Consider the following 57,671-nt stretch of genomic DNA (forward strand, 5'->3'; position numbering starts at 1 on the left):
GCAGGGAAAATACTTCTTGAGGGAAATAACGGAAATCTAAAAGCCAACTACCTGATGGCCACAGGCGTTCCTTTGGTATTGCTGGGTTTACTCTGGGCGCAGGTTTTTCCTATCAATAAACATCTCTGGACCAGCTCCTTTACCCTGATTACCGGTGGGACAGCATTTATTGCATTGGGGGCCTGCTATTTTCTGGTAGACATTCTGGGCAAACAAAAGGGCACCAGCGTGGGTATCATCTTTGGAGCTAATGCCATTACTGTCTACGTACTGGCCGATGTGCTGTCATTGGTATTTTATTATATAGAATTTGGGGGACAGTCTCTGAACACCCACTTTATGAACGGAATAACTGCCATAGGCATCTCCTCCAAACTGGCCAGCCTCCTTTATGCCCTTTTATTTGTAGGCATTAATTTTATACCTGCCTATTGGCTGTACAAACGAAAAATATTCATCAAACTTTGAATTCATGTTTACTCTCCGCCTTCCAGCAACCTTTCTAATAGCTATCATTTACTGCTCTTCCCTGAGTGTATTGGCGCAAACAGGCAGTCAGCACGAGCCGGTAAGGTATATCGGGGGAAACAGCATTGATCCTGACCGGCACGAAGGCCGGTTGCGGTATGCCATTGGGGTGGAAAGCAGGCAAACCTTACGCGTAAACAGGTCCCATCCGGAACTCGCCGATGGTCATGGCTGGACCTATAACCATGCCTCCAACCTGGCCTACTGGGAGGGGAAATTTTACCAGCAGTACCTGAGCAACCCTGTAGATGAACACATTGCACCGGGTCAGACTTTGATGATCACATCAGAAGACGGCAGGCGCTGGTCAGCTCCAAAGCTACTATTTCCTCCCTATCCGGCACCGGAAGGAACAAAAATACCGGAAGGTTACGATGGATATATGATGCACCAGCGGATGGGCTTTTATACCAGTAAAAACGGAAAGTTACTTACCCTGGCTTTTTACGGACATACAGAGGATCCTTTTGAGGAGGGGGGTATCGGCCGGGTAGTCAGAGAAGTTAGAAAAGATGGCAGTTTAGGCCCCATTTATTTTATCCGGTACAGCAGCCATACCGATTGGGATGAAAGCAACACTGCTTTCCCTTTTTACCAATCCTCTCCCGACAGTGGGTTCATTGAGGCTTGCGAGGAATTGCTGGCCAACACCCTCATCACACTTCAGTGGAGGGATGAAGACAATGGCTTGGATGGCTTCTATAACGGAGAAAGGAAGGGGTCGGCTTTCTCATTCTTTACCAGAAAAGATGGTAAAACCGTCGGATTGTGGAAACGCTCCATGACCGCGCTATCAGATGAGGGAGGCGAGAACTTTACCACCGCCGTAAAAGTGCCTACCCTTACCATGGCTGGCGGCAAAGTCTGGGGTCAGCAAACCCGGGATGGCCGCTTTGCCATGGTATATAATCCCATAGATATTGACGAATACCGCTATCCACTGATTGTCATCAGTTCAGACGATGGTATCATTTTTGACGATATGGTGCTGGTACAGGGAGAAGTCCCGCCCAGAAGATTCTATGGCAGGTGGAAGGATTTCGGACCTTGCTATGTGCGGGGAATTGTTCCGGGAAACGGCGTGCCAGCCGGAGAAGACATGTGGCTTACCTACAGCATGAATAAGGAAGACATGTGGGTCAGCCGTGTCCCCAGCCCTATCCGCCATACCTTCCATGGTCCGGTGGATGACGATTTTGACCAATTGAAAGAATTCGGCGCAGTACCCGATTGGAACATTTATGCTCCATTATGGGCTCCGGTAAACCTTGTAAATGATCCTGTAGGTTCTGGCCTGTCGCTTGAGCTGAAAGATGAGGACCCCTACGATTATGCCCGGGCCATAAGGGTTTTTAAAGAGTCTAAAGAAGTCAATGTAGAATGGACAGTAATGGTCGCTCCGGAAAATGCAGGATTGCTGGAAATGGATGTAGTGGACCAATATGGCAACCGGCCCATCCGAATTAAAATCAGCCCTGAAAATCAATTAACCTATATGGCAGGCCACATTGAAAAAAATATGCGAGAAATAAAAGCCGGTGCCTGGCAAACCTTCAGGCTTGAAATCGATGCTCAGCCCTTTGGTTCTTATAATTTGTACCGGAACGGGCAGTTGGTAGCTGAAAAAATCCCGCTGACCGAGGCAGTCAAATCGGTGGAAAGGATTTCCTTTCGGACTGGTCCTTACCGAAACCTTCCGAACCGAAAAACTCCCAATGAAAATCCTGTTCCTCCATTGCCAGGGGCAGATGAAAAGGAGGCGTTGGGATTGTTTTATATTGACAATGTGAAAGTTTCAAATTAACCTTCCCAAGAAGGGAATCAGTGCTTCAGTGGAAAGGATTGCAAGGTTTTGACCATTTCATTCCGCTGATACCAGTCGTTAAAAACAAATTCTACCTGATCAAACACCTGTTCTCCAAAAAAACAATCCTTAAATTGCTCCAGAATGTCTAAAATCTTTTCCGGTTGATTTACTTTTTGCCGAAACCGGATCACCGTACTGTGCGCCGTGATCAATTTATATCTTTTATCCAAAGATTGCTCTAAATGAGTAGTTGCAAAAGCTGCCCGCAGGTTTTCCCTGCAATGTTCCAGTTCACTGTTGACCGGAAAACCTCGAATCAGTAGACAGGAAGGGGAAGCCATCACTCCTTCAAACCTGATTTGCATTTTCCTGACAGGTTTCAGGGCCTTGCGGATAAGTGAAATGTAACCAGACAGGTCCAGGGATTCCTTGTTAAATCCAGGGTAACAGGAAATTATCGGCATGATGGTCACATGGATATCAGCGGGGGGATAGAAATATTGATCCGGATCCGTGGTTTTCACTGCCGTTATAAACCTGCCAAAGCTTGCTTTTAGTTCTTCATCAGGCCGTAGCAACAGGGTCAAGCCCCTCCTGTTATCCTTTGGATCCTCCAAGGCGGTGTCATAAGAAAACCCCTCCCGTGCTATATGTTTTAGGGCTTCTTCATGAAGTTGACTGTAATGGGACTGAAGTGCCGTCAATCCTCTTCCCCGTCAAACTTTCTGAAAACCAGCTGTAGCAATTCCTGCACTTCCTCAGATTGCACATCCCAGTTAAGCGTATGCACGAAACTCTGGTTCAGCAAATTCACTGCATCAAAAAAACTATCTGCTGCATTGAGTTCATCCATGGTCTGATCCAGCAAATCCTGATTGCCCTGAAAAAGTCTTTTCGTAAACATGATGCGTTGATTGATGCCCATTCCTTCTCTCAGGTGACCTATACTTCCTTTCATATAGGTGTACTCTTCTGCTTCAAATTTTGCCCATGCCAGGGCCGGGTCAATCTCGGTAAGGCCATCATTCATGGGCTCATCCGACCCTTCCTTGGAAATCGATTCATCTTCAGGTTGTTCATCTTCCGCGGAATTATCTTCCACATCGGATATTGATTCCTGTGTATCTTCTTCCCAGGGAGCTACAGTTTTTTGCGTCCAAAATTGTTCCCAATCAATCGGCATCTGCTCATCCAGGGGTTTAAGCAGGTTTTCGGCCGATGCTAGCGTTGACCGATTGTTTTCAAAGGCATCTTCCAATTCCTGAACCCATCCCGAGCCTTCCCGGTGATCTTCCAAAGAAGCCGCTACTGGTCGCCAGACGTTTACATGCCATTTGATGTATTTTTCCAGGTCCTTGAAATAACCGGGCGGCTTGGCTGCTTCGCCTGCCCACTCCTGCTTAAAATAACTTACCGGATCTGCTCCCAATTGCAAGGTCAGTTTTACTGCTTTACTCAGCAGAGGTTCAAAATCTGCCTTTTGGATTTTGATGGCCCTGGACAATGCATTCATGAATTGAGTCAAGGCCTCCCCTACGTTGTGGTCCCTGAAATCAAAATAAGGATTTTGGGCCATGGCCTCTAACTGCTGCTGCCAGTTATCAAAAAGTATTTTGATCAGCATCAGATTCAATTGCCTGGATTGTGTGAGCTGAATGATTTCCTGACCACTCATGTATTGCTTGTGGGTAAAATATTCCTCACATAATTTTTTGGAAAAGTCTTCCGAATACCCCTCTGCGTATGCTTGATTTAAAATCCTATGAATTGCCATCTGACTTGTTTTTTCCGTTAAAAGTAAAAGTAAAGTTAGGCATTTTATCCTTAATGTAAACGGGGTTTCCTGTTCGGATACCCTTAATCCCAACCCTTAATTTTCATAAATAAGAAGAAAACCCTTAATTTCGTGAAATGAAGGCCGGAAAATGAATGATGGTCTCAATCCTTTTTTTTAGAAGGTGAAATGAATGGCCTCACTATGATCGTTTAACAAAAAAATGTTTTTAGAACCTCCAATAGGAAACCAAAATTATTCCGGCAAAAAAGGCCAGATAGAAGTTATTTGTGGTTCTATGTTTTCCGGAAAAACAGAGGAGCTGATCAGGAGATTAAACCGCGCTATCATTGCACGCCAAAAGGTGGAAATTTTTAAACCCTCGGTAGACAAAAGATATGATGAAAAAAATGTGGTATCTCACAATGAAAGTATCATCCGTTCCACTCCGGTTCAGTTTGCGAATGACATTCTTTTATTGGCAGACAATTGCGATGTGGTGGGCATTGATGAGGTCCAGTTTTTTGACGAACAGATTATTCAGGTGGCAGAAAAGCTGGCCCGTTCTGGTGTCAGGGTAATTTTGGCAGGACTGGACATGGACTTCGAAGGCAAGCCTTTTGAACCCATGCCACAACTTCTGGCCATTGCGGAATATGTAACCAAGGTACATGCCATCTGCATGAAATGTGGAGACCTCGCCTCCTTCAGTTACCGACTGACAGCTGAAAAGTCGAAGGTGGTACTGGGAGAAAAAGAAAGCTATGAAGCCAGATGCAGGCGGTGTTTCTATGATGACCAGGCATAAAAAAGGGAATACATGCTTAAAAAAACCGCAGGCATAGTTATCAATTATACCAAATTCAGGGAAACCTCTATTATCACCAAGATTTTTACCCGTGACCTGGGGCTTAAGACTTACCTGATAAATGGTGTAAGAAGCAATAAATCCAAAACCAAAATGGCCCATTTCCAACCATTGACCTTGTTGGATCTGGTGGTATATGAAAAAGAAAACGCCAATATCAACAGGCTTTCAGAAGTAAAACTCGCCAGGGCTTTTCACCGGATTCCATTTGATTTTTACCGATCTGGAATAAGTATGTTTATGGGAGAGGTTCTGGGAAAGATCATTTTTGACAATTACCAGAACGAGCAGTTTTTTGATTTCCTGTTTGAGGAAATTTCGGCCTTGGACAGTGAAAATTTTCAGCCAGGCTTGTTTATCTTACTTTTCTTGATGAAAACTTCCCGGTTCCTGGGCTTTGAACCCAGCGATGCAGCTGACTTCTATCTACAGCTGCCCCTGAACCAGACCGGAAAGGCCTATGAAGACAAAAAAAACTACCTGGACCGGCTCATGCTTTCAACTGCAGATACCTTACCAACTATTCCCGGAAAAATAAAAAGTACGCTGATGGATGACTGGCTCCTTTTTTACAAAATACATATGGAAGGTTTCGGCGAGGTCAAATCCCTGGCTGTATTAAGGACCATGACAGGCTAACTGCCTGTTGCATTTTCTCTGCCTTTTATTTTGGCAAGGTTTCACTGGGCCAGGATTCTTAAAAAAACCAGCCCATTATCCTCAGGGCAATTTTTAGGCAATCGGCTTTTAAAATTTTGATGGTATTTAAATTTATCCTAAAAAAAATTACCTTGCAGCAAATTACCAGTCAATGAGCGAAATATTATTTGATGAAATCCCATCTCTTGATCTGGCTGACTTTGTTTCCGGCGACCGGGATAAAAAAGCGGCATTTGTAAGGAACCTGGGGGATGCCTATGAAAATATTGGCTTTGTAGCCATCAAAAACCATGGCCTTCACCAAGCCATGCAAGATGAGTTGTATGCGGCCATCCAAAAATTCTTTTCTTTACCTGATGAGGTGAAGGCCAAATATGAAAAGCCGGAAATTGGCTTCCAGAGAGGATATACCGGCAAAGGGAAGGAACATGCCAAGGGTAGAAATACAGGCGACCTGAAGGAATTTTACCATGTTGGTCAGGCCATGGATCACATTCCCAATGATGATGCAGTAAATGAAGATTACCCCCAAAACGTATGGCCTGCAGAAGTGCCTGGGTTTCGGGAAGTTTCTTTACAGGTTTTCAGCACCATTGAAGAAGCAGGAAAGCAAATGCTCCGTGCCATAGCTTTGAATCTGGGACTGGAAGAGACCTATTTTGATGATAAGGTTACTTACGGTAACTCTATTTTACGTTCCATTCACTACTTTCCTATAGAAAACCCCGAGCAGGTCCCGGCAGATGCCGTTAGGGCAGCCGAGCACGGAGACATCAACCTCATTACCCTGCTGATGGGGGCCAGTGCCGATGGGCTTCAGGTTTTGAGAAGAGACGGCAAATGGATCCCTATTACTGCCCTCCCGGACCAATTGGTGGTCAATGTCGGCGACATGCTGGAGCGATTGACCAATAAAAAACTTAAATCCACGATTCACAGGGTAGTTAATCCTCCCCGTGAAAAAATGAACAGTAGCAGGTATTCCATTCCTTTCTTTCTGCATCCCAGATCTGAGATGGATCTGAGTTGCCTGGAAAATTGCATCAGTGCCGATTTTCCCAAATCCTTTGAAGATTGCACGGCCGGAGAATTTTTGGAAGAAAGGCTAAAAGAATTGGGTTTGAAAAAATAACATATTTTTATGGCAACCATCAGGAGGGTACGGTATTACATTTATCTGAAAGATGTACTCGTGCTTTCCCTTACTGCTTTTGGCGGGCCCCAGGTATTTCTGGCCATGGTCATTAACATGATGGTAAAAAAGAGGGGCTATATATCCGAACAGGATCTGATAGAACTGAATGCCCTGTGCCTGGTGCTTCCTGGCCCGACCTCCACCCAAACCATATCAGCTATAGGCTTCAAAATAGGCGGACCTACCCTTGCCTATCTTTCGCTTTTGGTCTGGATTTTTCCAGCCACCTGTCTGATGATAGCTACTGCATTTTTAATCGAGTACCTGCAGGCAAACACTGAAGGAGCTCTGGGGTTTGCCAGGTTTATTCAACCCATGGCCATAGGCTACATCATCTATGCTTCGCAAATCACCATAAAAAAAATGATCCATACTGTTGAAGCGGCTTTGCTCATGATGATTGCGGCATTTGTCGCATTTTTTTATAATTCACCATTCATTTTCCCTATCATGTTGGCCATAGGAGGCCTGATTACCACACACAATTATAACAAGCAACCCGTCATAAAAGAGAAATCAAAAATAAAAATATCCTGGAGAAACTTCATCCTATGGGCCGGGGTACTGATCGCCGCCGCAGTCTTGGGGCACTACACCCGATTATTGCCAGTCAGGCTTTTTGAAAACTTTTACCGAAACGGAAGCCTGATTTTTGGCGGAGGTCAGGTATTGGTGCCTTATCTCTACACCGAATTTGTAGAGTTTAAAAATTACCTGACCTCGGAAGAATTTCTTACCGGATATGCCATCTCTCAAAGTATTCCCGGACCCACATTCAGTATCAGCTCCTACATTGGAGCCCTATCCATGCGAGATCTGGGTGCTACCGGCATGATTACTGGTGGATTGATAGCTGCAGCAGGAATTTTTCTTCCCGGAACATTCCTTATATTTTTTATCATCCGTTTTTGGGATGAGCTTAAAAAATACAGGCCGGTAAGGGCAGCTTTGGAAGGAATCAACGCTGTAAGTTGTGGTATGTTGATTGCAGCTGCCTACCTGCTTTTTGAACCTCTGGATAACAACTTTTTTAATATCATGGCCATAATTGGGACCTTTGCTTTATTGCAATTCAGCAAAATCCCCTCTCCTTTGATCATTGTAATTGGGGTATTGGCCGGGATTTCCTATCAATGGATTATCAGCTGAAATCCATTGGACAGCAGGCCTACCCGATAAACCAAATTAATCAATTTTTTATATCCTTATCTTCAATTACCAGGGTAGTTCTGGTGTTTTGGCATTTTGTATTTAAGAGGCACAAGGGTCACTGAGATTTATTTAAAACGAAGCATTAGCTAAAATTCATTATACATGGAAAGAAAAGATCGGATAAAACAGATTTCCAAACAAGGGTTATTACCCCTACTTTACTTTTTGATTACTAAAAAAACACCTCCCAAATCCTTTAAAACCTGTTTTTCTAACTGATACCGGTATCTGTAAGACAATACAGGCTACTGAATCTGTTGAATATTGATTTATTGGCACAAAAAGAAACTTATTTTTAGTATTTTTTAGTATTTTTTTAAAAAACAGGTTCAATTTTTAACCAAAAAAAAGAAGGATCCTGTAGGGATCCTTCATATTGGGTTTATTTTAAACTGACTAACAGCTATAATATTTTGAAAAATGGACAATTTTGTTTTTTAAAATCCCCCAAATTCTCTTAAACCTAATAAAAATGTGTCACATAGCAATAAAAACGGATAAAAAATTTGAATATATTCTCAAAATAAAATCAGTCCCTGCAATACTTATTGGAACAATCAGGATAAATTATCAGTGAAAAGCATTCACACAAAATCATTTATGCAGTTTCAGTCAATTAGTAAAACAATAGAATTACTTTGTTCTATTATTTTTCTAAAATTTAATTTTTTGTAAATTACAATTAATGATGAAAATCCGATAATATACATCTAAAATTTGTAAGCAAACAAAGTTTTTAAATAAGACCTCGATCTAATGTAAACTAAAATTATTTATGGCCTTTGGCAATCAATTTAAAAGATTCCTTTTTAGGTTCAGCCTAGTTCCTCCACATAAATGGAGACCTGCAGCTACAGTCCTGGTAGCGGCGATTTTTGGTTTGGGAATTTACCTGTTGAAACTGAGCAATGCTGCCTCCTATTTGTCGGATGATCCTCAGGCTTGTGTCAACTGTCACATCATGACACCCCAATACATAACTTGGAACCATAGTTCTCATCGGGAGGTAGCCCATTGCAATGACTGCCATGTACCCCATAACAATGTTTTTAACAAATATTTTTTCAAAGCCAAAGATGGTTTGTACCATGCTTCTGTCTTTACCATGCGGGCAGAACCGGAAGTGATCAAAGCATTGGGACCTTCTACCAGGGTCATACAGAACAATTGCATCCGCTGCCATGAGGACCAGGTTACGGATGCCAAAATGATTGGTTTTGTAGAAAGTCATCAAGAAAATAGGACGGACAGAACCTGCTGGGAATGTCATAGGGAGGTGCCTCACGGAAGAGTAAAAAGCCTTTCCGCCACTGGTCACCAAATTGAGCCTATCCGGGCCCATGCACCGGCGGATCTGGAAATTATCCCAAAATGGCTGAAAGAAACCATGGAACAAAAAAATAAACAAAAATAAATGGTTAGGTTATGAAAAATTGGATGCTTTTTGGAATTACTGCAATCATTGTTTTTCTTTTGGCCATGTTGGCTTACACCATCATGGACAGAAAAACCGAAGCCCGCTTTGCCTACCAACCCAAAGTGAAAATTGAAGGTATTGAACCCAGAGATTCTGTTTGGGGATTGAATTATCCCCGGCAATACCAATCCTATCAAAAAACGGCAGACACCACCTTTAGCAGTATGTACAATACCAGTGGCAACAAAGATGTATTGGAGGAAAATCCGGAAATGGTGATTTTGTGGGCCGGTTATGGTTTCAGTAAAGATTATTCCCACCCAAGGGGTCATGCCTATGCTGTAGATGATATTCACCGAACGCTAAGGACTGGTGCTCCCATGGAAGCCGGAGAAGGTCCCATGCCCAGTACCTGCTGGACATGTAAAAGTCCCGATGTGCCCAGGTTGATGAGCGAAGTTGGGGTTACTGAATACTACAGTAAAAAGTGGTCGGATTTTGGCGCTGAGGTAATCAATCCTATAGGTTGTGCAGATTGCCACAATCCGGAAACCATGAACCTGACCATTACCCGGCCTGCGCTTATAGAAGCCTATGAGGCCATGGGAAAAGACATCAACCAGGCCTCCCATCAGGAAATGCGTTCTTTGGTCTGCGCCCAATGCCACGTGGAATATTATTTCGATAAGTCCATCCCCGGAAAAGAAAATGCCCAATACCTGACCTTCCCCTGGAAAGAGGGTATGGATGTGGAATCAGTGGAGGAATATTATGATAACATTGATTTTGCAGACTGGACGCATCCCCTGAGCAAAGCAAAAATGATCAAAGCCCAGCACCCTGATTATGAAATTTATTCTTTGGGAGTACATGCCAAAAGAGGCGTTTCCTGTGCAGATTGCCATATGCCCTACAAATCCGAAGGTGGACAAAAATTTACCGATCACCATATTGGCTCTCCTTTAAGCAATGTTGAAAATTCCTGCTTTGTCTGCCACAGGGAAAAGGAATCAGACCTGGTAACAGATGTTTATGAAAGGCAGAGAAAAATAAAAGCTGGTACCTCAAAGTTGCAAAGACTGATCGCCATGGCCCATATTGAAGCGGCTAAAGCATGGGAACTGGGAGCCACGGAAGGGGATATGCAAAATATACTACAAGGTATTCGACATGCCCAATGGCGCTGGGACTATTCCGTAGCCTCTCATGGGGCAGCCTTTCATGCCCCTCTGGAAACCAGCAGTATCGTCACCTCTGCCACGGGAATCATCCAGGATACCAGAATCGAACTGGCCAGACTACTGGCAAGTATGGGCTTCAATCAACGAGTAGACATGCCGGATTTTACCGACAAAGATGCGCTGCAAGCGTACATCGGTCTGGATATAGCCGAAGAAGAGGCAGCCAAAGAAACATTTTTGGAACAAGTGGTGCCTAAATGGTTGAAAGAAGGCAAAGAAAGGGAAGCAAAAAAAGAGGTGGAGACCATTAGCTCCCGATAAAAAAACACTCCAGAAACTTCTATAACCATAAACTTACGGCACTTTAACAAAAGAAAGAAGCTGCCTGATTTTAAATGATTTAAAACCTACACCATGAAAAAACCTTTGATTTTTTTATTCGGAATTTCCTTTTTGATGGTTTTCCAACCCTTATTTGCACAATTTAACCTGGATGGGCAATTGATACAGCGGAGTGAATACAGAAACGGTTTCAGCAGGCTGATTCCCGAGGGACAATCCCCGGCCGGATTTATTGCCCAAAGAGCCAGGCTACAGGCCAGCTACCAGTCGGATCCGGTGGATTTTTACATGAGCATACAGGACATCAGGGTCTGGGGCAACACCCCACAGGTAAAACTTTCGGACACCTTTCTTTCCGTCCACGAGGCTTATGCAGAATTACCCATCGGTGATTCCTGGAAGATTAAATTAGGCAGACAAGAACTCAATTATGACAATTTCAGGTTTTTGGGAAACCTGGATTGGGCCCTGCAGGGAAGGGCGCATGATTTCGCCATGGTCAAACAGGAACAGGGAAACCGAAAAATTCATTTTGGTGCAGGATACAATCAGGATGGGGCACAGCTCTCAGGTAACCTGTTCAATACAGGCAACCAATACAAATATGCCCAAATGTTCCGGTATGAAAACAAGTGGAAAAATCTGCACCTGTCCTTTTTGTTCTGGAATGATGGCAGACAATACATTGAAAGAGATAATGTGGGTACGGTGATTGCAGATAGGGTATACCACAGACAAACCATAGGCATACCCACCTTCAAATACCAATTCAAGCAAACCATGTTGAGCGGATTCTATTACCACCAATTGGGTAAAGATGGTATGGGCCGTACTACAAACGGTTTTGACGTAAATTTACAGGCCAGCCAGCAAGTCCCGCTTGAAAGTGAAGGCAAAAAACTAAGATTTGCCGCGGGAATAGAAATCCTCAGCGGTACCCCTACCAATGATTTATCGGAGAACAAATCCTTTTCCCCCTTATATGGAACCAACCACCTATATAATGGCTACATGGATCTTTTTTATGTTGGAGGTACCCATGAAAACAATGTAGGCTTAAAGGATATATACCTCAAAGGACGACACGACTTTAACCCCTCCTTTTTCATCCAAACTGATGCGCATTTTTTTTCCAGCTATGCGGACGTGTATACGAATTTCGTGTCAGGAGAATTGATGGATAAACGCTTGGGTACCGAAATAGACCTTTCCTTTGGCTTGGTCTTTAATCAGGCCATTTCATTGCAGGGCGGCTACAGCCAGTTTTTTCATACCGATACCATAGAGCAGCTTGTCCTGCCAAACGGATCGCTCAAAAACAACCAAAACTGGGCTTATCTGATGTTGATCGTCCGTCCTACCATGCCGAATAAATTTATTGGTATATTGTTTTGAGCCAATGAAATATTTTTCCTACCTCTTTTCTACAAAAGTATCCCTTTTATTGCTGATCCTATTTGCCGGGTCCATGGGGGTGGCCACTTTCATTGAAAATGACCATGGCACCAAAGTAGCCAGAGGTTTGGTGTATGAAGCCTGGTGGTTTGAAATACTGATGGTCTGGTTGGGATTTTGCTTTATCAACAATATTCAAAAATACAAGCTTTTTCACCGGAACAGGTGGCCCATCGGCATGTTTCATATGGCCTTCATTCTCATAATAACAGGAGCGGGAGTCACCCGATACTTCAGTGTAGAAGGAACCATGCATATCCGGGAAGGGGAAGCAGAAAACACCCTGTATACCACTTCCCACTACCTTCAGCTCAGGCAACTGGATGAAGGACAGGTATTTGAGAAACCCCTGCAATTCATTGCCCAAAATTTTGATGCGGAAGATTTCCCGGTCAATTTTCCCCAAAGCCCGGAATTGGTCGTCCGCCTTCAAAGGTATATTGGCGGTGCCAGGGAGGTATTTGAAAAGGGTGAGGAAACTTATGTCGATATGGCGGTAGCTGTGGGGAATGGCAGGGAGGATTACAAGTTAAAGCAAGGAGGTGAAATCCTGTTAAACAATATGGTTTTGTCCAGCGCAAATAATTGCCAAAGCCCCATTTGCATTGGAAAAAATGATGAAGGCTGGTTTATCAAAACCAAAGTTCACCTGCAAATCATGGAAATGAGTAACCAGCAGATGGGTGCCTTGCACGAGGGTGAGCAGGGACCATTACAATTGCGAAGTCTATATCAATGGGAGGGGGGAGCATTTATGATCAAAAAGATTGAAGAAAATGTTCGCCTGGATTATCAACCTGAGCCCAACCCCGAATTGGCCAAAAACTTACCGGATTATATTGCATTTAGTGTAATGGATAAGGAAAACAAGCCCATACAATCGGGTTTTATCAAGTTGGTATCCATGGAACCTACCTGGTTTCCATTTGCGTTTGAGGGAGAAAAATACAGCATTACCTTCGGGCCTAAAGCCATTGAATTGCCTTTCCAATTGTACCTCAATGCTTTTGAATTGGAAAGATATCCCGGTAGCCAGAGTCCATCAAGTTATGCCTCAGAAGTGATGGTCATGGATAAGGAGCGGGAATTTCCCTACCGAATATTCATGAATAATGTATTGGATTATAAAGGTTACCGATTCTACCAATCCTCCTACGACAACGATGAACAGGGAACCATATTATCTGTAAATCAGGACCGGCCGGGCACGCTCATTACTTATTTGGGATACGCACTTTTGGCACTGGGGATGTTCCTGACACTTTTTGCAAAGGGAAGCAGGTATCAGTTGCTCAACAAAAAGCTTACTGCTCTGAAAAAAAGGGGACTTTTGGTACTCCTCCTTTTTTCGATCTCCCAACTGATCCATGCGCAGCATAACCCACAAGTGGAATCGCTTCTGGTGCCTGAGGAAAAGGCGGAAGCTTATGGAAAATTAATCGTCCAGGATATTGACGGGAGAATGAAACCACTGAACACCCTGGCTCATGAAATTTCCAGAAAACTGACCGGAAAAAGTTATTATTCTATTGAAGGAGAAACTTCAGAACTACAGCTCACTCCGGAGCAGTTTCTTCTGGCTGTACAATTGAATCCGGAGCTGATGAGTCGTAGTCCGGTTATTAAAATTGACCCTAAAAAGTCCCATCAAGTTTTTGAGGTTTTGGATGTTTCCCCTGATGAAAAAATCAGTTTCCGGGATTTCATCAATGAGGAGGGAGCCTATTTGCTCAATGAAATGGTGGAAAGGGCCAACCGGCTGAAACCTGCCGAAAGAAATGAATCTGACAAAGAGCTGCTCAAAGTCGATGAGCGATTTAATATTTTCTATGGTTTACTAACAGGTGATTTTTTGCGTATCTACCCCAATAAACTGGATGCCGACCAAACCTGGTACACCAGCAATGAGTTCAACCAGGGTTTTACAGCCGAGGATGCCAGGTTTGTTGAAAACATCGGGCAGTTATATTTGTCAGGTTTGCAAACAGGCCTGCAAAATGGCGAATGGCAGGATGCGGAAGAAGCACTGTCTTATATCGCCTTATACCAAAAGGAGGCTGGGAAAGAAGTTTACCCATCGGATAAGCTTATACAGGCTGAACTTTTGTATAATCAGCTCAACCTGGGCACCCGCTTATTTGGACCATTTTGGTTGTTGGGTGCTTTGCTGCTTATTCTCGGGATATTCCAGTTATTCTGGCAACACAAAATCATGCAAACCCTATGGAAAGTCGGGCAGGTCTTTGCCTGGACGGGCTGGATTTTATTTACCTTTCACCTGGCCTTAAGATGGTACATTGCCCAACATCCGCCATGGAGTGATGGATTTGAAATGTTGGTTTTTGTGGCCTGGGGTATTCTTTTTTTCAGTTTGATTTTTTCGGGCAAATCAAAATTCACCATACCCCTGGGTTTGCTGTTTTCGGGAACCCTGTTGTTTGTGGGTTTCCTGGACTGGCTAAATCCAGAAATCACCAACCTGATGCCCGTATTGCACTCCTATTGGCTTAAAATACATGTAGCCATTATTGTTAGCAGTTATGCTCCTCTTGCCTTGGCTGCAATTATGGCACTACTTGCCCTTTTGTTAATGATTTTTAAACCTCAACAACCAAAAGAAAGGTGGTGGAAAAGCCTTTTGGAATTGAATATCGTGAATGAACTAGCACTTACATCAGGTTTATTCTTACTGGCGATCGGCACCTTCCTGGGCGGGGTATGGGCCAATGAAAGCTGGGGCAGGTACTGGGCCTGGGATCCGAAAGAAACCTGGGCATTGATTTCGGTGATTGTCTATGCCTTTGTGCTTCATTTGAGGTTGGTTCCTGCTTTAAAAAATGCCTTGGTATATAACCTGGCCAGCTTGTGGGCTTTCTCCAGCATAATCATGACCTCTTTTGGTGTAAACTACTACCTTTCCGGTTTACATTCCTATGCCGCAGGCGATCCGGTGCCGGTTCCACGGTGGGTTTTTGTAGTAGTAGGGGTTTTAATAGTCATATCCTTACTTTCCATCATAACCTTTAGAAGATGGAGGGTTGAGGACCGGAAAAAAATCGTCATTTGAATTTTAAACATTTTCTATTTCCCATAAACCTCAATCCAATCCAGCCGGGAGCTTGCAGGAGTCCCTCCCCCAACCATCAGGTCAGAAATGCCTATTTTGAGCACTTTTGAAAGGTCAGGATCCCCTGCAGTTTTTCCCTCAATAATGGTCTGCATATTCAGATTCCGCCACTTCATTTTACCAAGTTCAAATTCAGATATCACCCAGTCCGTGGTTTCTCCTACATGATCCTCACTCACGATCCAGCTTCCATCTGCCAATTCCAGGACCAACCGAAGTTGGCGAAAACCAGATTGCCTGCTCTTCCACCTGATTTTACCGCCATGACTCAAATCCACCGATTTGTCCTGCCAGGATAGGGCCATGGCCCAATTGCCCTCACAATTGCCTGACCAAATATAAAAAGGGTCATTCGGGATCTCCGGATGATTACTTTTTTTCAGCTGCTGTTTGGCTGCACCGTATAAATGTAAACTCAATTCCCTATTTGCCAGGTGCTCCTGAGTTACCGGCGTTTCGGCAGGAATCTCTTTAAAGTCCTCCCGGAATAATAGGGAATTTACCGATTGGGCAAAGGTCGGAACCTGATGACTAAAGAAAAGAGATACAATAAATAAAATAACACAATGTGAAAATTTCATGATTTGAAGGCCATTAAATGATATTTAAATAAAGCTTGATTTTTATGGGATTTAAAATACCTTGAAAATTAATGTATAATGTGGAATTTTACCAGGCTAATCCATACAATTAACTGATAAAAGTCATGTTTTATTCTAATAAAAGTTAGCAACTGCTTGTGTTTCCAATCCTATTTTTACAGCAACAAACAATCAAAAAAAGTTCTGTAAGCATTTTTAATCGCTAAAAAAATAAAGAACATGAAGACGAAAGAAAAAATTTACCTAATAAAAGGATTAAAATATCTTTTTATATTATTTTTGATCGGAACCACTTTTTCCTGTGGGACGGAGGAGCAGGGCCAGAAAAAATACTTTTCCCGAAGTGCTGATGAATACGCCAATATCAAGATTTATGGAGAAGAAGTAGCTGAATTGACAAGTCCACCCCTGGTACCTGCCCCGGTAGGAAACCGGCCTGCCAAAAAACTTTACATGGAAATGGAAATCATTGAAAAGGAAGCGGAAATGGCAGATGGGGTGACTTACTTGTATTGGACTTTTGGAGGGACGGTACCGGGTTCTTTTGTAAGAACCAGGGTGGGCGATTTGGTAGAATTCAAAATCAAAAACCATCCCGACAACAAACTTCCCCACAACATTGACCTGCATGCGGTAACCGGTCAGGGCGGAGGAGCAGAGGCCTCTTTTGTTGCACCTGGTCAGGAAAAAACCTTTTCTTTTAAAGTCATCAATCCAGGTTTGTATGTTTACCATTGTGCAACTGCCCCGGTCGGCATGCACGTGGCCAATGGGATGTACGGGCTGATATTGGTAGAGCCTGAGGGTGGATTACCTCCGGTAGACAAAGAATTCTATGTCATGCAGGGAGATTTTTATACAGAGGGGAAATTTGGGCAGGCCGGTCTGCAACCATTTAACATGCAGAAGGCCATTGATGAGAATCCTGATTACGTGGTATTCAACGGCAGTGTCAATGGACTTTCAGGAGAAAATGCCCTGACGGCAAAAACAGGAGAAAGTATTCGAATTTTCTTTGGAAATGGTGGACCCAACCTTGCCTCCTCTTTCCATGTCATCGGTGAAATTTTTGACAAAGTATATGTGGAAGGAGGCAGCCAGATCAATACCAATGTGCAGACCACCCTGGTTCCTGCCGGGGGAGCAGCTATCCTGGAATTCGTGGCTGATGTTCCTTCTAATCTGGTGTTGGTGGATCATTCCATATTCAGGGCTTTCAATAAAGGTGCATTAGGAGTATTGGCGGTAAGCGGAGAAGAAAATCCAAAAGTATTTGCCGGTGAAATCATGGAAGGCATTTACCTGCCTGAAGGTAGTGTTATTCAGAACATGCCCGAAAGTGAACTGAATATCGAAGTTCCAAAAGACCTGAGCAAATCAGATAGAATTGAGGCGGGTAAAAAGATGTACATGCAAGCCTGCTTTGCCTGCCACCAATCCAATGGAGAGGGTATTCCCAATGCCTTTCCTCCACTCGCCCAATCAGATTTCCTGAATGAAGATATCAACCGCAGCATTGATGCGCTACTTTTTGGCCTTTCCGGTGAAATAGAAGTAAACGGCAAAAAATACAATAGCATCATGCCCGCCCAGCAGCTCAGCGATGAAGAGGTCGCCAATGTATTGACTTATGTATATAATAGCTGGAATAACAATGGTACCCTGGTGAGTCCGGAAATGGTAAAAAGCAGAAGAAAATGAAAATTTCAATCCCCATAGCGGCTTTATTTTTATTCTCTTTTGGCCTTCAAGCACAGGAAGAAACGATGGTTCCGATCAGTGGCGGGGTGTATACCCCGCTATACGGAGCTTCCCAAACACAGGTGCGGGTAGCTGACTTTTATCTGGACCCTATACCTGTAACCCATTTGGATTACCTAAACTTTGTAGAAAAAAATCCCAAATGGAGAAAATCAGCAGTAATTGGCCTCTTTGCAGATCAAAGATACCTGGATTTTTGGGATGGAGACCTCTCTTTTCCCCAATCGCTGCAGGACAGTCCTGTAAACCATGTTTCCTGGTTTGCTGCCAAGGCTTACTGTGAATGTCAGGGCAAACGTCTTCCGACGGTGGATGAATGGGAGTATGTAGCCATGGCAAGTGCTTCCCTGAAGGATGCCAGGAAAGACAGCCTGTTTAACCTGGCCATTTTACGCAGCTACGAAAAACCAAAAACTTACCTGCAACAGGTTGGAAATCAGGAAAAAAATATATGGGGAGTTACGGACCTGCACGGCATGGTTTGGGAATGGACCATGGATTTCAATGCGATCATCCTTACCGGAGAGTCCCGCAATTATGGCAACACAGACCTGGGTCTCTTTTGTGCCAGCGGTGCCCTGGGCGCCAATGACCTGATGAACTATGCCGCCTTTATGCGCTATGCCATGCGTTCAAGTCTCAATGCCCGGAATAGCCTGTCAACCTTAGGTTTCAGATGTGCCAAAAACATGCCTCCCTGAAAGGATCAAACTTCAATAAAAAAGTAAAAGAACATCGCTTAACCCTTGAAACAAATGAAAAATTCAATCCTTTTGTGCTGCCTTGCAGGTATTTTATCCTCCTGCAGCAATGACAACAGCCTTCAATATAACTTAAATGTGGAACAGGAGGAGCTGCATGACATGTCCATTTACCACCTGCCTTCAGATTGGAATACCCAGGATGGAGAAAAAATCTCTTTCATAAACCTTAAGGGGCAGCCCTTGGTGGTAGTCATGATTTACACCGCCTGCAAAACCGCTTGTCCCAGATTGGTGGCAGATATGCGACAAATTGAGGAAAAGACAAAGCCAAATGTTTCCCGGCAACCCAGATACATATTGGTAAGTATCGATCCCCTGAACGACAGTCCTGAGAAATTAAAACAGTTTGCAAAAGCCAACCAAATGGATGGAGCGCAATGGCTTTTTTTACAAGGAACGGAATCAGGAGTAAGGGATTTTGCCAATATCCTTTCGATGAAATACAAAAGAATTGACCCCATGGATTTTTCACATTCCAATATCATCAGTGTATTTGATGATCAGGGTGTATTGCGATACCAGAAAGAGGGATTGGGACTACAGAACGATGAAATCGTCCAAAAAATAATCGAAGTAAGCGGGCCATAAAGGCCCCTTATTTTAAAGGATAAATTTCATTTTCGCGGTAATATTTTATTTTGGCCTGAAACATCATGCCCATTTTTTCTGCTCGCCAAATGGCCTCTTTTGCCTTATCTCCTGTAAATTTTTCCTTGACAGTAGCATTAAAAAGCTCCAGCCAGCGCTCAAAATGCTGTTCATTCACCGGCATGCTGGCATGAGGCGTAAAAGGGCTGCCATAGTAGGTGTGTTCTTCCAACAGCACCGTTTGCCAAAACCGATACATTTTATCCAGGTGTTTGCCCCAATCACCTTTGATTCTTTGTTCAAAAATTGGTGCCAAAATGGGGTCGGTTTTTACTTTATCATAAAAACTATCCACCAAACTCCTGATTTGCTCAATTTCCTCTATTTTAACCTTCTGCCCCACTATAAACCAATTTAATTGAACTTACCTTATATAATTGAATGCAGGGTAGCTTTGCCACTGGATACTTCTTCAGCCAGTTCTCTGAGTGTTTTTGTCTTGAGTAACCTGGCCAATCCCTCCCTGATTTCCTTGTATTCATGATGGATGGGACAAGGATTGGCTGCTGAGCACTGTTTCAATCCCAACCCGCATCCATAAAAGAGTTTATCTCCGTCTATGGCTACCACCAAATCCATCAAATGAATGTTTTCCTGCTCCTTATCTATGTAAAACCCTCCATTGGGCCCTTTAGTAGAACTGACGATATCCTGTCTGGCCAGGGCCTGCAAAATTTTGGCAGTAAAATATTCAGGCGCATCTATTTCCTTACAGATATCCTTTACCCCTAATTTATTGCCTTTTTTGCTCTGGGACCATATATATATTACAGCCCTTATGCCATATTCACATGCTTTCGAAAACATTTTTTATTTCTAATTTGCCCAAAATTGATCCTGCCATTTTTCTGTTGTCTTTTCATGGATCCGGTCCACAATTTCTTGCATTTCCAGAAGCTCGTCTTCCTTAAGTTCCACTTGCATGTGTTGAAAAAGTTTCCTCTCTTCAAAACGGATATGTGCTTCCAAATCGCCTGCAAACTTTTCCAGAAGCTCATTCACTTCTTCCTGCTCTTTATACAATTCCTCAATGAGCTCCCTCAGATGGGCATGTTGTTTCTCCACTTCCTTTCGCATCAGGTCATTCCGGCCCAGAAAAGAAAAAATGTGGCGTTCTTCCAATTGGAAATGTGGCTCCAGGTGTTCGCTGTAATAATAATCAATGTATTTAAGTATGCGATCAGTATCCAATTCCTTTTTCAGTCCCTTCCTGATTTTCCATACCAGTAACAAGCCAAAATGATGATCCTGAGAAAGTGGCACCAGTGCCGGATGTCTCTTCAGTGGTTTACCCATAACGTGTTTGATTTAATTCCTTCTCTTCTATAAGCCACACGAACAAATGTAAGCAGATTCCTATTAAAATAAAATACATTTTTATCTTTTATTAGAATGAATACCTTAGCAGAAGCGTGAAATTTCTTCCAGGACCAAATAAAGGCACTCCCATCATTCCGATGGGACGGTTTAAGTGTTCATAATAAGTCTCGTTTAGGATATTCTGAATGCTGCCACTGAACGTCCAGGAGGAATTCAAGGCATAACTTGACTCCAGATCAAGTAAGTGAAATCCAGGAGTTTCTTTTTCCCCAAAGCTTTCTGAAATTCTTGGCTGAGAAGTAACCAAACGCCACTTTAATGAGGTTTTTAATTGATCATCAAAATGGCTAGTGCTCAAAATATACCGTAGATCCAGGGGAGCAATTTCAGGAAGTGCTTCATTGGCACTAAGGTTTTGACCATAGGTGTAAGCCATCATTATTTGCTGAGACCAACCTGACCATAATTTATGACCAAAAGAAAATTCAAAACCAGTTGTGACAGCATCATCAATGTTGATAAACTTCCTAACCCCGGGGCTTGTTGGTAAGCGTGGAGGAAGTGCTACAATTTTTCCTGTAATGTAATCCTGCAAGTATGCTCCGAATAAACTAATACTCATTGTCAATTTTTCATGGGTAAAACCGAAGACCATATCCAGCTGGTTGTTGGTCTCTGAATTTAAATCCGGGTTACCCAGCATTTCATATGGATCTATTCCAACCGGAAAATAGTTGATAAAACGCTCTGTAAGACTACCACTTCGCCTAACCTTTGCAATCCATAGACCAAAATTGAAATCTTTCCCCAATTCCCTTTGCCAACCTAAAGAAATGCCTGGATTAAACTGATCAACACCATCAATGGATGATTGTTCCATAAACTCTGCTGAGGGGTCCAGCATCTTTGCCTGGTTCAAATCTAACCTCCCTGAAAAACTAATGAAGTTTTTATGAAACTGGAATTGATACATACCAAATAATCCGGCTTTTAAAATTTGTGATTCCTGCCAGGCATTATCATAAAAGCTTTTTCCTGTATTTGGGCCCATAAGAAATTTCCTTTCCCTGATCCCCTCTGCTTTTTCTATTCTAAAATCGGCCCCGGCATACAATTTGGACTGCCCAAATAGCCATTCACCCTCTGTCCTCCCTCCCATGTTTTGGGTTTCAGCAGGTGTCTTGACATCCATCATTCTGGGGATTAAATCTCTTAAACCATTGTCCATCAAATGATTTACCTTGCTCATATAAATGGCATTGGTCCACCGCTTCATATGCTTGCCTGTGGAAGTTTTTATATGCTTCAAGTTACCCATCCAGGTATCATCAGAGCGAAGATCCATTCCCAATGTTGGAAAATCAACGTCCCTTGCAAAGTTTCTATTGACCGAAAACTCCAACTGGTCAGAAGCTCCTAATTTAACATCAGCAAATATACCTACCGTACCCCGCATAAAATCTGAAGGCACCAGGGTACCTTCGCCATCTTTGTAGGCTTTTCCTTTAGACCAGGATCCCAGTAACCCAATATCAAACTTTCTTCCAGTCCAACCCAACTTCCCTTCATTCCGCCAGACTGCACCATTGCTTTCAAACATACTGGAAACCCTTCCATACATCTCATTCTTATCAGTGAATCCCGGCGCTTCCCGAATAAAATTAATGGTTCCCCCCAAACCTATACCATATCTTAAAGCGTGGGGACCTTTGAGCAATTCCACCCTGTTCATCCTGTTTAAAGCAATCTGGGAAGTAGGCGGATCCATTCGGTTAGGACAGGCGGCACTGGCGCTTTGCAAGCCATCCACAACTACATTGAGCTGATCGTATTTGAACCCCCTTATCACAGGATCAAATCCGAAGGATCCACTTTTCCTGATTGATGATACCAGCGGGTTCATGTTCAATACGGCTCCAGCATCATGATGGATCTTTTCCTCGTCCGAAACATGAATTTGTTGGTCCTTTGCATCCTGCATTTTTAGTGAAATTACAGACACAGGTTGTAACATGACAAATATTTGCTTTTTATAATACTTACCCTCTTTCAATGCACTGGCAACTTCTGCCGGGCCCAGTGTCCAGTGACCATAATTGACATGACTCAAGTGCAAGGATTCCTCGGGAATAAATTCCAGGAAAATGATTCCAGAAGCATCACTACTGCCATTTTGATCTTTATATTGAAAAGATATCCCAATAATTGGTTCCTCATCCACCTCGTCAAGGAAAATCAGGGGTTTTATCCCTTGTGCCTGAGCGGAAGTAAATATCAATACTAATACGATAAAGACAGGAAGTATAAATTTTGTGTAAGTTCTCATAACAAATGCTTGCTGGCTTTAAACCAACATATTTGATTGGTAGTAAATGAATAATTCAGGATTTCCGTTTGGTACCTGCTTTTCCCAAAAAAGGGGTAATCCATTGATCCTCTTCATTAAATACCTAAACTGGCAATCAATAGGATTTTCTGTTTGTTAACCTCGGTAGAGAATGAAAGAGCATATAAATAATGCCCTGTCTGCTGTCAGAGAAAATAGAATAAAATGGATTTTTTTGGGCGGTACCCTACAGCGAAAAATTGTATTTTGGTGGGTGAAATACACCTGCAGCTGAAAAATGATCGATCATTTCATGGGGAAAACCGATTTTAGAATCAAATAATGGCATTCCCGAAACCTGCTCTACCTTTTCCTGATGTAACGGGGCAATAAATACCAAATGTATCTCCTCCAGGGTCATTCGATTATTTTCAGTTTCGTTCTCTTTTGTTTTTTCAAGCCTTTTGCTCAATTCACAACTTCCCTCACATGCCAATTCTGGTTTGTCCTGATTGATACAAAATAATGCTGCGATCCTATCCCTATTGATTAAAAAATCCATTTGCACCAAAGTAGCCCCCATGCCATTCAGCAGAAGGATACCAATCAAAACACTATAGGTAAACGTTCTAATCATACCTGTAAAAATCAGGAATTCATTTTCTCTTTTTTGTAATATACATCACTGCCACCTTCTATCTCCAATTTTTGATCTTTCGAATAAAAAGGCTGATGCTTTTTCGCCACCCTGGATTTTATTCGGTTTTTCCGGTAGATAAATAAAGTCCCCATCAGCAGGAACATGATCAAAATAACCCAACCATTTGCTACACCAAATAACTTCCTCCATGTCGCATCCCCAAGCCAGGCCGAGACAATCCGCCCAGCCAAAGTGACCTGAAACATGATCCAACCCAACCAAAGCACAGGATGAAAGATATTGATCTGAAGTTTAAACACCATGGGCAAAATGATGGGTGCATGAGCCCAAATCATGGAAAAGGTAAAGCCCAGAAAAAAAGTATGCAAATACAAATCATAATAAAAAGGATGGTCTTCCATCCATCCCATGATCCAGCCATTTAAAGCCAACCAAAAATATCCGGTTAGCAATCCAATTCCTATATACCGAAACTGCCCTGGCTTTCTCGCAGCATACCTGGCCATATCAAATCGGAAAAGCCATAGCGCCAGGCACAACAAAGCAATACCCAAAACGGTGTTGCCCCATTGGTGAAACGGAAGCAAAAGTCCCAAACCAAAAACGCCAATCCCGGCATAAAACAACAACCCTGCCCATTTGGGGGTGGGTAAAAATTTGCTCAATTCCATCCGCTCTCCCAAAATGGTAAACAACAAAAATGCCATCCACCAGCCTGTCGCCATGGGTACAAAATCCGAATACACATAAGCAAAATTGCCCAACATCCAGGCTGCCGCTCCCATAGCGATGATATAGGAATAAATTTCAGCAACCTTAATGGTCTGAAAATACATGATAGCTACCAATCCCAAACTGGCAGCCAGAAGCATATATGCGCCGAGACCAGGCCAGCCAACCAACATAAAAGGCATGGATATGGCACTCAATAAGGGAACAGCCAACCAAAGCTTGCTTTTCATGACCATGGCCCTTTCCAGTGAAATCAAAGAGCCCAGAAAACAACCCACCATCAATAGCCCATGATGCGCTGCTGCTTCCCCGATTGGAAATGCCATATGGCCTAATCGAATCCAGCCACCAATGATCCCGAAAAGCAATCCCACTATTATAAATGGAATAAGCAAGGCTGGTTGAATCGATTTCATGGTCTAATAATCCAAAAATGGTTTCAGTATTGAACGAATACCTCAGCTATCGAGGCTGTACCCTCTCAAATGAGGTGTTTAATTGATCAGGTCAGGTGTCAATTCCTGCAGTTCCATTTTCAAACCATCCAACTGATGTCTGATTTTTTCCATACCTGAAGCTGCATCAATGGCAAAAACAGTTATCAATTCCTGGTAATAATTGATTCCTTCAAAGAGGTTTTTTCTGAATTTTTCCAGGTAGGCTTCTTGTTTTTTATTGTTCTCAGTGATTGTCTTACTGATTTCTATCTTTAGGTGTTGCAGGTACAGTTGCAGCTCCTTGATAAACACATGAGGCCTTTCGGGATCCAGTTTAAGAGCGACTTTCCCATAAATATGATCTACCATTTCCTTTAAACTAAACACACCTTTAAAATAAGCCAGGTTGGGACCGGGACAGATAGTCACTGCTTTGAGGTTTCTTCTGGGCATCTCTCCTCCACTTAATATGGCCGGAGCACTTAAGCCTTCACACAGGCAATCTTTTTCCAATACGGCATCAACCTCTTCTTTGCTGATTTCACCATTGGCATGTTGTTTGACTTTCAGGTTCTGGTATTGTCTGGAGGCCGTGCAAATGGGTTTTTCTGTGAAATCGGTATTGAAAGAAAGAAACTTTTTGTAACAGGGGCTTCCCGGCCGGCCTTTTTCTATCCTGGATTTTCTCTGTTCCTCGGCACTGCTGTTTCTCAGGTTATTGAAAGGAATCCCCAGGGGTGAGGCATGACTCAGGTAAAAATCCGATTTTTTTGCCTTCAAAATCCGCTGCAAGGTATCTTCATCCACACTTGTAGCTTCAGGGACCAATAAAAAAGGGCTTCCCCATCCGGTTCCATCCAATTGATAATAATCCATTAGAAATCGGTTTTCTTCCGCATTCCCAATTCCTCCCTGATAGGTAACCTTGTTTTGGATGCCTTCCGGCAATACATTCCTCCCCTTTTGTATCAATGCTTCCTGGCACATCTGGTGAAGGGTTAGGCCCAATTCTTTTCGGTTTTCTTTGAAGGTATCCAGGATTGGACCTGCCAGTAAGCCATCTGTGGCAAATGCATGTCCTCCACAATTTAATCCAGACTCTATCCTGAACTCCGAAACCCAAATTCCTTTTTTTGCCAAAAATTTACCCTGTATCAATGCGGATCGGTAATCAGAGACCTTTAATATAACGGGTTTTCTGATAACACCCGCTTTGTCTGGAAAGAAGGCGTCAAATTCTTCCAGATAACTATATAAAGAAGGATTCATACCAGCAGAAAACACCAGGCCGCCTTCCAGTTTACTTTTCGCAAAACCCCGTAAAGCTGAAAGGGCATCGGAATATTCTCTACCCAAGGCTTCGCCTGACTTGGCGTAGTTTGTCTTGTCGACCTTTGTCATGATATTGACATCCGTCCTGCCGGGAACCAGGAATTTTCTTAGCTCTTCCTGCAAGTCCAGCTTTTCAAAACCCGCAGCATTCTTCATTTTCAGGTACAATTTGGCTGCAGGATGATCCATGGGTAAGAGATCAAAATACTGGTTGATTTCTTTATCCAGCCCAAAATCCTGACCATTGAGTTCCCTCATTTGCCGCTGTATGATGTAATGCAATAAGTCCAGATAAGCCTCAATTCTTTTCGCCCGGCAATCGGCTTCCTTCTCATTTATGGCAATATAGGGAATGGTCAATTCCCGACTGTAGCGTCTGCGCATGTCTTCCAAAAGCTGGTCGTCCATGATGGAAACCACAGATGAAATGCCATATTTGGCGACTTTAATGGGTGAATCTACCGTAAAACCCAATCCCATTACCGGAATATGAAAATGATGAGCTGAAAACATAAGCAATAATTTAAAAGACATCTGGCCAGAATTCTGGCTCTGATTATCTCACAAAGTTATCCTCCTATCAAGCCCAAAAAGCTAAGGGCTATCAGGGTAAAAAATGACTTTTGTCATAAAACATCAACAGGTTTCAAACAGCAGCATAGAGGTATTATAAAGCTACTCCTGTGAAACAAGGGAGTTTGCTATACCTTATATTGTCTGAACAAAGCACCCCAGGGTTCTCTCATCTTTCTGGAAAGCAACTGATTGGCGGCAAAATTACCTGTAAACTGTTCATTTACAGGATCCCAATCCAGGTCTTGCCCAAGCATCATGGCGATATTCCCCAGGTGGGCAAGGGAAATGGACCGGTGTCCTACCTCAGCCGGTGCTATGGTTTCTTCTCCCGAAAAAATACAATCGACAAAATTCCTGTAATGATTTTCACTGACATAAAGGGAAGTTTCACCGGGACCAATGTTGGTATCGGCCAGCTTTTCCGGATTGATTTTATGCTCCCCCCTTGTAGCCCAGGCAGAGCCCTCAGTTCCTTCAAAAGTCACCCCAAAATCCTTGTCGCTTTGGATGATCAGCTTGATGCCACTTTGGTAAACGCATTCAAAATAAAATCGCACCGCTGTATTCCAGACAGGATGGTCAGACCAGACAGCCTGGGCATTTTGTATTTTCACAGGTCCGGTATGGTCTGTTCCCATACCCCACTGGGCGATATCCGGATGGTGTCCGCCCCAATCCGTCACGTTCCCTCCTGAATAATCCATGATCCAACGGTAATTCACATGCGTTCGGCAAGGACTATAGGGTGCTTCGGGTGCAGGCCCCAGCCACATGTCATAATCAAAATCCTTTGGCACCGGGATGGTTTCCGTCAAATGTCCGGTTTTTCCAAAATCCGGGGTGCCCCCCGGGAGCCCGCAGGTAACGGTGTGCAGTTCTCCAAGCCGCCCATTCCTGGCCAGTTCGCAAACCCTCCTGAAATGATGGCTGGACCGCTGTTGACTGCCAGTCTGAAAAGTAACACCATATTTACGTACCGCATCGCTCATGGCCCTGCCCTCTTCCACCGTCAGGGAAAGGGGTTTCTGACAATAAATATGTTTCCCTGCGGCTGCGGCCATCATCACGGGAATGGCATGCCAGTGATCAGGGGTAACCACTTCCACGGCATCAATGGCTTTATTTTGCAAAACTTCCCTGAAATCAGTATAGCCTTCGGCAGAGCGGTAGGATGTACCGTGCTTTTCCGAATAAAAATCATCTACCACCTGTTGGATATATTCCCTGCCGGCTACTTTTCCATTCCAATACCCCGGGCTCTTTTTGTTGACATCGCATATGGCGGTAACCTGCACTCTACTATCGGGAAGAAAACCTTGCACATCATTGCCCGCCTGATTTCCAGCACCGATAAATGCCATGGTAATCCGGTCGGATGGGGCAGTAAATCCATTTCTTCCCAAGGCCGAGGCGGGAATAATGGTGGGGGCTACCAACAGCGAAGAAGCTGCTATACCTGCTTTTTTCAAAAAAGAACGCCTGTGTTTATTTTCCATGCCTTAAAATACGTTTTTTTACTATTCTGACAAAAAAAATGTTGCCGGCTTTCAAATAATCATGGACAGCCTGCTCTTCAATTCCGGTACCACCTGCTCCTCAAACCAGGGATTCCTTCTTTGCCACCTGATATTTCTGGGTGAGGGATGGACCAAAGGAAAAAATTCGGGCAGGTAGTCGGAGAAACTCCGCACCGTTTCAGTCAGATTTTTCTTCCGTTCCTTTCCCAGGTAATACCGCTGGGCATACTGCCCGATCAAAAGGGTCAATTGAACATCAGGCATTTGCTCCATAATGGTACTATGCCAGGTTGGTGCACATTCTGGTCTGGGCGGCAGGTCGCCTCCTTTGCCTTTTCCCGGATAACAAAACCCCATGGGCACAATGCCGAAAACCTCCGGGTCATAGAAAAGATCGGCATCCACGCCCATCCAGCGCCTTAGTTCCCGCCCACTGGCATCATTCCAGGGGATGCCGGTAGCATGGACGACGGTGCCGGGAGCCTGCCCGATCACGAGTACTTTGCTGTTCCTGCTGGCTGCCAGCACGGGCCTGGCACCCAGGGGAAGCTGAGCCTCGCAAAGCTTGCACCCCCTTATGGTTTCCAAAAGTTGTTTCATGGTAAGGCAAATTTAAGGATATCTGCACAAGCAACAACCATACGTTTTTACCGAAAACGGAAAACAATAGTAAATCAAACGGCAATTTGTTATTTTAATATTAAACCATTAGGTTAGTCAAAAAAAAAGTTATGAAATCCCTTCCCATACCACTGTTCCTTTTTTCATTTTCATTTTCTATTTCTCTCCTTGCATTGTCCTGCCAAGAGGAAAACAAACAGGAGAAGAAAAAGGATGGTCGATCCCTTTCTCTGGTAAAAACCGATAGCATTCGTATCGACTATCCAGGATTATTGGACCTGATGGATGTGGACCCATCCAGGGAGCGCGTATTGCTTTACGACAGGCAGAGAGGCATTATCCTGCTGACCGATTTTGATGGTAACCACTTGCTAAGTCTGGATAAACAAGGGGATGATAAGGGCAGCTATGGGAGGTATCTTTGGAGTACCGCTAAAATAAAGGAGGACGATCACATTTTTCTGATTTCACAGAAAGGTTTTTTCGAATTTGATGCCCAGGGTGAGTTGGCCTACCACAAGCCTTTCCAGGATGAGGTACCTTTTTTTTCCGGTCGTGCCGCAGCGGATGCGGAATTGATCGAACATGAGGGGATTTTTTTTCAAAAAGGGCTGGTTGCCTGGGGTGAATACAACAAAACGGAGGACGAATATTATGACCAATTCAAACTTCTGGTAAAATTTGACCCCGAAAAGGGCACAGCAGAGCGGATCATCCACCTGGAAACCGAAAGTCCTTTCAGAAATTCGGGCAAAGCATTTGAAATTCTGGATATGAGCCCCACCTTTACCATTTCGGATGATAAACTGCTGGTTATTGCCGGAACTGACCCGCACCTCAACATTTACGATATATATCCACCCCACAACCTATTGGAAAGGAAACCCCTTGCCTATCCAAACTATAATATGGGCCAGGGAATCGAAAGGGCTGAAGCCGACCCCAAATCCATTACAGTCGATCAATCGGCCGGCAGGACACATACGCTTAAAGTGTTTGGCGACTACCTGCTTGCATCGGTTAGCCCGGGATATGATATGGCAGATAAGGAGAGGTATAAAGCAATCAGCAGCCCAGAGGAAAACAGCAGCTTCATGGAGAGTATCGCAGGAAAATACGAACCAGGCCTTTTCCTGATGGATCATCACGGGGGGGGACATTCAACAACTCTCCCTGCCCCAATCCCTGGACTACGTGCAATTTCTGGTACGTGAAGGCGAGCTTTGGTGGCTATCCAGGTTAAATGCTGAAAAAGAGGAGGATTTTATACAGATCTATAAAGTAGAAATTTCAGAATAAGACAGGAAAACCGGCCGGATATCTCCTACATTCCCGGACCAATAGTGGAAATTCAGGGCATTTTGCAGGGTATGTCCTTTTGCTTAAAGCGCCATGTCATAGCCCCCAAATCTCCTCAGGTTATAGGTGATGGAAAGCATGAAAAACTGCCGCAGGACCTGGGTTCTTTCATCTTCTATGTAAACATCCGTTACGTTCCGGTCAATGCTTACATTCTGGTTTAACAAGTCAAAGACCGTCAATTTGATTTCGGTCTTATTGCTCGGAGGAATGCGATAGCCCAAGTCCAGGTTTACCAGCATGACACTTCTGTCGAAATCCTCCCCAAGCCCGGTATATACCTGGTGATTGACGCTGGTACCTACAAAAATACCCCCAAGAAAATTCCAAAATAGATCTGCCCTGGTCCTATGGGTATAATAGTTGTTATCCAGATCCTGTTGCAAACTGCTGCTCACACTGCTAAAATTACCTCTGGTGGAAAGGTTAAAGTCTATACTTTCATTGATATTGCTGCTCAGGTTCAAGCCCTGACTAAAGGTGGTATTGGTGTTGAAATTTTCCTGCCCATTGATGATCCCCGGTCTGTTGCGCACTGTGTAGGAAGAATTGATATTCAGGTTACTCTTCATGAATTTTAGCGGGAATCCGTAACTTCCGTATAGCCTAAACACGTAATAGTTGTCAAGGTTTACCGGACGGGTGTACTGCCCGCCCTGATTCAGCAATACATCTTTTTGGATCAAGGTGTCTTTTGCAGCAACAAAGGTTTCGTTGCCGATATAATTGTTTCGGATATTGCCATACAAAAAGAACATGAGAGAGCGGTTGGTTTCCGGATTGATCTTCCGGAATCGCGTAAACAGCCGGTGGCTGTACTCCTGTACCAGGTCCGGATTGCCATTGGAAATTTGCAGCGGGTTGGCATTGCTGATCACGTCCTGCAATTGCCGGATGGAAGGAGCATCGGTATCTGTATTGTAATCCACCCGCATATTACTGAATTCTCCCAATTGGTAATTGACCACCACCCTGGGAATCACATTGGAAAATTTCCTTTGGGTATTCTCAAAGCCCGGAAACAGCCGGTCGCTGTCAATGGAGGCCGATTCATAGCTGACCGTACTGTAAATGGATAATTTTTCAGAATTGTAACTATACCCCAACCTCCCCCTATGGGTCATGTATTGGTTTTCGAAGCGATTGCTCAATGCGCTATCCAGCCGGATCATATCCGTTTCTGCATCCTGGATCTCTACCTGCTGATCCGTATCAGAGGCATTGTTGGACAGGCGGTACCCAATCCTTAACCGGGACCGTTCGCTGATGGGCTCAAAATAACTCACCCCACTACTGAAGTAAAAACTGGAGTAAAGATTGTTCCTGAACTGAATCAGGGAGTCGATATTACCAGTTTGGTAGTTTTCGTTCACAGCTACCAGATCTGAGTTGCTGTCACTGTCATAGGTACTGGTATACACATAGGTAGACAATGCCCTGCCCTCCTTGGTAAAATTATACCTGTAGTTCAGTGAATTTCTGAAGTTCAGCGATTGCCGTTCTGAGGTTGTTGTGTTGATATTGCTGCTGATGGGGGTATTGGTATCAAACAGGTTCCGGGCATCCCGAATGTTAGTGGATTTTCTATAGTCCAGGCCTATTCTCGGCCTTAGAATAAGTGCATGCCGCTCATTGATATTGTAATCAATCCTTGCACTCATGCGGTGACTTTGGGTACGGGTCTGGTTGTTTCGGTCCTCCTGGTAAATCTGCAGACTGTCATTGGGCAGGATATATTCCCTGGAGGAAGTTCGTGTCAACACATTTTCCCGGTCGTTAAACAGATAATTGCCGGTAACCTTTAACTTTTCGTCCTGATATTCATCGGAAAAGTTAACTCCCACTGCATTGGTGTTGGTGATTCCGGGTAATTCGCCTACGGCCAGCTCGTTTCCTCCCCTTCGACTGTCATCGCCTTCAATATTTCCCAATTCATCTTCCCCGAAATTTTGCTGGTTGATATTATTGCTCAAGCCTAAAATCGATAACCGTTGTGCTTCATTAAAGAAGTTCATGTTGCCGCCAGCGATGTAATTGTTATCGGTACCATATCCGCCATAAAATTTACCAAACCTGCCTGCGCGCATCCCGGGCTTGGTGATGATATTGATGGTCTTCGTCGTTTCGCCATCATCAAAACCGGTCAACCGGGCCTCGTCACTTTTCTGGTCCAGGAATTCAATTTTAAGGACTACCTGAGCCGGAAGGTTTTTCAGGGCAGCAGCCGGATTGTCTCCAAAAAAGGGCCTTCCGTCTACCAGTACTTCCATTACTTCCTCTCCCTGCACCTCAATCACTCCATTCTGAATCACTACGCCTGGCATCTTCCTTACCAGTTCATCGGCATCGGCCTGGGGCCGGGTTTTGAAGGCATTTGCATTGAAGGCAACTGTATCTCCCCGGACTTCGCCTGTGAGTGCATCTGCTGAAAACTCAAACACATCCATTTCCTGCCCGTCACTTACCAGTTCGAAAGTTCCCAGATTATTGCCTTCAGGTGCCTTGACCATTTCCTGGTAGGTCTGGTATCCTATAAAGGATAATTCCACCAAAAACTCATTCAATCCAGGCTTTTTGACTTGAAACTTCCCATCAAAATCGGTGTAGGAAGAGCTTAAGGTTTCGCCTTGCCCGTCCTTAAGAAATACATAGGCACCAAATAGAGGCTCCTTGGTTTGGCTGTCGATGATAGTACCCGAATAATTTTGTTGTCCGTAAAGCGTGGCCGAGCTAAAAAAAACAAATAGAACTGTGAAAAGCGGTAAATGGAATTTCATGGAAATAAAATAAGCTAAAAGGTTTGGATGCAATCGAAATATTTAACGGAAAAATGACTAGAAATTCAAGCCAAACCAAATCCAATTATGTTAAAGTAAAAATCATGGGTTTATATGGTCAATTTACACTTTGGTCCAAACACCGATTTTTATTGACAAATAAACCAAATAAACAAGCTCTTTTTTATAAAAGAAAAGAAAGCAATCGGGGAATAATATCCAGCGTGGTAGGAGGATATTAAAATTTACTTCTGACAATAAGGGGATTAAAAGCGAATACACAAAATTCTTGCACATGGGGTTTGCATTAAAAAAAAAGTCCTGCTACATTTGTGACACTAAAAAAGGGAGCGATCCTTTATTTAGAATATTGGCCGATGGTGTAACTGGCAACACGTCTGGTTTTGGTCCAGAAGAGTCCAGGTTCGAGCCCTGGTCGGCCAACAATTTATTTTTATGAAAGTATTAAAAGACGACTTGGTTCGTCTTTTTTTTTGCCCTTTTTTGAAACATGATGTCCGTTGAAATGGGGTCAATAAGCAAATTTCGGAAGTCTCAGCAGGGAAGCAGGATCGGCCTGCAACCGTTCGGGCATGTTTCTTTTCCGTTGTCGTTTGCCTTCAGGAATGTTGATTTGACGAAGAGGTATTTTTTGTTGGTTAATTTAATAGGAAATTCTAAAAATAAACAGCTGCTGAATTGTAGTTGATTTTCGAATTTTTTAAATTTATAACTTTCTGGCATTCAATTGGTTCTATTTCATTAAAAACTACAAGAGGAGGTCTGATATGAGTTATGATGACCGCGATTACTGGAGAGACTACGACAGGAGGCAGGACTACTATCGGGAGCAGGACCGCACACGGGATTTCAACCTGGAATTGGACAGGCAATGGGAAAATAACCAGGAGGATCTGAAGTACGAAACTGAAAAGAGAAAACTGGAACTGGAAGAGGGCATTAAAGCCATGAGGGAGGGAAACACCGCATGGGGGATTTCAAAAGTAGCCGGGCCGGATTTTGCGGTAAGGTACCTGCAAAACCTGAAAACAGTTGATTCCAGGCCATATGCCTACACTACCGCTCTGGAATACGCCAATCGCGCCAGGAAAAAGATGGCACAACAAAACTATTCCGGAGCTATCCGGGATTGTAATGAGGCCATACAGCTGGGAATGGAAAATGCCTCCATCTATTATCAACGAGGGCTGGCCTTTCATGAGCAGGAAATGTATGAAAATGCCATGGCAGATTATACAAAAGCCATACAATTGGATTCCAGCTTTGCCATGGCGAAGCTGGAAAGAGGAATATGCCGCTTGGAAATGAAGAACACAGCAGGTGCTTTGGATGATTTTAACGCTTTCATCAGCATCAAACCTGAGCTGCCCCGGGCTTACTTCTGGCGTGGCCTTGCTTTCTATGATCTTGGAGAGCTGGAAGGGGCGGAAAAGAATTTTGGAACTGCCCTCCAGCTTGACAATACGTATGCACCAGCATTCGGAATGCGCGCATTGGTTCACAAGCGTCTTGGCCATTACAAGGAAGCCATCAATGACCTTACAGAAGAAATTCGTCTCAATCCCAAATCTACCAAAGCGTACCGATCCCGTGCGTATTGCTATTTTTCAATGGGAGACTACGGAAAAGCTGTAGCTGATAATGATTATTTGATTTCAGGCTGTCCGACCGTAGAGGATTACCGCCTTAGAGCCTGGAGTCACTTCCACCTGGGCAACTACCACCAGGCCATTCAGGATTTTGAACAAGTGATTGCAACAAGTGCTGTTTCACCGGGCGATCTCATAGGACGCGGTCGTGCCCGCCAGGGTAAAGGAGATTATCCCGGAGCCTTACAAGATTTTTCGCAGGCCATTCAGAAAAACTCAAACCATCCCAGTGCCTACCATTTCAGGGGTCTGCTCCGTTTCAATTTGGGACAATTCAGCGAGGCCATTGCTGATCTGGATCAGGATATCCACATCAATCCCAATTTGCCCTCGGCCTACCTGATCAGAGGGGAAAAGCTACAGAAAATCGGGAATAAAACCAGTGCCATGCAGGATTTTCAAAAGGCGGCAAGTTTATTCCGTGAGCAGAAGATGCCAGAAAAGGCCGTAGAGGCAATGAAACGCTGGACAGCGACCCTGATGTCACCGCTTAGCCCGAATGATAGATTGCCTACCGGATAATGCAGGCTATGAGACAAGGGATGCAAGGAACTCATAAACGAATATATTGACCATTTTCAATTACCGTACAGCCAGTTTGCTATAATCATGTCATCCCTACGGGATTAGGCTTTGTTACTCAGGACTCATTTTATGTGGTAATAATTGTCTATAAGGACACAAACGCAATCTATAGTATACCGATAAAATTATCTGATTTTAAAAGCTTTCTTAAAATTGTGATTAACTACCAATATGTGGCAATTACCAAAAAAAAACAAGAAGTTCGGTGAAAATTAGCAACTGTAGCTATCCTCCAGTGCATTCCGCTACTCCCAAAACCTCTGCAATTCATTCTTTACCAGGTAGGCTTTGATCCGTGTGGGCATATGGTCGAGCTTGCTATCTATGGATTTTAACAGGAAGAGCGACCCACGGAACAGGTCTCTTATCCAAAAGAAGAATTTTGCCCTATGGAATCAAAAAATAAAAATAGCTCCATAGAAGAAAAGGGTATAGCGGATGGCATAAAACGCATTTTGCTCAGGCCCCAATACTGTCAGGAGGGTAGAGTAGCACTTTGTGCTCTGGAGAAAGGAAATCCTCTTCCGGTATTCCGGCAAGAAACCGGTGTTGCTGTAGCCACTCTTTGATTTTTATACGTTCCTGCCCATCAAATTGCGCAACAAGCTGGTAAAAAAAGAACGAGCGCTCGTGCTTGCCCATGCCTGCTTCCAGGGTCGGCAGGTAGCGAGAGAGTTTTTTTTCCATCATGTAGGAAAAAAGGTGGTAGCTATACTGCAAATAGGTATCAAAGGCCTTCTCCGAACTTACTGCCCGGATTATGAAGGTAATCTCATTTTTGGTCAATTGGCTTTCACCATCTCTGCTTTTAAGAAAACGCAGGTTGGCAACATCCCCGATGTCTCCCAATCCGGACCTTCTTGGCTGCCATGCATACCCGTTTTCAGTATAAAATTGCTTTTCTTTCAGAACATCCATCGTTCGCTTCCACCCATTTTCCGTGTCATCCACCCAATGGATAAGGTCATTCATAAAATAAGTAAAGGCTTTTTCCCTGGTCGCTACAATTTTTTTTCCGGAATAAGCGCCTGACTGCCGGACGGTATTGTTGGCAACAGGGGAATATCGGACAGCGTCCCTGAAAAGGCACCATTGATCCAGCATCCTGAAAAAATTCTGGTAGATAACATCCCCATCCATTTGGATCACCTGTTCGGTCAGTGTTTCTATTCTGCCCCGTAATTCCTGGCTAGAAAACCGGATCTCCTTTCGGTTATCCCGGATCTCCTGCTGCTGAAAAAGCATCTGCCAACGTTGCCCCAAAAAAGCCACGTAAACAAACAAGACACCGGATAGGGAAGCAAGAACCACCGATACGCCATTGACGTACTCCGGCGTGCTTTCGGAAAAAAAGCGCTGTGCGGCGGACGGCTTGATCACAGAGAGCAAGTAAAACGAGACGGCCGATACATCCAGCAGAATGGCTATACCCAAAATGCTGTTCATCTTCCATTTCAACCAACGCATTGAATTTTTTATATCCTGGTCAAATTCCACGGGCATACTTTTTGACAAGGTAGGTAAAATCCGGCCATTAACGGGAAAAATTCTGCCTGCTATTGAGGGCGCTGTGTTCAGGGTTTGGGGATGATTTGATGATGTGGGGATTAATTGAAATTGAGGAAGAATGCATTAGATTGAAGGCCTTCGCATGCACAGCCTTCGGATTTGTTCAGGCACCGCAGACCCGGTCTGCTGATTTGATTAAAATTGGTTAAGGTTATGGGTAAAGGGGCTTAATTGTGTTTGTAAAGGCTGTTTTCTTAGTTTTACCGATACAGAGGTTGGTGGCCTTATCATGTCATGGAATTTGTTAAGGGTTATTTGCCATTCGAATTTTCGAGTTTGACCTTTTAACCCTTAACAACTACTTTCCTACCTAAAACAAGACTATAATGCAGAGCTGTAGGGCCTGACTTTTCGAGCCCATCACCGAACACTTTAACCCTTAACAACTACCTAAACACCCAATACAAGCCTAAATACCATACAGCTGGTCTTATTAACCCACTACGGTACCAGCCTCTTTAACCCTTAACACCAAGCTATGGCTTGCCCGGAAGGCTACCTTCTTTTGAAAGCCCGGTAATCGATAAACCTCTAATACCCCGCAGCCTGACCATCCTTTCTGGATTCAGAGGCTCCGTAATACACGCCATTTTTGAGCATGATGGCCTGGTACCCTCCGAATATTCCCTTTCCCATTCGAAGGGTATGGCCTTTATCCATTAGGTCACGGATCACTTCATAATCGAAACCTGACTCCAGATAGGTGCCGCCGCTACTGAGGTTTTCGTCCCGGTGATAAATCCGGGGGGCATCTCCTGCTTCCTGCAGGTTCATCTTAAAATCGATGATATTCATGATGATCTGCGCATGGCCCTGCGTTTGCATATCGCCACCCATCAGACCGAAACTCATAAAGGGTTTGTTGTCCTTCGTGACGAAAGCCGGAATTATGGTATGAAAAGGTCGCTTACCCGGTGCATAATTATTGATATGCCCTTCTTCCAAAATAAATCCTGCACCCCTGTTTTGAAGCACGAAACCCAAACCGGGCGGAACGACTCTGGAACCAAAGAGCGCCGAATTGCTTTGGATCAGGGAGACCATATTGCCATCCCCGTCCGCTACCGTAAGGTAGATCGTGTGGTCACCGGATGTTAACCCTTCCTCGAACGCTCCTGCCCTTTCAGGATCAATCAATTTCCTGCGTTCGGCTGCATATTCCTCCGATAATAAACGCTCCAGGGGAATCTTGCCAAAATTGGGATCTCCATAGTAGGTGCTCATGTCCGCATAGGCCAACTTCTTGGCTTCTAAAAAGGTATGGATATGGGCTGTACTGCCATAACCCATACTGGCCAGATCGAAGCCCTTGAGGATATTCAGCATCTGAAGTGCTGCCATTCCCTGCCCATTGGGTGGCATTTCCCAAATGTCGTAACCGCGGTAATTGATCGATACCGGATCAACCCATTCGGGCGCATTGTTTGACAGATCTGCTGTGCTGAGGTAGCCTCCCTCCGCTTGCACATGATCGGCTATGGTTTGTGCGACTTTTCCCCTGTAAAATCCATCCCTTCCCTGGTTGGCAATGATTTCCAGGGTATTCGCCAGGTCAGGATTTTTAAATATCTCCCCGATACGCGGAAGCCTGCCTTCACTGGTAAAGTACGTCGCTTTAAAAGATGGATTGCCAGGCCCCAAATTAACGGTGGAAAAATTATCCGATACTTCGGAAGAAACAGGAATACCCTCCCTGGCATAATTGATGGTGGGCTCCAGCAAATCATTGAATTCCAGGATTCCAAATTTCTCATGAAGCGCAAACCAACCACCCACAGCACCGGGAGTTGTAACAGACAGCGGACCTGTAGTGCGGCTTTTACCCGCTTCGATCTCGGCTTTGAATTTGGCTGCCGTTAGGCTGGCCGGTGATTTTCCGCTGGCATTGAGTCCATACAGTTCCTGGGTTTTTTCGTCCCAAACAATGGCAAATAAATCGCCGCCGATTCCATTATTTCCGGGATCGGCAAATCCCAAAAAAGCATTGGCTGCAATGGCTGCATCCACGGCAGTTCCTCCACGCTTTAGGATATCGATGGCGATTTGGGTAGCCAGCGGATGATTGGTGGCGGCCATTCCATTCCGGGCCAATACTTCAGAGCGTGTAGCAAAAGACTTGCCCGAAAGCCTGTCCTGGGCTTGCGCCAGGTGGACTGAGGTTAGTAGTAGCAGTATTGAAAAGAGTGCTTTCATTTTGTCTGGTATTTAGTGGTATTTGTAAAAGGTAGGCGACACAAGAGTTTATGCTAGGAAAAAAAACGCAAACGATCATGGAAAAAGATGTTAAAGTGGTTCCTTCTTAATAAACATGGGCGGGTAATGGACACCGGATAAAATATTTGATGATAAGGTGATGTGGTGATTGCCATTCGACAGGCTCAGGGGCCAGGGAATTCCATGATCCACATTACCGATAGCATGGTCGAACGCAATAGGCATTCGAACCAAATTGTGAATCAATTTCCACCTAAGTTTGCGATCTGATTTTTAACTGTTATTTACTATGATTTTGAACGTTAATTTTCATAATTCATGCTTAATGTTAGCATATATTTTTATGGATATAAACATCAATAATTATGAGAACTACATTGGAAATACCGGAAAAGCTGATTAAAGAAGCTATGCAGCTTACTGGCGCTAAAACGAATTATCTGCTATTCCACCACCTCATCTCTATCCACCCATTCCCCGTTGAGCATGACTTTTTTGATGGCATACATGGCTTTGATATCCACAGCAGGATTGCCTTCTACCAGGATCAGATCGGCCAGCTTGCCGGGTTCAATACTTCCCAGGCGGTCCTGGGTACGGAAATAATGGGCGTTATGAAGGGTACTGCTGGAAATAACCTCGAGGGGGCTCATACCGGCTTCCACAAATAATTCCATCTCGCGTTGGTAAGCAAGCCCTCGTTGGGCATATTTACCGGAATTGTGGGAACCGGTAACAATGGTAACACCGGCTTGATGTGCCATACCCACAAAATCAAGCATGTTCTTGAAAGCTTTTGCCTGATACTCCTCGTCGCCAGCTTGCCGTTCAAAGGTGGTCAGGGTAGGTGATAGTACTACATTATTTTTTACGGCAAGGGCAAGTACCTCTTTCACCCGGTCTGCGGACAAATCTATCTTTGACCAAAGCAGGTACCGGCCATCCCTTCGGTAATTGTTGTCAGCCTGTACGCCCTCCCTGAATTCCCTGGCATCCTCCGGCTCGGCCAGGGAGGTTCCGAAGGAGGTAATGTGTTCGATCCCCTGAAGCCCGGCCAGGATCGCATCTTCCGCATCTACCAGCTCCAAATGGGCCACTACGGGTATATGGTAAAAATCGGCCGTCCGCATCACCGTTTCATAATATTTCAACGGAAGGCGGAAATAGATTTTGATGCCAGAGCCCCCTTGCATCACATAGTCTTTTATTAAGGTTTGGATATGATCGGTACTCCTTACCAGCGCTGCCTGATCCAGGTAGACCCCCGGATAGCCGTCCAGATGGGCTCCTGTAAGGTACACCCTGGGTAATTTTGTCTGCGCAAAATGCAGGGATTGGTAAAACCGAAAGGGGTGTCCCGGATCCCGGACAGTCGTGACCCCATTGGTTAGAATGGCATGTAAGGCCTTGTTGTTATTGACGTTGTGCAAATGCGAATCTATCAAGCCAGGAAGCAGGCTCATACCGGTACCGTCTGTTATTTCAGCACCTACCGGAACAGCTACCTGGTCCTCTGTACCTGCTTTCAATATGCGGTTGCCTTTAACCAGCACGACGGCATTCTCCTGAGGCGGCCCTCCCAGCCCATCTATCAGGCGAACATTTACAATTGCCCTGACCTGATTATTTGAGGGCCCTTCAGGTGGGTTTACTTCCAGTAGCGAGGGATTTTGCGCAAAAGCCAGATTAGTCAGGCATAAAAACCCGAGACCTAGCAAAAAAATAATATTGTTCGATAATTTCACGGTTTTCATGGGTTGCACATTCATTCAGTAACTGTTTCTTTTGAATCTTCTAAATGTATCCATCCTTTTCGAATAATACAAGAAGGGGAAGCGGCTTTGGATCTGGCTGGAAGGATCGGTTCCAGTATTTATTCATCAGTACCCTTTGGAAATTCAGGATTTCGAAACAATAGTAAAATTACCACTCACCTGACCTTTAACCAGGCATTTTCGGTCACATTCCTGGTTTCCGCTGAGTCAATCTCATGTAAAGTAGCGCGTTCGTTTAGCCCCGTGTACATGCCATTCAAAAAATGACAGTTAGCTACTTTTGCCTGTATCCTAACCAGAGACTGGCCATTCCCCATGATGTTCATGGCCTGTATGGTATGTATTTTACCCGGCAATGACTCTTCTCCATATCCCCTTCCTCCAATCAGCAGGGCTTCATACCGATCCTCCCTGGCTCTAAAAATAACCCCACTAATGAAGACATGATGGATTCCTGCCTTGTCGCTGCCTCTTATCGCGATCGCCCGGTACCGGTTTTGACAGGAGATATTCGTAATCACCACCTGCTCAATGTCATCTTCCGGTCCGTACCAGCGACTGGCTGTGACCATACTCCCATTAATATCTCCATTTTGTTTGGGTTTATCCGGAGCAGTATCCAAATTTGAGAGTGCTATAAAATCATCTCCCGTCAGGCCTGAGATGTTATCGATCCGAACGTTTTTACATCCTTGTCTCAGGTTAATCCCGTCCTTATTGGCTGTCATCAATTGCTGTCCATCCACGGTCACAAACTCCTGATTGAAAATGGTCACATCGGATATATCTATTCCCACCGTTCGCTCAAAACTAACGGTCCAGCCATGCGCGTTTTCAAAGCGAACATTTTTAAGGCTGAAGTCCCGGACATACCCTATCAATACCATAATATTCCTCCAGTCACCCGTCTGTTTCAAACCAGGTTTTCCGGCATCGCTTCCGTAACTTACCCGCCAGTTCCCCTTTTCCTGCTCCACTTGCGGATTCAGGCTAAGCGTCCTGGCACCGTCGCCAGTAGCCCGTGGGTTGGTTGCCCCTTTGAGTACCGCATTTCCAATTCCGTAAATTCGTATGTTTTCGTTCCAGCTCGGGTCAGTGACCCCGAGCCCAACATTGTCCGAGCGGAACAGGTTGTCTCTGCTTGTATCAGAAAGTTGCAGGGTACAGTTGTCCAGAATAAGTGTCATATTGCTTGGTAACAACAAGGCACTATCAATCATCCATACTGCTGTCCCATTGGCATTTTCCTTAGGAATGCGTACCACTTGGACACTTTCCTTTGCGGCTTCTATGGCCTGGAGGATGCGTTCGGTATCCGTACCTTCAAAAGCGTTGGGGTTTACCGCTTGGGGTATCCCGGATTCTTCACTGCCAAGAGCAAGGCTTTGGAACCCAAAAAGAAAAAACGCCAGGAAGCAATTCATTACCCAACGAAAATGGTTATGCGTCAACATGGGGAGTTACTTTTTGACAGATTAAAACTAAGTTGGCCCATACGATCGATCAGCAAATAATGCGAACCAATACCGGATTTCCGTAAAGAGGTTGTTTCTACAGCAACCGAAATTAACCATCTTTGGCGGATAAAAAAATCGGCAACTTTAGGACGGGGAAACCAGGACACTTACGAGAACTAATATTTTTCTTAACCGCAGAAATCGGGATGACGATAGGTTTTTGGAATTTATATTTGGTCTTATTCTCAGGATTTAAAATCAGCTATAAGGGAAAATAAACATCTCGTTGTTTAATGGATATTTGTGGGCCGAAGGTTATTTTCGGTGTTTTAGCATGTTTCTATTGTACTTTTTGTCCCGATTTTTCATCGGGAACAAAAAAATTCTTCTCCCCACAAACCTCCTGAGAAAATTCAGGACAGGCCACTGAGTACCGTCAGGACAGGCTCGGTTTTTTTGTCGGGCCAGCGCACTTTGCGTATTTAAAATATAGTTCTTCTTTTCTTCAAATTTTTTTATATGTAATTCTTTATTAAAATCAGTATTAAATCCGTCATCGGTAATGGTTCCTTAACCGCGGAAAAACACCTTGAAATCAAAAATGCAGCTTTCCCTGCAGAAATCTTTATTGTTTTTTTTAATAATGCGTATTTTCGGTACAATCTATGCTAGATTTGAACCTGTTTTTATCGTTAACTTTTCAAACATGTCCAAAAATAAGACGGCCATCTGGCCATATGTGCTTTCTGTTCTCTTTATAGGAAGCCTGATAGCTTTGTATTTTCTCAACAGTTCCGTTCAGGATTTTTTTTCAGAAGCCTGGGAAGTGCTGCGTAGCAATGATGAAGAAAGAATATCCAATTGGGTGAATCAATTTGGCTTTTGGGGTCCATTCATTATTGTGCTGGCCATGGTATTGCAAATGTTTATGTTTGTCATCCCCTCCTTTTTACTGATGGTGGTGACCATCCTGGCATACGGCCCCTGGCTGGGATCCGGTATCATTCTGGTGGCCATATTTTCGGCTTCCAGCATAGGCTATGGGATTGGTGTAAAATTCGGTACACCTGTTATTGATAAAATTCTGGGGCAGGATACCGACAAAAAGATCTCCGGGTTTTTGGCCGATTATGGTTTCTGGGCCGTTATCGTGACCCGTCTGTCACCTTTTCTTTCCAACGATGCCATCAGCATCATTGGGGGCATGCTGCGTATGGGCTACTGGAAATTTATAGGAGCTACACTGCTGGGAATTTTTCCCCTGACTGTATTGACCGCCTTCCTGGGAGAAAATACGGAACGTCTAAAGGGCGGTTTGGTATGGGTTGGTGCCATTAGTTTGCTCGGTTTTATCGGCTATGTCTGGTGGGACAGAAAACGGCAAAAAAGCTCTTCCGCACAATAATGTCCTCAAAAAAATCAATTGATCCTCGAAAAGCACCTTCTACCTCCTTTTTGGGCCTATTGGCAGGGTGAAAAAAAAGGCACTTACAAGATAATTCTTATAAGTGCCTGATAATTAAGAGCCTCCTGTCGGGATCGAACCAACGACCTACTGATTACAAGTCAGTTGCTCTACCAGCTGAGCTAAGGAGGCTATTATTAGCTCATGTATCCGGGTAATTCCTGAACGGAATGCCTTTGCCCGAATGCGAGTGCAAATATAATTTTATACCATTAGTATTTCAAAAAATTACCCGATAATTTTAAAAAAATTACCTATTTTATTCATGATGAGGGATTTAAAATTCACGGATAATAGACAACTTTTTCTTCAACTTATCTACTTCCTGCTCTGCTTTGTCAATTTTTTCTTCAAATTGGTCTTTCAATTTATCCGCTGTCTTGGAAGATGCGAAAAACTCCAGGTTGTTTCGCCATAAGGTAATGTTATTTTCCAGATCTGAAATCTGTTTTCTTATGCCATGTTCCTTTTTATTCAGGACCCTGTTGCTATTGGGGTCTGCCTGCAGTTTGTTCAGGTTTAACCTGAAAAGAAAATCATCTTTGCTTTCTCCCTCCAGGTCCAAATGGCTGAGATAGGCATTCACCGCCTCGTTGAATTTTGAAGCTATTTCCTTCATGTTCTTTCTGGGCACAAAACCAATCTCATTGAATTGCTGGATGAGGGTTTCCAAATGTTCCGGGCTGATGGCGTCCTTGTCTTTGGCGGACTCCCTGATCTGCTCGCAGACAGCCTCCTTAGCTGCCAGATTTTCTTCAAAGGCCTTGTTGGTTTCCTTATTGGCATTTCTGCGGTTGTCGAAAAAGGTATCGCAGGCCTTTTTGAACTTTCCATAGAGGTTGTCCCTAAACTTTTCAGGCAAAGGGCCCAACTCCTTCCAATCTTTCTGTAACTGGATCAAGTGATTGGAGGTCTCCTTCCAATCCGTACTTTCCAAATGGGATTCAGCATCTGCAATCAGTTTTTCTGCCTGCTCCTTGTTCTTATGCCTGATCTCATCCAATTCCTTGAAAAACTGATTTTTATGCTGGAAAAACTGCTTGAAAAGCCCCCAGAATGTTTTATTGATCTCTCTACCTGATTCCCGGGGAACAGGGCCGATGGCCTCCCACTCTTTCTGAATGGCCAGGATTTCTTTGGTTTTGTTATTCCAATCCCTGATTTTTTCTGCCTTGAATGCTTTAAAAGTATCCAGCTTTTCTATGAGTTTTACTTTTACATCCAGATTGGCTTTAAAAACCTCTTTCTGACTGTCGTAATACTCTTTTCTCTTGTTATAAATGGCATCTGATGCGCCTTTAAACCGCTGCCATAAAGCTTCTTGTTCCTCTCTGGGAACAGGCCCTATGTGCTTAAAGTCTTCATGAAGCTCATTCAGCGATTTGATGGCTTCCTTGATTTCCTCTTGCGCCGCAAGGGCCTCTGCCTTTTCACAAAGCTCCAGTTTGCTTTCCAGATTTTTCTTTCTATCCAGCTCTTTCAGCTCAAAATAAATACTCCTGTTGTCATAAAACCTGTCCATCAGGGCGTTATAGGATGCCCAAAGGTTTTTGTTTTGGTTATGGGGTACAGGTCCTATTTTCTTCCATTTTTCCTGGATTTCCTTGATATCCTTTATGCTGTTGGTGGTTTCCTCACCATCTACCAGACCCCTCAGGCGGTCAAGAATCTCATTTTTTTCCTGTGCATTTTTTTCTTTGGACCGCTCTAATTCCCGGATCTGTTCGTGTCTTTTGTCTTTAAACTGCTGGTAGGTAGCAAAAAACTCCCGGTCTTCATCAGCACCCCGGTACTCGAATCCTTCTTCATCCCCTCCATCAGCAACATACTGCTTGTGGGCCAGTTCTTTTTCTTTGTTGTAATATTCCTCGTAATGGTTTTTGATTTCCTGAACCAGCCCATCACTCTTAATGAAATTTTGTTGGTTGACAATATCCTTTAGGGCTTTGAGAAGCTGTGCCTTATCAAAATTGTTGTAATCAACCCCCTCTTCCTCATGATCCTCTTCTTCCGAGTCTTCGGCATCGTGATTTGCCTCATTCCCGGGAGTCTTTTCGGGTTTTTCCTCTTTTTCATCCACATGTGCTTCCACTCCTGATTCCTGGTTGTCCACCAGATCTTCAGTAACCTTGTCCTCTTTTCCGGACATTTCTTTATCCTTATCCATAATAGTGTAGTATTCCTGCGTAAATCAAACCATACTGAACAAAAGTAGCAATTTTGGGCTAATTAAGTCTTGGGTCAATGGGATAATTTGCCAAAACCTGGAAATCGCCTCCCATATTTTTCAATATCACCCGCCACAAATCATCCGGTTCGGACTTGAATATATTTTTCACCTGTGCATTGTCACATACTATCCAGGTATTCTCAGTTAGTTCTTCCTTAAGCTGACCACTTTCCCAACCGGAATAACCGATAAAAAACCGGTAATCCGCCATATTGATCAGTCCCAATTTGTTTTTTTCAAGTAATTCGGAAAAACTCCCTCCCCACCAAAGCGTCTCTCCCAAAGAAATACTGTTCTCTAACTGCTTCTCTCCCTGATAGATAAAGTGAAGGGTATTTTGTTCTACCGGACCTCCCACGTATACTTCTTTGTCCAGCAACTCACAATCCTCCAATAATTCATCCAATTTAAAAATAGAAAGTTTGTTCAACACCAAACCAAATGAGCCCAATTCGTTGTTTTCACACAATAGCACCACCGAACGGACAAAATTTTCATCCTGCAGGAAAGGCTTTGAAATAAGCAGGCTTCCGGATTGAGGAGATATGTTAGATGGTGAATGCATTAACAATGATTTATATGAGGCATTAATTTAAAAGAAAAAAATTTAAATACAATATATTTGTATTCTTAAATTAATTTTCTGATTTAATTTGAAAAAATGGAATTAGCAGACATAAGAAAGGATTATTCCTCCAAATCTTTAGATATAAAAGGGATGAATCCTAATCCATTAGAACAATTCAAGTTGTGGCTATCCAATGCACTTTCCGCAGCTGTCAATGAGCCAACTGCCATGCACCTGAGCACTGTAAACAAAGCCATGAAACCTTCCGGCAGGATTGTTCTGCTGAAAGGTGTGGACGAGGGATTTGTTTTCTTTACCAACTATTCCAGCCAAAAGGGCCTTCAGCTCTCCGAAAACCCATTTGCTGCCCTTACATTTTTCTGGCCTGAATTGGAAAGACAAGTAAGGGTATCCGGAAAGGTATCCAAAATACCGGCAGAAGAATCTGATGCCTATTTTCTTAGCAGACCAAAGGAAAGCCAGATCGGGGCCTGGGCAAGCCCTCAAAGCCAGGTAATCCCTGACAGGGATTTTTTAGAAAAAAATCTGGCCAATGCCGTAGAAAAGTTTCAGGGAGAACCCTTAAAAAGGCCGGAAACCTGGGGAGGGTTCAGGTTGATGGCTGATGAAATCGAGTTTTGGCAGGGAAGGCCCGCCCGCCTGCACGACCGGGTCAGGTATGTCCTCTCCGTGAATAAGGGATGGAAAATGGAACGACTTGCCCCTTAAAATAAAACAATTCCCGCAATGCATCAAGGTTGTTTCGCCGGGCAAAATAATTGTAATCTTTAAAAAAAGAGAACCATATAAGCAATAGAAGGACATATAAGGTTTTTTTTGATCCTTGCCCTTCAATCCCCGGTAAACATAATGGACTCACCAAAGTAAGGATCAGATTTCCAGGGTTTTTCTTAATTGCAGTGCTACCTTATATGCCCTTACGTGTCTTATGTGGTTTAAATAAAAGAACCATATAAGGAATAGAAGGACATATAAGGTTTTTTTTGATCCTTGCCCTTCAATCTCCGGTAAACATAATGGACTCACCAAAGTAAGGATCAGATTTCCAGGGTTTTTCCTAATTGCAGTGCTACCTTATATGCCCTTACGTGTCTTATATGGTTTAAATAAAATAACCATATAAGGAATAGAAGTACATATAAGGTTTTTTAATTCTTTCCCTGAAATCCCCGGTAAAAATGATGGACTCACCACAGTAAGGATCAGATTTCCACGGTTTTTCCTAATTGCAGGGCTACCTTATATGCCCTTACGTGTCTTATGTGGTTTAAATAAAAGAACCATATAAGGAATAGAAGGACATATAAGAAGTGACTATTTTAAAGTCAGCATTTTACAACAAATCAAATAGATTACTTAGCCCGGGCACACGCTCTACGGTAAATCCTTCTCCGTATTTTACATTGATTTTATGGCCCATTTCCCGGCTTCTGGCTTCAATAAAATCCAGGAAATCTGGCCTGGAAATAAAACTCTCCGGCTCTTTGGATTGGGGATCGTAAAACTGGGACTGGAAAGCGAGGATGCTTTCCTTTTTTACGTTCCAATAGGAAGAAATATCCACCACCAAATCGGGCTCGATGTAATTGTTCTGGATGTAATGGTAAATGGTTTTGGGCCGCCAGGCTTGCTGGGCTTCTCCATCCAATTCTGTCTCCAATTTTCTAAGACCGCTGATAAAACAGGCATGGGATGCCAAACTTCCTCCTTTACCATGATCAGGATGGCGGTCGGACACCGCATTGGCAAGTACAATCTCGGGGCGGTATTTTCTGATAATCCTGGCAATAGCTATCTGATGGTCCTTATCATCCTGAAAAAAAACATCTTTAAATCCCAGATTTTCCCTGGCACTCAAACCCAATATTTTTGCTGCCTTATCCGATTCTTTCAGCCGAATCGCCGGAGTGCCCCTGGTACCCATTTCTCCCTGAGTCAAGTCCAGCACCCCTACTTTATACCCTTGTTCCACATGTGATGCCAGTGTCCCGCTACAGGATAGTTCGGCATCATCCGGATGCGAAGCAATGGCCAATATATCCAATTTCATGTGTCTATATATTTGTTCTTTAATGGCTACATGCCCGCCCGGATGATACCAGTCGGACGGGGAATCTGTTTAAATTTTATTTATTTGCGGCCATGATTTATCTCAATCCCCAAGTGGAGAGATAGCCTGCCTACTTGTCTGACGGCTTAAAACCGTCAGACAAGTAGGGCTATTCCTGAGCGGAAAGAAACCTTTCCGCATCCAGGGCTGCCATACAGCCGGTTCCCGCGGCAGTAACCGCCTGCCGGTACTCGTGGTCCTGAGCATCTCCACAGGCATAAACACCCGGGATATTGGTTTTGGTACTACCCGGTTTGGTCAGTATGTATCCGTTTTGATCCATATCTACCAGGCCAGCAAAAATACCAGTATTTGGTTGGTGACCTATGGCTACAAAAAAGGCTTCCACATCCAGCACCTTTTCCACGCCTGTTTGGTTGTTTTTCACCCTTACGCCATTGACCTCTTCCTCTCCCAATATTTCCTCCGTCTCATGGTTCCAGAGAATTTCTATTTTGGGGTTGTTCATCACCCTTTTCTGCATGATCTGGGAAGCCCGGAGTTCGTCTCTTCTCACCAGCATATACACCTTTTTGCAAATATTTGCCAGGTAACTGGCCTCCTCACAGGCGGTATCACCACCACCGACGATAGCCACATCCTTTCCCCTGAAGAAAAACCCGTCACAGACCGCACAAGCCGAAACTCCCTTGCCATTGAGTCTGGTCTCACTTTCTATTCCAAGCCATTTGGCCGAGGCTCCTGTAGAAATGATCACTGTCTCCGCGAGAATGGTTTTGCTTTCATCTACCACCACTTTATAGGGTCGCTTGTTGAAATCCACCTGGCTTACCACACCATACCTGACCTCTGTACCAAAACGTTCTGCCTGTTTTCTAAAATCCTCCATCATTTGGGGCCCCATCACCCCATCCGGATATCCCGGATAATTTTCCACATCATTGGTAATGGTAAGTTGGCCCCCAGGTTGAATGCCGGTATACAATACAGGTGATAATCCCGCTCTGGAAGCATAGATGGCAGCAGTATAGCCTGCCGGTCCTGACCCTACGATAAGGACTTTTATAGTTTCGGTCTCCTGACTCATTATATTAGGTATTAATCAATTATATTAAATTTCACTGGTTATGCCATACTAACAAAATATAAAAACAAAAAAGTTTAAAAATCATTATAAAAATTTTATTTATACAAAAAAAGGGCCTGCTGCCCTTTTTAATATTTTACTACAATGCAGGAATCAACCCAGGTAGGGTTTCAACGTTTTACTCCTGCTGGTATGCCTCAATCTCCTGATCGCCTTTTCCTTGATCTGTCTGACCCGCTCACGAGTCAGGTTAAACTTCTCTCCTATTTCTTCCAGCGTCATGGCATGTTCACCATTCAGTCCAAAATAAAGTGTAATCACATCCGCTTCTCTCTGGGTAAGTGTTGACAGGGCGCGTTGCACTTCCTTTCGCAAGGAATCGTTCATTAAACCATCATCTGGCTTAATTTCTCCGTCATTCTCAAGTACATCCAGCAGACTGTTTTCTTCTCCTTGTACAAATGGCGCATCCATGGATACATGTCTGCCAGAAATCTTCATGGTATCTACCACCTCTCCGGCGGTAACCTCCAATACTTCTGCCAATTCCTCCGGAGAAGGCTCCCGTTCGAATTTCTGCTCCAATTCGGAAAAGGTTTTGCTGATTTTATTCAGTGAACCAACCCTGTTCAGTGGTAACCTTACAATCCTGGATTGCTCGGCCAAAGCCTGAAGAATCGATTGACGAATCCACCAAACAGCATAAGAGATGAATTTAAAACCCCGGGTCTCATCAAAACGCTGGGCAGCTTTGATCAAACCCAGATTTCCTTCGTTGATCAGGTCGCCCAGAGACAAACCCTGGTTTTGATATTGCTTGGCAACGGAGACAACAAATCGCAAATTGGCCTTGGTCAATTTTTCCAGGGCAAGCTGATCGCCCTCTCTGATTCTTTTGGCCAAAACCACTTCTTCGTCTGCTGTCAATAGATCTACCTTACCTATCTCTTGAAGGTATTTGTCCAGAGATTGACTCTCCCTGTTGGTAATCTGTTTACTGATTTTAAGCTGCCTCATTCAATTGTATCTATTATTTTTAACGCATTTATAACAGAAGTTTCCTGAAAATAAGTTCAATTTTTATAAATTGATCTAAATTTTCAGGAAACTTTCAGCTTATTTATCTTTTTTTTCTGGTTTTGGCAGCAAAGCTTTTCTGGACAACTTGAATTTGCCCGTCTTTTTATCAACATCTATAAGTTTAACAGCAATTTCCTCGCCAGATTCCAATACTCCATCCATGGATTCAAGCCGCTCCCATTTGATCTCGGAGATATGCAACAGGCCATCTTTGCCAGGCATAAATTCTACAAAGGCTCCGAAAGGCATGATGTTTTTCACTTTTCCAGTATATACTTCACCTATTTCAGGTTGGGCTACAATGGATTTGATCCTGGCCACGGCACTGTCCATGGCCTCCTGGTTATTGGAAAAGACATTGATTTTACCCACATTGTCTACTTCTTCAATGATAATGGTAGCTCCTGTGTCTTTTTGGATTTCCTGGATCACTTTTCCTCCAGGACCTATTACCGCACCGATCAATTCTTTAGGAATCTGCATGTTGTAGGACCTTGGGGCATGAGGTTTGAATTCTCCCCTTGGTTCAGACAAAGTCTTATTGATTTCATCCAGAATATGTAATCTACCTTTTTTGGCCTGGTACAATGCTTCTTTCAACACATTATAATCCAAACCTTCCACTTTGAGGTCCATCTGGCAGGCTGTAATACCCTTAGCTGTACCGGTCACTTTAAAATCCATGTCTCCCAAATGATCTTCATCACCAAGGATATCGGAAAGAATGGTGTAATCTCCTGATTTGGAATCAGAAATCATGCCCATCGCAATGCCCGTTACCGGGGCTTTAATAGGAATACCTGCATCCATCAATGCCAGGGAACCCGCACAGACCGTAGCCATGGATGAGGAACCGTTGGATTCAAGGATATCAGAAACTATCCGTATGGTATAAGGGTTGTCGGCATCAGGAGGCAATACTTTTTTCAAAGCCCGCATGGCCAGGTTGCCATGGCCTACTTCCCTTCTTCCCGGACCACGATTGATTTTTACTTCCCCTGTGGAAAATCCGGGGAAATTGTAATGCAAATAAAATTTATTATAGCCGGAATGTACGGCACCATCCACCATTTGTTCGTCCAGCTTTGTACCCAAAGTACAAGTGGTGATGGATTGGGTTTCTCCTCTGGTAAATACAGCCGAACCATGTGCGGAGGGCAGGTAATCTACTACAGACCAAATAGGTCGGATTTCGTCCGGGTTTCTTCCGTCCAGCCTTTTCTTTTCCTTGAGGGTGAAATTCCTGGCTGCTTCTTTGTGTACCTTTCCAAAATACCTGCCGATCAAACCCTCATCATATTCATGCTCTTCGCCCAAACTTTCTACAAAAGCCTCTTTAATAGCCTTGATCAAATCTGTACGCTCCTGCTTATTGGCAATCTGCCTGCTGACAACATCATAAAGCTTGTCATACAATTCGGCTTTCATTTTCTCGAACAAAGCCTCGTCATTGACTTCATGGCTGTATGCTCTCTTCACTTCTTTTCCGACCATTTTGGTCAGTTCCTTCTGCACCTGACAGTGCCTTTTTAATTCTTCGTGAGCAAATTGAAGGGCTTCAACCATCTCATCTTCAGAAATTTCGTCACCCTCTCCTTCTACCATCAGGATGAAATCCTCCGATCCGGCAACGATGAGCTCCATTGTTGCCCGTTCCAGATCTGCGGGCTTGGGGTTTATAACAAATGAACCATCTATCTTGGCCACACGAACTTCTGAAATGGGCCCATTAAAGGGAATATCGGATACCGCCAAAGCAGCTGATGCCGCCAATCCTGCAAGGCAATCAGGCAACACCTCCTCGTCGGAAGACATTAAGGTAATGGTAATGTTGGTGTCTGCATGGTAATCGTCCGGGAAAATAGGCCTGATGGCCCGGTCTACCATCCTGCTGATCAATATTTCATAATCTGATAACCGGCCTTCCCGTTTTAAAAATCCTCCCGGTATTTTTCCGGAGGCCGCAAATTTTTCCTGATAGTCCACTGACATGGGGAGAAAATCCACCCCTTCTCCAGCTTCTTTTTTGGTTACTACTGTAGCCAGCAACATGGATTTACCCATTTTGACCATGACTGCCCCATCAGCCTGTTTGGCTAAGGCTCCTGTTTCAATAATGATTTCCCTACCATCTTCAAGGGTGATGGTTTTTGAAATTGAATTTGGTAACATAAATTTTTGATTCTATATAAGGTATAGTTGTAAAAGTAAGGTTTAATAACAGAAGGTAGCAAAAAAGTAAGGTTCCCTAAAAAAGGGAACCCCACATGGTTGTTATTTACGAATACCCAGGTCTGAAATGACAGCCCTGTATCTCTCAATATCGATCTTAATCAGGTAATTCAGCAGTCGCCTTCTTTTACCTACCAATTTTAACAACCCTTTCCTCGAGGAGTGGTCTTTTTTATTGGTCTTCAAATGTTCCGTCAGATGCTGTATCCTGTAAGTGAATAAGGCAATTTGTGATTCAGGAGACCCTGTATCTTGTTCTGACTTCAACCGACCATGATTCTTGAATAGTTCTTCTTTCTTTTCTTTCGCTAAATACATGCTTAGTCAAATATGATGTAAATTTTTTTAAAACAAAGACAAAGGTAGCAGTTTTATTCGAATTTATAAAACTTCTTCTTTTAACTTTTTCTCCGGCTTTTTAGGGGCATCTTGTGGTGCTTGCTTTCTTTCAAAGGTTTTTCTGATTTTATCCCAAATTCCCTGATAAAAATCAGGCTCAAAAAGCCGGGCATCCTTCCGGGCTTGCCTTAAGAAAAACAAACCAAATGGAATCAATGCCAAATTGGAGAAAAAAGTACCAAAAAAGGTGTCTGACATGCCTTCTTTTGCCCACTTCTCACCTGTGATGGTCAACATGTAATACATGATAAAAAATATGATGGACAATAAAACCGGCATCCCCAATCCTCCCTTTTTGATAATCGCACCCAATGGAGCCCCTATCATAAACATGACAAAACATGCCAGGGACTGGGTGTATTTCTGGTACCAGGCTACTTTAAAGACCCGGTAATTGCGTTGTATTTCGTCTATTCGGGACTTGTTGGTGGTGAAATTATTCTTGATATTCCTGGCAGCAGTCAGTCCCACCGTGGCCTGAGAAGTCCTGTACCTGGGTGTATCCCTGATAGAGTCAAGCATTTGCTGCTGCTCGGCAGAAAGGGTGACCGGCTCTGGCTCATCTTTTTTTATGGCAGCGTTTCTATTTATCCTGCCCATATCCGGCCGGGTAGTGCGTTCATTGATACTGTCTCTATTTTCCATTTCAGCCAGATCAATCCGCTCTTCCTCCACAGCGCTCAGGTTATTGGGGAGCGTATCCCTGATAGATTCCACTGAAGCCCTGTTTTCAGGCAGGGACACACTATCGGCTTTAGCCAGTAAAGCAGTATCCTTTTCCAGGGGTAATGCATCATTTTGACCAGCACTGTCCAACCCAGCCGTACGGTTTGTTGTATCTCTGTTTGCCGCCACATTTTCACTAACCGGGATTCCATTTTCGGGGTTTTCGAATTCGTCTTTGTACTTCAAATTCTTTAGCGAATCCGATTCATTTTTTTTATCCACAATTTCTTTTGGAGGAGTCAATTTTCTGGTTCTGCCAAAATAATTGTAAGAAGCTTCGGTATTGGCATAATTAAAAAAATACCAGTGGTTTAGCTCCCGGTCCATGGAATCCAGGTCTACCCTGATCTCACTTATATTTTTGATGGATTTACTGTTGGACCAGAGGTTTTCGGGTGTCCTTTTTAAATCAAAGGCATCCAGGCTGAACACCATTTCATTTTTATCAAATCTGGTTCTGCTAAAAGTCCCCGGCTTATCCCTGACTCCTCTTTGTCCTGTTTGCTCCTGGTAGCTGTTTCCATTGAAAAGGGTAAGCATCATGTACCTGTCATTGAAAAAAGGCTCCATTCTACCCGAATCTGCCGTAATCACATGGAGGTTTCCCTGTCCCTGGGTATGGTCATAGATGAGCACCTCCTCCAGCCTTACCTCATCGAGTTTCCTGTTTACCTTGATGCTGTAATTCGGAATACCATTGTAAAACACGCCCTCCTTGATATCAAGGGCAGGTGATTTCATACGTATATCATAAAGCAAACTAAAAGTCTTTAAGTTTACTCTTGGAACCAAATAGTTATTAGACAAATAGGCAAAGACCGATAAAAAGACAACAAAAATACCTATAGGAAGCATGGCCCTGAGCAGTGAAATGCCACTGCTTTTTATGGCTGTCAATTCAAAATGCTCCCCCAGATTACCGAAGGTCATCAAGGAAGAAAGCAATACGGCCAGGGGAAGTGCCATGGGAGAAATACTGATCACAAAATACCCGATCAGCTCCATGTAAACCATAAACGGAAGATCTTTGCCAAATATTTCATCAAAATATTTGAGCATATTTACCGTCAGGAGGATGAAATCCACTACGATGAAGGTAAGTAAAAAGGGCCCCAGAAAAGAACCCAGTATTAATTTATCTAATTTTTTCATGAAACGCCTTTATCCCCTCAATTAAAAGACGAAACAAAATTGAACATATTATGTTGAAAATGGTAATTCTGATTCGTTTATCCTCCGATTATTTCCTTTAAGCTACCTATTAAACCCTCCCAAATGGAGGCCTGCTCCTGCTCATCGTAGGCATCGCCATACTCGATGACACGCAGATAAAAGGTTTGTGTCAATTCGTTTTCCTCCAGTTTAAATTCAATAAATGGTTTGTCCGATTCTTCCTCCTCTTCTTCATAGGGGTCGGAAAATTCAAATTTCACATGGTGATTGGTGCGCATGATAACCGGACGGGCAAAGTGGTTTTCCCCATCATAGATGAAGTTATAAATTTTGTCTTCATTAATGACCACATCATCTGCAAACCACTGTGACAAACCACTGGCCGTACTTAGATACGGATAAATAATCTTTTTGGAGGTATTTATCTGGTAATCCGCAACAAATTTAATTTTCTCCATGGCCTTAGTATTTCTGGTTATAAAAAGTTTTTTTTTGGTTCTCCAATATTTGCAATTCAAGGATTATCCTCACATATTTGCATTCCCATTTGGCGAGGTAGCTCAGATGGTTAGAGCGCAGGATTCATAACCCTGAGGTCAGGGGTTCAATTCCCCTCCTCGCTACAATTAATTTCAGGTCTCCCACAGGAGACCTTTTTTTTGACCAAAGCTGCTGGCATTGTTTCCAATTGCTCAACGTCAAAGCATCATACGTCAAAGTCCTATTTGCTTGTCAACTTTCTGTTCAGCGAATAAGCATGTCAAGCATAAACCGCATTTCTTTAAAACAATCTCATTGAACCCTAAATATGCATTAGGAATTCAATTGCAGACTGATCCCGAGTTCGGGACAAAATCAGACACTTCGTTGCAGTTTTCAAATTCACCATAGCCTTGCTGTGACTCAATCTCCAAACTGCCTGATTTTCTTTTAATTTCAGCCTTCATCAGGAAACCAAACAGATCATCCGGATTAAAAAGACTAAAGGAAAAGTAATATAAGGAAAATTTCAAAAAAGTAAAGCCTAATCACAAAATGGGGAAATAAAAAAACCCTCCGAAGAGGGCCTTTTATTGGGAAAAACGGTAATCCTTATTTTACTTTTTCAACTATAGCTTTGAATGCATCAGGATGATTCATGGCCAGATCTGCCAACACTTTCCTGTTCAAATCAATACTGGATTTCTTTAACATTCCCATAAACTGGGAATAACTGATGCCATATTGCCTGACACCTGCATTTATCCGCTGTATCCACAAAGCCCTGAATTCTCTTTTCTTGACCTTTCTGTCCCTGTAGGCATACTGAAGGCCTTTCTCATATTTGTTCTTGGCTACTGTCCATACATTCTTACCCCTTCCGAAGTATCCCTTTGTAGCTTTTAATACTTTCTTCCTTCTGGCTCTTGAAGCCACGGCATTTACTGATCTTGGCATTTTTTTTTAGTTTTTGACCTTTGGTGCTTTGTTCTTTAAAGACTTATCAAACCAAAAATCTGGTGAATTTTTAACCTTTTTAATTTGATTTTGATCAAATTCTTAGCATTGCTCTTACTCTTCCCTCATCCGTCTCATGAACTTCCCCCATTTTGGTAAGATTTCTCTTCCTCTTGGTAGATTTTTTGGTCAGGATGTGACTTTTAAAAGCATGCTTTCTTCTGATTTTTCCAGTGGCAGAAAGTTTAAACCTTTTCTTGGCACTTGATTTTGTTTTTACTTTTGGCATTACCGTATATGATTAGTTAAATTATTTCTTACCAGCTTTTGGGGACACAAAGATATTCATTCTTTTGCCCTCCATTTTGGGAAGTTGCTCTACCTGCCCATAATCCTCAAGGGCCTGGGCAAATCTCAACAGCAACATTTCTCCCCGTTCTTTAAACACGATGGTACGTCCTACAAAATGAACATATGCCTTTACTTTTGCCCCGTCTTTGAGAAAACCTATGGCATGGTTTAATTTGAAATTAAAATCATGGTCATCAGTATTGGGACCAAAACGTATTTCTTTGACTACCGTTTTGGCTGCATTTGATTTGATTTCTTTTTGCTTTTTCTTCTGTTCGTACTTGAACTTGGCATAATCAATCACCTTACAGACAGGTGGTGCAGCAGAAGGAGAAATTTCCACGAGATCAAGTCCGTTTTCTTCGGCAAGAGCAATGGCTTTATCTGTCGCCATGACGGCATTGCCCCCCTCTACAAAATCCCCCACAACCCTGACCTCTCTGGCCCTGATTTTTGAATTTACCTTATATGGTTCCTCTTGTCTCGGAGTATACGTTCTTTTTCCTCTCAAAATAGTTATGGTTGTTGTTTAAAGTTTCAATCTGCAAATATCTAATAATTT

General features: G+C 43.5%; 45 protein-coding genes, 3 tRNA genes and 2 pseudogenes (1 of these 50 only partly in view). 20 read left to right on the top strand and 30 right to left on the bottom strand.

All coding sequences use genetic code 11. The annotated features are described in order from the left end of the window. Together G9Q97_RS18930 and G9Q97_RS18935 are read left to right on the top strand one after the other, a co-directional pair. On the top strand, positions 1-468 hold the 3' portion of the coding sequence (locus G9Q97_RS18930) for an acyltransferase family protein (protein ID WP_166149722.1). Its footprint begins 630 nt before the window's first position; the window shows 468 of its 1,098 coding nt (coding positions 631-1,098); the start codon falls outside the window, past its left edge; the stop codon is at positions 466-468. 4 nt (positions 469-472) lie between these two features. Then, positions 473-2,332: a sialidase/neuraminidase family protein gene (locus tag G9Q97_RS18935; RefSeq protein ID WP_166149724.1), complete on the top strand. Its 1,860-nt coding sequence runs from the start codon at positions 473-475 to the stop codon at positions 2,330-2,332. A gap of 17 nt (positions 2,333-2,349) precedes the next feature. Here the strand turns inward: G9Q97_RS18935 and G9Q97_RS18940 are convergent, their stop codons facing one another. Next, positions 2,350-3,039: a 2'-5' RNA ligase family protein gene (locus G9Q97_RS18940; protein WP_166149726.1), complete on the bottom strand. Its 690-nt coding sequence runs from the start codon at positions 3,037-3,039 to the stop codon at positions 2,350-2,352. Further along, complete coding sequence (locus G9Q97_RS18945) at positions 3,036-4,109, bottom strand: hypothetical protein (RefSeq protein WP_166149728.1); 1,074 nt, start codon at positions 4,107-4,109, stop codon at positions 3,036-3,038. The genes G9Q97_RS18940 and G9Q97_RS18945 overlap by 4 nt, the downstream gene beginning before the upstream one ends. Positions 4,110-4,332: 223 nt before the next feature. Between G9Q97_RS18945 and G9Q97_RS18950 the strand changes: the two genes are divergently transcribed. From G9Q97_RS18950 to ccsA, 8 genes and pseudogenes are all read left to right on the top strand, one after another. Then, positions 4,333-4,917, top strand: a complete 585-nt coding sequence (locus G9Q97_RS18950; RefSeq protein ID WP_166149730.1) for a thymidine kinase — start codon at positions 4,333-4,335, stop codon at positions 4,915-4,917. A gap of 12 nt (positions 4,918-4,929) precedes the next feature. Further along, positions 4,930-5,616, top strand: a complete 687-nt coding sequence (recO, locus tag G9Q97_RS18955; protein WP_166149732.1) for a DNA repair protein RecO — start codon at positions 4,930-4,932, stop codon at positions 5,614-5,616. A gap of 172 nt (positions 5,617-5,788) precedes the next feature. Next, a complete protein-coding gene (locus G9Q97_RS18960) occupies positions 5,789-6,769 on the top strand; it encodes an isopenicillin N synthase family dioxygenase (RefSeq protein ID WP_166149734.1) in 981 nt (326 codons plus the stop codon). Between the two features lie 9 nt (positions 6,770-6,778). Further along, positions 6,779-7,981: a chromate efflux transporter gene (gene chrA / locus G9Q97_RS18965; protein WP_166149736.1), complete on the top strand. Its 1,203-nt coding sequence runs from the start codon at positions 6,779-6,781 to the stop codon at positions 7,979-7,981. A gap of 838 nt (positions 7,982-8,819) precedes the next feature. Further along, positions 8,820-9,458 carry a cytochrome c nitrite reductase small subunit gene (gene nrfH / locus G9Q97_RS18970; RefSeq protein ID WP_166149738.1) on the top strand — a complete coding sequence of 213 codons (639 nt, stop codon included), beginning with the start codon at positions 8,820-8,822 and terminating at the stop codon, positions 9,456-9,458. Further along, positions 9,445-10,963, top strand: a pseudogene (gene nrfA / locus G9Q97_RS18975) (ammonia-forming cytochrome c nitrite reductase). The gene nrfH and the pseudogene nrfA overlap by 14 nt, the downstream one beginning before the upstream one ends. Before the next feature lie 93 nt (positions 10,964-11,056). Beyond that, entirely contained in the window at positions 11,057-12,379 is a 1,323-nt protein-coding gene (locus G9Q97_RS18980; RefSeq protein WP_246255787.1) for a hypothetical protein, read from the top strand. Between the two features lie 4 nt (positions 12,380-12,383). Continuing rightward, entirely contained in the window at positions 12,384-15,506 is a 3,123-nt protein-coding gene (ccsA, locus tag G9Q97_RS18985; RefSeq protein WP_166149751.1) for a cytochrome c biogenesis protein CcsA, read from the top strand. 14 nt (positions 15,507-15,520) lie between these two features. On the opposite strand, the gene G9Q97_RS18990 is transcribed toward ccsA, so the two are convergent. Then, on the bottom strand, positions 15,521-16,147 hold the full coding sequence (locus G9Q97_RS18990; protein WP_166149753.1) for a hypothetical protein: 627 nt from the start codon (positions 16,145-16,147) through the stop codon (positions 15,521-15,523). A gap of 240 nt (positions 16,148-16,387) precedes the next feature. Here G9Q97_RS18990 and nirK point away from each other — a divergent pair, with 240 nt between their 5' ends. The 3 genes from nirK to G9Q97_RS19005 are packed head-to-tail and all read left to right on the top strand — an operon-like array spanning position 16,388 to position 19,281. Beyond that, positions 16,388-17,869, top strand: a complete 1,482-nt coding sequence (gene nirK / locus G9Q97_RS18995; protein ID WP_166149755.1) for a copper-containing nitrite reductase — start codon at positions 16,388-16,390, stop codon at positions 17,867-17,869. Continuing rightward, complete coding sequence (locus G9Q97_RS19000) at positions 17,866-18,630, top strand: formylglycine-generating enzyme family protein (protein WP_166149757.1); 765 nt, start codon at positions 17,866-17,868, stop codon at positions 18,628-18,630. The genes nirK and G9Q97_RS19000 overlap by 4 nt, the downstream gene beginning before the upstream one ends. A gap of 54 nt (positions 18,631-18,684) precedes the next feature. Then, the gene (locus tag G9Q97_RS19005) at positions 18,685-19,281 is read left to right on the top strand and encodes an SCO family protein (protein WP_166149759.1); all 597 of its coding nucleotides are present in this window, start codon (positions 18,685-18,687) and stop codon (positions 19,279-19,281) included. Between the two features lie 7 nt (positions 19,282-19,288). On the opposite strand, the gene G9Q97_RS19010 is transcribed toward G9Q97_RS19005, so the two are convergent. The 9 genes from G9Q97_RS19010 to G9Q97_RS19050 form a co-directional block, all read right to left on the bottom strand. Further along, a complete protein-coding gene (locus tag G9Q97_RS19010) occupies positions 19,289-19,684 on the bottom strand; it encodes a group III truncated hemoglobin (protein ID WP_317168783.1) in 396 nt (131 codons plus the stop codon). 26 nt (positions 19,685-19,710) lie between these two features. Then, positions 19,711-20,148 (bottom strand): RrF2 family transcriptional regulator, encoded by a 438-nt coding sequence (locus G9Q97_RS19015; RefSeq protein ID WP_166149761.1) that lies wholly within the window; start codon positions 20,146-20,148, stop codon positions 19,711-19,713. 9 nt (positions 20,149-20,157) lie between these two features. Beyond that, entirely contained in the window at positions 20,158-20,637 is a 480-nt protein-coding gene (locus G9Q97_RS19020; protein WP_166149763.1) for a hemerythrin domain-containing protein, read from the bottom strand. 91 nt (positions 20,638-20,728) lie between these two features. Then, entirely contained in the window at positions 20,729-22,987 is a 2,259-nt protein-coding gene (locus G9Q97_RS19025; protein ID WP_166149765.1) for a TonB-dependent receptor domain-containing protein, read from the bottom strand. Between the two features lie 247 nt (positions 22,988-23,234). Then, complete coding sequence (locus G9Q97_RS19030) at positions 23,235-23,624, bottom strand: hypothetical protein (protein ID WP_166149767.1); 390 nt, start codon at positions 23,622-23,624, stop codon at positions 23,235-23,237. Between the two features lie 11 nt (positions 23,625-23,635). Next, positions 23,636-24,796, bottom strand: coding sequence for a hypothetical protein (locus G9Q97_RS19035; RefSeq protein ID WP_187357738.1), 1,161 nt, complete (start codon positions 24,794-24,796; stop codon positions 23,636-23,638). A gap of 78 nt (positions 24,797-24,874) precedes the next feature. Next, positions 24,875-26,662, bottom strand: a complete 1,788-nt coding sequence (locus G9Q97_RS19040; RefSeq protein ID WP_166149769.1) for a hypothetical protein — start codon at positions 26,660-26,662, stop codon at positions 24,875-24,877. 188 nt (positions 26,663-26,850) lie between these two features. Further along, complete coding sequence (locus tag G9Q97_RS19045) at positions 26,851-28,221, bottom strand: Gfo/Idh/MocA family protein (RefSeq protein ID WP_166149771.1); 1,371 nt, start codon at positions 28,219-28,221, stop codon at positions 26,851-26,853. 51 nt (positions 28,222-28,272) lie between these two features. Continuing rightward, positions 28,273-28,842, bottom strand: coding sequence for a uracil-DNA glycosylase family protein (locus G9Q97_RS19050; protein ID WP_166149773.1), 570 nt, complete (start codon positions 28,840-28,842; stop codon positions 28,273-28,275). A gap of 131 nt (positions 28,843-28,973) precedes the next feature. On the opposite strand from G9Q97_RS19050, the gene G9Q97_RS19055 reads away from it, so the two are divergent. Next, on the top strand, positions 28,974-30,077 hold the full coding sequence (locus tag G9Q97_RS19055; protein WP_166149775.1) for a hypothetical protein: 1,104 nt from the start codon (positions 28,974-28,976) through the stop codon (positions 30,075-30,077). 168 nt (positions 30,078-30,245) lie between these two features. Here G9Q97_RS19055 and G9Q97_RS19060 read toward each other — a convergent pair whose 3' ends face one another. Further along, a complete protein-coding gene (locus G9Q97_RS19060; protein ID WP_166149777.1) occupies positions 30,246-32,999 on the bottom strand; it encodes an outer membrane beta-barrel protein in 2,754 nt (917 codons plus the stop codon). 371 nt (positions 33,000-33,370) lie between these two features. Between G9Q97_RS19060 and G9Q97_RS19065 the strand changes: the two genes are divergently transcribed. Both G9Q97_RS19065 and G9Q97_RS19070 read left to right on the top strand, forming a co-directional pair. Further along, positions 33,371-33,443: transfer RNA gene (locus G9Q97_RS19065), tRNA-Gln, on the top strand. A 344-nt stretch (positions 33,444-33,787) separates the two neighbouring features. Continuing rightward, positions 33,788-35,191, top strand: coding sequence for a tetratricopeptide repeat protein (locus G9Q97_RS19070; RefSeq protein ID WP_166149779.1), 1,404 nt, complete (start codon positions 33,788-33,790; stop codon positions 35,189-35,191). Between the two features lie 522 nt (positions 35,192-35,713). On the opposite strand, the gene G9Q97_RS19075 is transcribed toward G9Q97_RS19070, so the two are convergent. Then, complete coding sequence (locus G9Q97_RS19075; protein WP_166149781.1) at positions 35,714-36,721, bottom strand: hypothetical protein; 1,008 nt, start codon at positions 36,719-36,721, stop codon at positions 35,714-35,716. Between the two features lie 633 nt (positions 36,722-37,354). Beyond that, a complete protein-coding gene (gene ggt / locus G9Q97_RS19080; protein WP_166149783.1) occupies positions 37,355-39,016 on the bottom strand; it encodes a gamma-glutamyltransferase in 1,662 nt (553 codons plus the stop codon). A gap of 386 nt (positions 39,017-39,402) precedes the next feature. Here ggt and G9Q97_RS25415 point away from each other — a divergent pair. Then, positions 39,403-39,465 (top strand): annotated as a pseudogene (locus G9Q97_RS25415) (type II toxin-antitoxin system VapB family antitoxin); the annotation flags it as partial. A gap of 15 nt (positions 39,466-39,480) precedes the next feature. Here G9Q97_RS25415 and G9Q97_RS19085 read toward each other — a convergent pair. After that, the gene (locus G9Q97_RS19085) at positions 39,481-40,791 is read right to left on the bottom strand and encodes an amidohydrolase family protein (protein ID WP_222852030.1); all 1,311 of its coding nucleotides are present in this window, start codon (positions 40,789-40,791) and stop codon (positions 39,481-39,483) included. Between the two features lie 176 nt (positions 40,792-40,967). Next, positions 40,968-42,236 (bottom strand): glycosyl hydrolase family 28 protein, encoded by a 1,269-nt coding sequence (locus G9Q97_RS19090; protein ID WP_166149786.1) that lies wholly within the window; start codon positions 42,234-42,236, stop codon positions 40,968-40,970. Between the two features lie 739 nt (positions 42,237-42,975). Between G9Q97_RS19090 and G9Q97_RS19095 the strand changes: the two genes are divergently transcribed. Beyond that, the gene (locus G9Q97_RS19095) at positions 42,976-43,674 is read left to right on the top strand and encodes a TVP38/TMEM64 family protein (protein WP_166149788.1); all 699 of its coding nucleotides are present in this window, start codon (positions 42,976-42,978) and stop codon (positions 43,672-43,674) included. Between the two features lie 119 nt (positions 43,675-43,793). Here the strand turns inward: G9Q97_RS19095 and G9Q97_RS19100 are convergent. The 3 genes from G9Q97_RS19100 to G9Q97_RS19110 all read right to left on the bottom strand — a co-directional run bounded on the left by G9Q97_RS19100 (position 43,794) and on the right by G9Q97_RS19110 (position 46,529). Beyond that, positions 43,794-43,866, bottom strand: a tRNA-Thr gene (locus tag G9Q97_RS19100). Positions 43,867-44,011: 145 nt separating this feature from the next. Beyond that, entirely contained in the window at positions 44,012-45,901 is a 1,890-nt protein-coding gene (locus G9Q97_RS19105) for a DUF349 domain-containing protein (protein WP_166149790.1), read from the bottom strand. A 58-nt stretch (positions 45,902-45,959) separates the two neighbouring features. Next, positions 45,960-46,529 carry a YqgE/AlgH family protein gene (locus tag G9Q97_RS19110; RefSeq protein WP_166149792.1) on the bottom strand — a complete coding sequence of 190 codons (570 nt, stop codon included), beginning with the start codon at positions 46,527-46,529 and terminating at the stop codon, positions 45,960-45,962. Between the two features lie 96 nt (positions 46,530-46,625). Between G9Q97_RS19110 and pdxH the strand changes: the two genes are divergently transcribed. Next, positions 46,626-47,261 carry a pyridoxamine 5'-phosphate oxidase gene (pdxH, locus tag G9Q97_RS19115; protein WP_166149794.1) on the top strand — a complete coding sequence of 212 codons (636 nt, stop codon included), beginning with the start codon at positions 46,626-46,628 and terminating at the stop codon, positions 47,259-47,261. 625 nt (positions 47,262-47,886) lie between these two features. Here the strand turns inward: pdxH and bshB1 are convergent. The 7 genes from bshB1 to G9Q97_RS19150 all read right to left on the bottom strand — a co-directional run bounded on the left by bshB1 (position 47,887) and on the right by G9Q97_RS19150 (position 55,779). Continuing rightward, complete coding sequence (bshB1, locus tag G9Q97_RS19120; RefSeq protein WP_166149796.1) at positions 47,887-48,603, bottom strand: bacillithiol biosynthesis deacetylase BshB1; 717 nt, start codon at positions 48,601-48,603, stop codon at positions 47,887-47,889. Between the two features lie 169 nt (positions 48,604-48,772). After that, positions 48,773-49,711: a thioredoxin-disulfide reductase gene (trxB, locus tag G9Q97_RS19125; RefSeq protein WP_166149798.1), complete on the bottom strand. Its 939-nt coding sequence runs from the start codon at positions 49,709-49,711 to the stop codon at positions 48,773-48,775. 153 nt (positions 49,712-49,864) lie between these two features. Further along, entirely contained in the window at positions 49,865-50,728 is an 864-nt protein-coding gene (locus G9Q97_RS19130; protein ID WP_014021150.1) for a sigma-70 family RNA polymerase sigma factor, read from the bottom strand. 99 nt (positions 50,729-50,827) lie between these two features. Continuing rightward, positions 50,828-52,963: a polyribonucleotide nucleotidyltransferase gene (gene pnp / locus G9Q97_RS19135; RefSeq protein WP_166149800.1), complete on the bottom strand. Its 2,136-nt coding sequence runs from the start codon at positions 52,961-52,963 to the stop codon at positions 50,828-50,830. Positions 52,964-53,065: 102 nt separating this feature from the next. Beyond that, positions 53,066-53,341, bottom strand: a complete 276-nt coding sequence (gene rpsO, locus G9Q97_RS19140; protein ID WP_166149802.1) for a 30S ribosomal protein S15 — start codon at positions 53,339-53,341, stop codon at positions 53,066-53,068. Positions 53,342-53,404: 63 nt separating this feature from the next. After that, positions 53,405-55,300, bottom strand: coding sequence for an LptF/LptG family permease (locus G9Q97_RS19145; protein ID WP_166149804.1), 1,896 nt, complete (start codon positions 55,298-55,300; stop codon positions 53,405-53,407). Between the two features lie 77 nt (positions 55,301-55,377). Beyond that, positions 55,378-55,779: an START-like domain-containing protein gene (locus tag G9Q97_RS19150; protein WP_166149806.1), complete on the bottom strand. Its 402-nt coding sequence runs from the start codon at positions 55,777-55,779 to the stop codon at positions 55,378-55,380. Positions 55,780-55,870: 91 nt separating this feature from the next. On the opposite strand from G9Q97_RS19150, the gene G9Q97_RS19155 reads away from it, so the two are divergent. Then, positions 55,871-55,944: transfer RNA gene (locus tag G9Q97_RS19155), tRNA-Met, on the top strand. A 469-nt stretch (positions 55,945-56,413) separates the two neighbouring features. On the opposite strand, the gene rplT is transcribed toward G9Q97_RS19155, so the two are convergent. The 3 genes from rplT to infC form a co-directional block, all read right to left on the bottom strand. Beyond that, positions 56,414-56,758 carry a 50S ribosomal protein L20 gene (gene rplT, locus G9Q97_RS19160; protein ID WP_166149808.1) on the bottom strand — a complete coding sequence of 115 codons (345 nt, stop codon included), beginning with the start codon at positions 56,756-56,758 and terminating at the stop codon, positions 56,414-56,416. 94 nt (positions 56,759-56,852) lie between these two features. Continuing rightward, positions 56,853-57,047 carry a 50S ribosomal protein L35 gene (gene rpmI / locus G9Q97_RS19165; protein WP_073096640.1) on the bottom strand — a complete coding sequence of 65 codons (195 nt, stop codon included), beginning with the start codon at positions 57,045-57,047 and terminating at the stop codon, positions 56,853-56,855. 21 nt (positions 57,048-57,068) lie between these two features. Then, the gene (gene infC, locus G9Q97_RS19170) at positions 57,069-57,620 is read right to left on the bottom strand and encodes a translation initiation factor IF-3 (RefSeq protein WP_166149810.1); all 552 of its coding nucleotides are present in this window, start codon (positions 57,618-57,620) and stop codon (positions 57,069-57,071) included. Positions 57,621-57,671: the final 51 nt, after the last annotated feature.

This window comes from Cyclobacterium plantarum (assembly GCF_011290685.1).
GTDB classification, from domain to species: Bacteria; Bacteroidota; Bacteroidia; order Cytophagales; family Cyclobacteriaceae; genus Cyclobacterium; species Cyclobacterium plantarum.

Excerpts from the sequence above, each read along its gene's own strand:
- G9Q97_RS19105 (WP_166149790.1), bottom strand. The coding sequence starts at position 45,901 with ATGGATAAGGATAAAGAAATGTCCGGAAAAGAGGACAAGGTTACTGAA.
- recO (WP_166149732.1), top strand. The coding sequence starts at position 4,930 with ATGCTTAAAAAAACCGCAGGCATAGTTATCAATTATACCAAATTCAGG.
- nirK (WP_166149755.1), top strand. The coding sequence starts at position 16,388 with ATGAAGACGAAAGAAAAAATTTACCTAATAAAAGGATTAAAATATCTT.
- rpsO (WP_166149802.1), bottom strand. The coding sequence starts at position 53,341 with ATGTATTTAGCGAAAGAAAAGAAAGAAGAACTATTCAAGAATCATGGT.
- G9Q97_RS19045 (WP_166149771.1), bottom strand. The coding sequence starts at position 28,221 with ATGGAAAATAAACACAGGCGTTCTTTTTTGAAAAAAGCAGGTATAGCA.
- G9Q97_RS19035 (WP_187357738.1), bottom strand. The coding sequence starts at position 24,796 with ATGAAATCGATTCAACCAGCCTTGCTTATTCCATTTATAATAGTGGGA.
- chrA (WP_166149736.1), top strand. The coding sequence starts at position 6,779 with ATGGCAACCATCAGGAGGGTACGGTATTACATTTATCTGAAAGATGTA.
- G9Q97_RS19030 (WP_166149767.1), bottom strand. The coding sequence starts at position 23,624 with ATGATTAGAACGTTTACCTATAGTGTTTTGATTGGTATCCTTCTGCTG.
- G9Q97_RS19110 (WP_166149792.1), bottom strand. The coding sequence starts at position 46,529 with ATGCATTCACCATCTAACATATCTCCTCAATCCGGAAGCCTGCTTATT.
- bshB1 (WP_166149796.1), bottom strand. The coding sequence starts at position 48,603 with ATGAAATTGGATATATTGGCCATTGCTTCGCATCCGGATGATGCCGAA.
- G9Q97_RS19055 (WP_166149775.1), top strand. The coding sequence starts at position 28,974 with ATGAAATCCCTTCCCATACCACTGTTCCTTTTTTCATTTTCATTTTCT.
- G9Q97_RS19000 (WP_166149757.1), top strand. The coding sequence starts at position 17,866 with ATGAAAATTTCAATCCCCATAGCGGCTTTATTTTTATTCTCTTTTGGC.
- G9Q97_RS19090 (WP_166149786.1), bottom strand. The coding sequence starts at position 42,236 with ATGAATTGCTTCCTGGCGTTTTTTCTTTTTGGGTTCCAAAGCCTTGCT.
- G9Q97_RS19095 (WP_166149788.1), top strand. The coding sequence starts at position 42,976 with ATGTCCAAAAATAAGACGGCCATCTGGCCATATGTGCTTTCTGTTCTC.
- G9Q97_RS19040 (WP_166149769.1), bottom strand. The coding sequence starts at position 26,662 with ATGTTTTCAGCTCATCATTTTCATATTCCGGTAATGGGATTGGGTTTT.
- G9Q97_RS19015 (WP_166149761.1), bottom strand. The coding sequence starts at position 20,148 with ATGTTTTCGAAAGCATGTGAATATGGCATAAGGGCTGTAATATATATA.
- rplT (WP_166149808.1), bottom strand. The coding sequence starts at position 56,758 with ATGCCAAGATCAGTAAATGCCGTGGCTTCAAGAGCCAGAAGGAAGAAA.
- ccsA (WP_166149751.1), top strand. The coding sequence starts at position 12,384 with ATGAAATATTTTTCCTACCTCTTTTCTACAAAAGTATCCCTTTTATTG.
- nrfH (WP_166149738.1), top strand. The coding sequence starts at position 8,820 with ATGGCCTTTGGCAATCAATTTAAAAGATTCCTTTTTAGGTTCAGCCTA.
- G9Q97_RS19150 (WP_166149806.1), bottom strand. The coding sequence starts at position 55,779 with ATGGAGAAAATTAAATTTGTTGCGGATTACCAGATAAATACCTCCAAA.
- rpmI (WP_073096640.1), bottom strand. The coding sequence starts at position 57,047 with ATGCCAAAAGTAAAAACAAAATCAAGTGCCAAGAAAAGGTTTAAACTT.
- G9Q97_RS19075 (WP_166149781.1), bottom strand. The coding sequence starts at position 36,721 with ATGCGTTGGTTGAAATGGAAGATGAACAGCATTTTGGGTATAGCCATT.
- G9Q97_RS19130 (WP_014021150.1), bottom strand. The coding sequence starts at position 50,728 with ATGAGGCAGCTTAAAATCAGTAAACAGATTACCAACAGGGAGAGTCAA.
- G9Q97_RS18990 (WP_166149753.1), bottom strand. The coding sequence starts at position 16,147 with ATGAAATTTTCACATTGTGTTATTTTATTTATTGTATCTCTTTTCTTT.
- G9Q97_RS18935 (WP_166149724.1), top strand. The coding sequence starts at position 473 with ATGTTTACTCTCCGCCTTCCAGCAACCTTTCTAATAGCTATCATTTAC.
- pnp (WP_166149800.1), bottom strand. The coding sequence starts at position 52,963 with ATGTTACCAAATTCAATTTCAAAAACCATCACCCTTGAAGATGGTAGG.
- G9Q97_RS19025 (WP_166149765.1), bottom strand. The coding sequence starts at position 22,987 with ATGAGAACTTACACAAAATTTATACTTCCTGTCTTTATCGTATTAGTA.
- G9Q97_RS19020 (WP_166149763.1), bottom strand. The coding sequence starts at position 20,637 with ATGGGTAAACCACTGAAGAGACATCCGGCACTGGTGCCACTTTCTCAG.
- G9Q97_RS18945 (WP_166149728.1), bottom strand. The coding sequence starts at position 4,109 with ATGGCAATTCATAGGATTTTAAATCAAGCATACGCAGAGGGGTATTCG.
- G9Q97_RS19060 (WP_166149777.1), bottom strand. The coding sequence starts at position 32,999 with ATGAAATTCCATTTACCGCTTTTCACAGTTCTATTTGTTTTTTTTAGC.
- G9Q97_RS18950 (WP_166149730.1), top strand. The coding sequence starts at position 4,333 with ATGTTTTTAGAACCTCCAATAGGAAACCAAAATTATTCCGGCAAAAAA.
- G9Q97_RS18980 (WP_246255787.1), top strand. The coding sequence starts at position 11,057 with ATGAAAAAACCTTTGATTTTTTTATTCGGAATTTCCTTTTTGATGGTT.
- G9Q97_RS19005 (WP_166149759.1), top strand. The coding sequence starts at position 18,685 with ATGAAAAATTCAATCCTTTTGTGCTGCCTTGCAGGTATTTTATCCTCC.
- G9Q97_RS19050 (WP_166149773.1), bottom strand. The coding sequence starts at position 28,842 with ATGAAACAACTTTTGGAAACCATAAGGGGGTGCAAGCTTTGCGAGGCT.
- G9Q97_RS19145 (WP_166149804.1), bottom strand. The coding sequence starts at position 55,300 with ATGAAAAAATTAGATAAATTAATACTGGGTTCTTTTCTGGGGCCCTTT.
- G9Q97_RS19085 (WP_222852030.1), bottom strand. The coding sequence starts at position 40,791 with ATGAAAACCGTGAAATTATCGAACAATATTATTTTTTTGCTAGGTCTC.
- G9Q97_RS19070 (WP_166149779.1), top strand. The coding sequence starts at position 33,788 with ATGAGTTATGATGACCGCGATTACTGGAGAGACTACGACAGGAGGCAG.
- trxB (WP_166149798.1), bottom strand. The coding sequence starts at position 49,711 with ATGAGTCAGGAGACCGAAACTATAAAAGTCCTTATCGTAGGGTCAGGA.
- ggt (WP_166149783.1), bottom strand. The coding sequence starts at position 39,016 with ATGAAAGCACTCTTTTCAATACTGCTACTACTAACCTCAGTCCACCTG.
- pdxH (WP_166149794.1), top strand. The coding sequence starts at position 46,626 with ATGGAATTAGCAGACATAAGAAAGGATTATTCCTCCAAATCTTTAGAT.
- G9Q97_RS18960 (WP_166149734.1), top strand. The coding sequence starts at position 5,789 with ATGAGCGAAATATTATTTGATGAAATCCCATCTCTTGATCTGGCTGAC.